We start from the raw sequence: 57671 nt of genomic DNA, 5'->3' as shown, positions 1-57671 counted from the left end.
TGAACAAAGGCGATACCTGTTGCGGCAAAAACCGCGGGGCTGACAGCTAACAGACCCAAGAGCATTAAGGTGTTTTTTATCTTCATGGGTGTTTCTCATCTCTAGTGATTGAGCGCGGCCTTACAGTGCATTGCAATCGTGAACATTAATCAGGTGTCTGTGTCGATTGACATCGCTGCACTCTGGTGCAAGGCAATCTTAGGCTGGTTTTAAGGAATGCTGCGCAGTAAAACCACTGGGAGTAAAAGTTCACAAGCTGAGTGACCTTGCTATGGTGGACAGGGTAGACTCTTACTCTGGCTTATTAACCTAGTCGCAACATTTGGGGCTGGCAAGCAAAAATTCGCTATATAATTTAATGACATAGCGACAATCTTTTGACTTTGTTTTAATATGACCTAATCGACAGCTAATTGCTTGATCAGTAAACGCTAATAAAACGTATAGCGTATTTAGCCGTTTGAATTGGCTGGGATGGCTCAAAAATTATTTTTACTTTAACGTTTTGGATCTTTATTGGTTCTATAGCGTTTTCACACTTATTGGGAGGCACCTTTGGCCATCACACAACAGGAAATGAGCCGCTGTTTAACCGAACTCAATTGCCGTAGCAATTTTTCGGTGAAGAGCATTACCGAATATATGTTGCCAGGTACTAAGGAAGCCTTTTACCTGCATATGGATGGCAAAACGCCGCAACTGATTATTCGCCCCGCGTTTGAGATATTTTCGGGTGAATTTACCACCTTAGCAGGCGTGCATGCTAAATATGACTATTACCACAGCGCGGAAATGACGCGATTTCCCAAGCGCTTACATAAGAGCCTTAACGAAACCCACTATGGATTGGCCTTTAGTTTTGATTCCATTGAGGCGGTGCAGCAATTTATTGAGCGTTTAAGCGCTATCGTCAAAGGGGCTTAGGATTTCATCAAAGATAAATACCAGCCTTAAGAATGGTTTTAAACCTCTGATATCTTAGGCTTAAGCTTTTAGGTTAAATTCCTCAATTTTAATCAAAATGAGGAATTTAACTGCTGCCTTTTCCAGCAGCTTTTCAGTATATTCATCAATAGATGAATTCTGCCGGAGAGGCTTATGTCGCTTATCCCTCGTCGCCCAAGAGGTGTGGTTCCCTTTGCCGCCCAATCTGGGCTGTCTATGGCTGCGGGTCGCCCGAAAGGCAACTCTGATGCGCGCCAACGGCTGATCACCGCTGCGGTGACGCTCTTTAGTGAACGCAGTTATCCCACTGTTTCTACCCGTGAAATAGCCCGTGAGGCCGAGGTGGATGCGGCGCTTATCCGTTATTACTTTGGCTCTAAGGCTGGGCTATTCGAGCAGATGGTGCGTGAAACCCTCGCGCCTGTGATTGCGCGTTTGCGTGAAATCTCCTGCGCTCAAGCACCTAATGATATTGGCGAACTGATGCAGATCTATTATCGGGTGATGGCACCTAATCCCGGATTACCCCGATTAATCGTGCGTGTGTTGCAGGAAGGCGATGGCACCGAGGCCTATCGGATCATGTTGTCGGTGTTTGAGCAAATTCTGTCCCTCTCGCGCCAATGGGTTGAGTCGGCATTAGTGAATGCTGGATTACTCAAAGAAGGGCTAGATCCCAATTTAGTGCGCCTGAGTTTTATCAGTTTGATGGTGTTTCCGCTGATTGCTCCCCCGGTTTTAATGCGTCAGTTTGGCCTGTTTAGTAGCAATGCCGAGGATTTACAACGTTTGGCACTGCACAATATGCAGGTGTTTACCCAGGGCGTTTTGCGTGAACCTAGGAGTGAATGATGAGTGTATCTAATGGGTTAGCTGTGATGTCGGTTAAGGCGCGACGACTTTCTCCCCAAAGATGGGGCAAGCTGGTGAAGAGTCTATTGGGCGCGGCGCTGTTGCTGCAATTGACGGCCTGCGGCGATGAATCCCCCCGAGTGCTGGGTACGGTTGAGCGCGATAGGTTAACCCTCACCGCCCCTGTTGGGGAGCTGATTAATCGAATTAATGTGGTCGAAGGCCAGCAAGTGCAGGCGGGGGAAGTATTACTTGAGCTTGACAGCACCGCCGCTAAGGCGCGCCTTAGCCAGCGTCAGGCCGAGCTTAAACAAGCCAAGGCAAAGCTGGCGGAAGCCGTAACGGGGGCTCGCTCGGAAGACATAGATAAAGCCCGCGCCGCCCTTGATGGCGCCAATGCCAGTGTTAAAGAGGCGCAGCAGAGTTTTGAGCGTACGCAGCGGTTATTTAAGACTAAGGTGCTCAGTCAAGCAGATTTAGATGCTGCGCGCGCGGCGCGTGATACCAGCCTTGCCAAGCAAGCCGAAGCCGAGCAGAGCCTAAGACTGCTGCAAAACGGCACCCGCAGCGAGCAACTCGAGCAAGCCAGAGCCGCAGTCGAGGCGGCCATGGCTGGCGTGGCGCAGGAGCAAAAAGCCCTCAAGGATTTAAGCCTAGTGGCGGCGAAACCCGCAGTGGTGGATACCTTGCCTTGGCGGGTGGGCGACAGGGTGGTCGCAGGTAGCCAACTTATTGGTTTATTAGCAATTGAACATCCCTATGTGCGGGTATATCTGCCAGCAACTTGGCTCGATAGGGTTAAGGCGGGGAGCCAAGTGAAGATCCTTGTCGATGGCCGCACCCAGCCTATTGCAGGCACTGTGCGTAATATTCGCAGTCAACCGGCTTACACTCCTTTTTATGCCTTAAATGAACGCGATAGGGCGAGACTGATGTATCTCACCGATATTGATATTGCGCCAGAGGGAGAGGATTTACCCACGGGGATGGCCCTTGAGGTACTGCTGCCATGAGTGCTCAACAGGCTTCAGCAGGGGTATCCGTCGCTGGGACATCTGCGGCAGAAACATCAAGTCCGGCTTCTGAGTTTGCTATCGAAACCCGTGGTATGACCCGCGCCTTTGGCGGCATCAATGCGGTCGAAGATCTCGATTTAGCGATCCCTAAGGGCACAATTTATGGATTTTTAGGCCCCAATGGCTGTGGTAAATCGACCTCCATTCGGATGTTGACTGGGCTGCTTAGCCCGACCTCGGGGGATATTCGGGTGCTGGGCGAAACCTTGCCCGGCGCCGAGGAAAAACTGCGCCGCCGCATTGGCTATATGACGCAAAAGTTCTCCCTCTACGACAACCTGTCGGTGCGGGAAAATCTCGAGTTTGTGGCGCAAATTTATGGACTGAATCGTCGCCAAACCAAGGCGCGTTTGGCCGAGTTATTAAGCTTGTACGATTTGGCGGGGCGCGAGAAGCAAATGGCGGGCTCCATGAGTGGCGGGCAAAAACAGCGTTTGGCCTTAGCTGCCGCAACCTTACATCATCCCGAGCTGTTATTTCTCGATGAGCCGACGTCGGCGGTGGACCCTGAAAATCGCCGTGAGTTTTGGGAGCGACTGTTCGATCTCTGCGCCCAAGGCACCACGATTTTAGTCTCGACTCACTATATGGATGAGGCCGAGCGTTGTCATGGTCTCGCGATTTTAGAGCGTGGGATAAAACGTGCCGACGGCTCGCCGCAACAATTAATGGCCGCCATGGGCGCGCGGGTGATTGAAGTATCGGGGGATGATTTACGCACACTAAAACAATCACTCATAAGCGACGCTAACGTGTTATCGGCGGCGCAGATTGGCAGCCGTTTACGGGTATTAGTGCAAAGTTCGATTGCAGATCCGCTGGCTTGGTTAAGCCCAAGGGTTGCTGGGCGGGCACTGACCGAGGTGCGCCCAAGCCTTGAGGATGTGTTTGTGACTTGTACGGGCGGACGTGCCCAACTGGCGCCGCCGATCGGCAGTCAGGCCACGACAGTGGAGACTCAAGATGCTAGGTAGAATTTGGGCCGTGGTGGTCAAAGAACTCAGACAGTTATCGCGGGATCGCATGACCTTCGGCATGATAGTGATGATCCCCTTAGTGCAGTTGATGCTGTTTGGCTATGCTATCAATACCGATGCGCGTCATTTGCCCGCAGGTTTAGTTAATTTAAGTGATTCAGCCTATAGCCGTGCTTTAGTTAAAGCGGTAGAAGCGACCCAAGCAGTTGATTTTAAATATCACTATTTGAATATTGCCGAGGCGGAAGCGGCGATCACCCGCGGCGAAGTGAAAGCCGTGCTGTATTTAGGTGCCGATCTTGACGAGCGTTTAGTGCGGCATCCAGCGTTTGCGGGGCAGACCTATTTTGCCGAGCCTGTTGGTCAATGGTTGGTGGATGGCTCGGATACCGTGGTCGCCTCTACCATTCGCAGTTTAAGGCAAATGCCGCTGGATGAAATAGCGGGCAGGGCGGTCAAATCCAATCCCCCCAGTTTTGAGGTGGTGCAGTATTTTAACCCTGAGCAGCGATCTGTGGTGAATATCGTCCCCGGCCTCTTAGGGGTCATTTTGACTATGACCATGGTGATGTTTACCTCGGCCGCGATTGTGCGCGAACGCGAGCAGGGCAATATGGAGTTTTTAATCACCACGCCGGTGAGGCCACTTGAGCTAATGCTAGGTAAAATAACCCCTTATGTGTTAGTCGGCTTTGTGCAATTGGCGATTATTCTTACCGCTGGGCATTTGCTGTTTGCTGTGCCGATTCGCGGCGGTTTGGACTCGATTGCGCTGGCGGCCATGTTGTTTATCTGCGCCAGTTTGACCTTAGGCCTAGTGATTTCGACCATCGCGAAAACCCAGTTACAGTCGATGCAAATGACGGTATTTATCCTGCTGCCGTCGATTTTGTTGTCGGGTTTTATGTTCCCCTACGAGGCCATGCCCGTAGCGGCTCAGTGGATTGCCGAGGCGTTACCCGCGACGCACTTTATGCGTATGTCCCGCGCGATTGTGCTTCGGGATGCCGAGGTGAGTGACTTGCAATTTGATGCCTTGTGGATGATTGGTTTTACCTGTTTGGGGCTGCTGGTGGCAAGCCTGCGCTTTTCTAAACGTTTGGATTAAGGGGCTGACTCACGCTTTAGGCGCGAGTTTTGATTTAACGCAAATTATGCGTAAAGATTTGGACTAAGTAGTTGAAATGGATGTTAGTTACTTTAGAACTCGCTTACACTGCTGCTAACAAAATGTTCCTTTTATGTGATGGCTTAGTGTGTCCCTTCGCGCGATTTATGCAGACCGATTTGTGTAAATCGATACCTGAGGTTATCAGCTCAGTGAATGTGAAGGCCTATTCGGCTGAGCAGCGCGATGCGCATCAACGTTGCATCATACACAAAAGGAATAGAGATTTAGCTTAGCGAAGGAATTCTGTATGCCTGCGATTGTGTGTCAAAGTGCCCTCGAAGCGGTTTCACTGATCCAAAGTGGCGAAACCCTGTGGACCCATTCCATGGGCGCAACTCCAAAAGTCCTATTAGATGCGCTGGCAAAACATGCGCTCACCCTTGAAAATCTCACCTTATTACAGTTACATACCGAAGGTGCTGAATCCTTAAGTCATCCCGATTTACGTGGGCATTTGCGCCATCGCTGTTTTTTCGGTGGGGTGCCTACAAGGCCGTTATTACAAAGTGGCGAGGCCGATTATGTGCCGATTTTCCTCTCTGAAGTGCCTAAACTGTTCCGCAGCGGCGAGCAAAAAATCGATACCGCGATTATCCAAGTGTCGCCGCCGGATAAACATGGCATGTGTTCCTTAGGAATTTCGGTGGAGGCCACTTTAGCCGCCTGCCAAGTGGCGGGTAAAATCATTGCCCATATTAATCCACAAATGCCCCGCACCCACGGCGATGGTTTTATTCATATCGACCGTTTTGCCGCCGTGTATGAGCAAAGCGCCAGTTTACCCATTCATTCGTTTGCCACTGGCGATGCTGTGAGTCTGGCGATAGGGAAAAATGTGGCTGAATTAGTCCGCGATGGTGATTGTTTGCAGATGGGGATTGGCGCGATTCCCGATGCGGTGTTGTCCTGCCTGACCGAGCACAAAGACTTAGGCGTGCATACCGAATTGTTTTCCGACGGGATTTTGCAATTAGTTGAAAAGGGCGTGATTAATAATAGTAAAAAGCGCTTTTACCCCGGAAAACTGGTCACAGGTTTTGCATTAGGTAGCCAGAAGTTATACGACTATGTGGATGATAATCCTGCGGTTATCTTTATGGATATCGAGCAAGTTAACGACACGTCTATTATCCGTAAAAACCCCAATGTAATGGCGATTAACTCGGCGCTGCAGGTCGATCTCACCGGGCAAGTGTGTGCCGATTCCATTGGCACTAAGATTTATTCGGGCGTGGGTGGCCAGATGGACTTTATCCGCGGCGCAGGGCTGTCCGAAGGTGGCCGCTCTGTGATTGCGCTGCCAAGTACGGCCTCTGGAGGTCGGGTTTCTCGCATCGCTAGCGTGTTATCTCCTGGGGCGGGGGTGGTAACTACCCGCGCCCATGTTCATTACATAGTGACCGAATATGGCGCGGCGAATCTTCGTGGCCGCTCGCTACGTGAACGGGCACAGGCCTTGATTAATATCGCCCATCCGGATTTTCGTGAGCAACTTTGCCGCGATGCCTTTGAAGTGTGGGGATTAAGTCTATAGCTTTATCAATCCGTTACTCCTGAGTGCCGAGTTTGCGACTCCGTAGGCTCGGTACGGGGCTAAGCGCCAGCTATTATTCCGATTGTGGGATATTCGACGCCCTCAATGTTTTGCCATGCCCAGGCGATTTAATCTGGTCAGTATGAATCGAATGGTTAAAAATCATTTTTAACTATTTGATAGTTAAGGTCTTAATGGGTTAATAACAGGAAGTTTGTCAATGTTGTACACCTTAGAGGAGACGACCTCACTCTAACAAAGTTTTGTTAAGGCCCTCCAAGACAATCTCTATCCGGCCGAGTTTTATCAACTGCTTAGCCAACCAATACTCTTTATCTTGAGTGAGAGTAGCACTGGGGCGCCAGAGGCGGGTGAAGGTGCGATGGCTATCGGTATCATCCAGTGGTATGTCCCCCTCGAGGATGGCTGTGATCATCCTTTTACGCCGATTTTCACATCTCAAACCGCCGTTGATAAGGCCATCGAATTTATGAAGAGCGAAGGCACTGAGCACCATGGGTGATGACGCTCGATGCCGAGACACTGTTCCAAGTGCTGCTGCAATCGGGAAGCGATATGGCGCTGAACCCTAACAGCAATATGTCGAAATCCTTAGATGCACACGAAGTGCGCTTGATGTTGTCATCGCTGCTCGAGTTGGCTGAACACCTAGGGCGCTCTCGTTATTTGGCTATATCAAGCTCCATGAGTATCTCCATTTCGCGGTAGATCAAAGGGTTACTGTCGAACTATAAAGCCGTCGTGAAAGCTTATCTGCTGGAGTCTTTACGCTTGGATTTTATTAGAAGTACGTCGGACCACGCCTTAAGCCCTGTCATCCATTTACGCGCTAAAAACTCAGAGGATATTAATCGTATCCGCGGGATGTGAAATTGCTTGAGCGTCAACTGAAGCGGGGCAGCTGGCCTATTAAGGTACACCATTTACATAGCAACAGCGTTGAGTCTATCACTACATTTTGCCAAGCCAAGAGTGTGCATTTTTACAGTCGCTCACTGCTGACGAGTATCAAAGGTTGGTTTAAGTGAGGTGTTTTAGGGATAAGAGCGTGGGGTTATCTCTTTGTGTGATGAACGTTCGGACTGCTTAGCAAATAAATCGACCTTAAAAGGCGTAAATCAGTCAATGGATGACATTGAATGAACCGCATATTTAACTCAGCGAGTGTTATCAATAGCTTAAGTTCAATACGGGTGACTGGGAGTATCAATGTGTGAGGACGCTTTATGTGCTTTCAGAGGACGAGTTGCAAGCGATTCAACAGCGCTTACCCGAGGATGACTTTAGTGAGTGGGAAGCCATAGCCATAGTGGGGCAAATACGTTCGATATTTTCTGAATGCCTACAGCTGTTTACTCAGACTGAAGTGTATCAAGCGATACCTAAGACCGATGACTTTATTGCTTTTAGTATCGACAATGATGAATAACTGCCAGATATTTTGTCGCCATTAGTCTTGTTGTGATGATGTAAAGTATTGTTTTAATAAGTATATTTATCTTTTTAATCGAATGCAGTTGCTCTCTACGATTTCTCTTTCTTCTGACTTCCACAATATACTCTCGATTTAAATGTTATACATATAATGTATTTTACCGATTGGTTAACTAGGTCAATAAACGGCCATGGAAAAATTATTACAATTGCATTGGATTTGTTTACTCATCTTTAAAATTGATACGGGGTATTTAAATGGAAGGTTTGCGCCGCCTGCTAGGAAACATGACAGTAACCAATAAGTTAAGGCTTGGTTTTGGGATCTTGTTATTGCTGATATTTATTGTAGCAGCGGCTGGATACAGGGGACTTACCTCAATCGATATCAGTAGTCGTCGGTTAGAGTTTATTGCCAATGTCGATAAAACCTTGCTTGCGGCCAAGGCCGTGCGATTAGAATTTATCGCAAATGGCGATTTAACAAAATTAGATGAACTCCAGAGCTTAATTGAAAATACAAAAAGTGGTTTACAGCAACAATTGTCAGAGTATAGCGATGCCTACGATAGACAGTATCTTCAAGAATCATTAGTGGCGATGGAACGGTATCATCAATCAATAAATCAGTTTAGTGATGTGTTTAAGCATAAACAGGCATTAAAAGTCACAGGTGCTCAAGTGGGAGCAAAGTTGGTTGCCACTTATGCGGAGTTGGTCGATAGAATGACCAACAAGGCCCAAGCGACCCAAAATACTGAATTATTAAAAGATGCCTTAAGTGTTAGCCAGCAAATGACCATGTTACGTTATCACATTCGAGGCTATGTCTATGATGCTAGTGATCTTAATTTAAAAACGGCAAAAGATGCGATTGCCAGATTATCTCAGACTATTGCCACTCTTAAGGGGGAAGATACTGCGCAAGCCATACAGATACTGGATCTGTATGACCAAGATATTGATGCGTTGGTCGATGTTAACCGTGATATGGCTAACCTAACACAGTCGATGGGCGCGGCTGCACAAACATTGATGGTGAATATTCGTGAATTAGTTGACATCCAAAAGCATCAGCGGGCAGACGCGGATGCTCAAGCCAAGGAGGTGGTACTTGGTACATTAATTGTTGCCTTGGTCGTCGGTCCCTTACTGGCTTGGTTAATCAGTGGACAAATTGTTGGGCCACTTAAACAAACCCTTGTTACAGCAAGAAAAATTGCCGAAGGTGATTTAAGTAGCACTATTCACTCAGAGCGTCAGGATGAGATGGGAGAACTATTGCGTGCCATGGATGAAATGAATAGCACCCTTAGGCAAATGTTGGCACAAATAGGTGATAGCGTGGTGCAGTTGGCTTCATCGGCTGAGGTGCTTTCTTCGGTCACAGTACAAAATAGTGTCGGGATGCAAAATCAGCGTAGTGAAACTGACCAAGTCGCTACCGCGATTAATGAAATGGCTGCGACAGTACAAGAGGTCTCAACGAGTGCTGAAAATGTTGCATTAGCCGCTAAAGAGGCGGATCACACCACTGCGGTAGGTAATAAAAAAGTTATCGAAGCGGTTAGCCAAATCGAACTTTTAGCCAAGGAAATAGCGACCACTGCACATGCAATGGAGCGCTTACAATCGGAAAGTGACAGTATTGGTGCCGTCCTTGATGTGATCAAATCAGTCGCACAGCAGACTAATTTACTCGCACTAAATGCGGCCATTGAAGCTGCAAGGGCTGGTGAGGCGGGACGGGGATTTGCAGTGGTGGCCGATGAAGTGCGAAGCCTTGCGAGCCGCACACAATCCTCTACCGAAGAAATTGAAAATATGATTGTTAACTTGCAAAAAGGGACATCGGAGTCGGTACAAATGATGACCAAAAGCCGAACATTGAGTGATGGCGCAGTGTCATTATCCCGCGAAGCCGGTGAGATGTTAGTGGATATTGCCGTTGCGGTTAGCCGTATTCAGGATATGACACATCAAATTGCTGCAGCCTCGGAAGAACAAAGCGCGGTGGCAGAAGATATTAATAAAAGTATCGTGAGAGTGAGGGATATTGCTGAACAAACCGCTGATGGCGCAGCAGAAACAGCAAGCTCCGCCGATAATCTTGCTAGCCTTGGCGTTACGCTAAAAGGATTAGTAACACGTTTTCAGTTATAGGTTCGACTGATCTTATTCGTGAGTATTACTGACTATGACAAACAGGCCGTAGATATCCTTAATGTGATGATTTATAGCATTTAAATTTCTACGGCCTACTTCTTATGTTAGTAGGCCATAATTTCTAGTTGCTCGACGATCTGGTTGCCTTGCTCAAGCCCTACATGATTCACAATCTTCGCTTTAATTAACTCAACATAGTTTGGCTGGATATTGTCGTCATCATCAAAAAGAGCGTCGCCTGCGTCGGAGATTAGTGCTGCTAACGCATTAAAACAGCGAGACATTTGGGCTAAATCGGTAAAAAGTAGGTTGGGCTTCCAACCACATGCGCCATGGCGAGCGAAAAGAATGTGTTCATCCTTTAAATGATAAATTAAGGGATCGCCATAGGAGCTTGCCAGTACTAGCCAATTATCATCCCAAGTAGGCTCCCGCGCTTGGGTGATACCATGCCAGCGATAACCCATTTGAAAATCGATGAGGTCTTCAAATCTTGGAAATTCAAATAGGGCAAAACCGATGTCGAGTTGGCGTGAGTCTGGTATCTCTGCGCTAAAAAAGGGCTTTAATGCTGATGGGATAATCAAGTCCATCGTGATTACATTCCGTTGTCGCAAACATTCAGCTGATTGTTACGCGGTACATGTGTTACCCGCCGTGATTAAGCTATTTCCCCATGCACTCGGCGAGTAATTTAATAAAAAACTCGCTACCTTTACGCTCACAAAATTGAATATTGCGCTCGGGGATTGATTCAGGGTCGTTATAGTTAGCCAGGGCTAACTCCATACTGGCTTCGCGAATAATATGCAGGGTTGGGTAGGGCGCGCGGTTGGTGAAATTGGCCGCCGAGTCTTGGGGTTCATCCTCGAAGCAATAGTCGGGATGAAAATGCGCGAGCTGATACACGCCTTCATAGTCGTTGTCGAATAAGGCGTCATTCGCCATATCAACGAGATCGAGGTAAGTGTAAAAGCCCTCAAAACCCCGCGGCAGAACAAACAGTGTGGTTTCGTGCTCTGGGTGGGCATCTAGATATTGGCATTCTTCAATCAAGGCCTTAAGCACTAGCTTGACTTTGGTTTGTTCAACAACGAGATAGCGAATACTGCCACGCTCCACCTCACGTCTGGCGAAGGGGCAAATATTGTATTTCATGATCACTTTTTTCACCCAGTTATCGGTTTGTTGAGTGATCAGTTCTATCTCATTCATGCTAGTACTTAACTCTTACGGCCAAAATTAGGGGGCGATCATAGGGATGATAGACGCCACAAGCAAGATGGCCATAGTGATATTAAAGATCTTCTGCTGGCGCTCGTTTTTCAAAATACGTTTAAGCGCCACGCCAAACCCAAGCCACACCACGGCGCAGGGAAAGGCCACACATAAAAACACTGTGGCAATGGTGACTACTTGCGGCGTGAGATCCTGTTGCACCGAGGTAAAAGTGGCAATCGCGCCCACCGCCATAATCCAGCCTTTAGGGTTAACCCATTGAAATGCTGCGGCTTGCAAAAAGCTAAAGGGTTTAGCGATGCTCTTGCCCTCCATCTTGCTACTGCTGTTGGCAATTAGCCAAGACAGGTACAGGAGATAAACGATCCCAATCACCTTAATCACTTGGTGGATAATAGGGTAGGCTTGAAATAGGGCACTTAAGCCTAAGCCGATGGCGAGGATCATGGTGGGAAAGCCGAGGCTAATCCCCATCAGATGCGGAATACTGCGTTTAACGCCAAAGTTGACCCCTGAGGTCATCAGCATAATATTGTTAGGCCCAGGAGTGATCCCCGATGAAAAGGCAAACAATGCGATAGCCAGTATTAACTCCATAGATAAATTCCACACCTTTTATTTATTGTCATTTTTGGCATTGTAATAGGGATATTACTCTCGAATTTAAGCGCCGAGGTATTACTATCACTGACGTTGAGCGAGGCATTCTAGCGGGTAAATTGAATCGCGCCTATACGCTGTACGGGCTTTATAAAGTAACAAATCATAACTATGTGGTGCACACTAAGGTTTCTGAGCAATATAAGTGCAGCGGTTGCCGAACGTTGCAATTTAACACTATGATGAATATCGACTTTCAGTCTGAGAAATAGCAACTATCCTTAAGCTGTAAAAATTGCCATAAGGGAAAGAGCATGTATTTACCACAAAAAATAAGACGTGTACTGACAATTGTAAGCTTGAGTTTGCTAGGTCTTACCGCCTGTGTAAGTGTGAACGATGATTCGCAAGCGCTACGAACTACTGTCGTAACTTCGGGGGATTTGAGTCAATTACCGCCGAGTGCCATGACCTATAGTTGGCATCCCACACTACAGAAGATCTTTGTTGACCGCAGGCTCGATCAGCAACAAGTCTTACAACATATGCAGGACACCCTTAAAAAAGTGCTGCTGACAAAAGGTTATCGCTGGGTTGAAGACCCGCAACTGGCGGACTTTCAAGTGGGGTTCGGCATCGCCATGGGCACACAAATGTCGGATGAGCAGATACTTGCCGCCGCAGGCTTAGTGCCGGGCCTGTCGAATCAAGGTGTTGATCTTAAAAAATACGATAAAGGCTCAGTGCTGATTAGCTTTTTTAAGCCAACGGGCATTGCGGGTCAGCCTTATGAGATGGTATGGCGAGTTCTTGGCCAAGGCTTTGCCAATATTAAGGATATGGATGAAGTCAAAGCCCGCTTCGATAGCTCAATCGAGGAAATGCTGCTATTGCTGCCCGCCACCCATGCGGTGCAATAGGGCGGATATTTTGGCGCAGTAATCAGTAAAGTCTTAAGGTGAGTCAGATGCTCGCCTAAAGAGCTAGCTGGAACACGAGTTTAGGATGTCGCAATAATAGACTAGACAATTCAGTTTGCTATTTACTTACCTATCCACAGATGACAGGTATTTTTACCGGACTAGGATGTACGTCCGCAGGGACTTATAAAGGGAGATTATGATGGCACAAAGTATCTTTGTTAATTTGGCGGTTGAAAGTGTTCAACAATCAAGGGCTTTTTATGCTGGTCTAGGGTTTGGTATCAATGAGCAATACAGCAATGAGCAGGCTGCTTGCGTGGTGATCGCGGACAATATTTATGTGATGCTGCTGGCGAAGCCTTTTTTTGCTGGTTTTACCGATAAGATGATTGCCGATGCCCATGCCACGACAGAGGTACTCAATTGCCTAGACTGTGACAGTCGAGAACGTGTCGACCAATTGGTAAAACTTGCTGAACAGCATGGTGGCAAAGCCTATCGTCAAGCACAAGATCAAGGGTTTATGTACGGCCATGCGTTCGAAGATCCCGATGGACATATTTGGGAACTTGTCTATATGGAAGCGCAAGTTGGTTAGTACATTGCCTTTCAAGCCAAGCGTTGCTAAGCCAAGAATAGCGCGCGTTGTGTAGGGCTTCGCCTTAGCACAACGCGGCGCAAGCTAGTTGCTTAAGGATACACTCACTTCATAGGCGGTGAATTTGCGGATATTAATCACGCCCGTATCGAACAGTAAATATTGGCCTTTGATGCCCTGTAAAATTCCGCTGACCACGGCGTCTTTATCAAAATTATGTGAGCTGATTTTTTTGGGGAAAACTTCAATCGGATAATGAATGGTTTGAATGTCTTCCTGCAATCGCTCGATGCTGTAATCGCCTTTTTGCATAGCGATTTCATGCAGTTTAGCTTCGATGTGTGGGATCAGTTCCGCAGCCTTAGCATTCAAATCGATATCATCGGCATGGCCCTTTAACATGGCTTGCCAGTGCGTTTTATCGTTGATGAGCTTGGCTAATTCCACTTCCACTAAACCCGAGATTTGTCGTGTCGATACTTTGAAAATCGGTAAACCTTGAGTCGCACCTTGGTCTATCCAGCGGGTGGGCAATTGTGTGTGGCGGGTGATGCCGACTTTGATGCCTGAGGTATTCGATAGATAAACATAATGCGGCACAAAACAATGGCTTTGTGCCCACTCGGGCTCGCGGCAGGTGCCTTGGTCAAAGTGGCAGGTTTCGGGCTTCATAATGCACATATCGCAGCTGGCGAGCTTTTGCATACACACAAAGCAATGGCCTTGCGAATAGCTTTTTTTGGTCTTTTTGCCACAGTTACAGCAGAAGATGTTACCCGTGTGGGTAAGTGTCAGCGGTTTGCCAATTAAGGGATTCAGTGGCAGTAATTCTTCACCTATCACCAGTTGATACTGTACTTGTTGCGCCTCATCTAAGTGTGCGCGCAGCTTTTTTAGCGTTCCTAACATAGGTGTTCCTAGTTTTTATTGTGTCACTGGGTTGGGTAAGGCTTCCCAGCGCACTTATGCATTCGTCATTGCTTGATGTGCAGTATACAAGATTATCTAGTCGAGTTTAGATAGGAATTTTCGATTGATACTCCAACTTGATTTAAATGTACGGAGGTTAACGGGGGCCAATGAACTGTCAATTAACTCGTGGTGAGTGCGTCAGTTTGTTATTCACTTGTAGGTTATTTTGGACAAGCGTCCAGCATATCGGTAATCTTGTCATCCTTTTTAATCATTGAGACAGTATCTTGCCTGCCAATTTTTTACTCCTGCTCGCCGCTGCCATTTGGGGCTTTGGTTTTGTCGCGCAAACCTTAGGAATGGAGCATTTATCGCCCTTTGCATTCAACGGGCTACGTTTTTTAATTGGTACGCTGTCACTCGTTCCACTGGTGTGGTACTTGGCTCGGCAAGGTAAAATTCATCTCGGTACACCCAAAGATTTTGCCATTGGCTGTGTTGCGGTAGGCGGATTGCTGTTTGCAGGCGCCTCATTGCAACAGGTGGGGCTGCTTTACACCACCGCGGCCAATGCGGGTTTTATCACTGGGCTTTATATCGTGTTAGTGCCGATTTTGGGGCTGGCGCTGAAACATGCTACTGGCGCAAATACATGGTTGGGGTGTGCCGTTGCATTAGTGGGGCTGTATTTTTTAAGTATTAAAGACGGCTTTCATATTGGTTATGGCGATATGCTGCAATTGATTGGCGCGCTGTTTTGGGCGATGCACATTTTGGCGGTAGATCATTTTGCCAAGCGGATTTCGCCAGTGTTACTCGCCATGATGCAATTTTTGGTGTGCGGCGTATTAAGCCTGCTGGTGTCTGCGGCCATTGAGGTCACGACAGTCGATAAGGTGGTCGCCGCCTGGGGCTCACTGGCCTATGCGGGGCTGATTTCAGTGGGTATTGCCTATACTTTGCAGGTGCTGGCGCAAAAGCATGCGCATCCTGCCCATGCGGCAATTATTTTGAGTTTAGAAACTGTGTTTGCGGCCATCGGCGGTATTTTGTTCCTTGGGGAGAGCTTAGGGCTGCGCGCCTTGGTTGGCTGCGGTTTGATGCTGCTCGGTATGCTGATTTCTCAAGTGCCGCTGCGTTATTTGATTAAGTCTCGGCACCAGAACGTCAGCTAAGTCTCTATAAAAAAACGCCGCTGGCAGTGCCCGCGGCGTTTTTTGTTAAAAGTGTTGAAACCTAACGGCTGAGTTTATCCAGCACTAAGTCATCACCGAGGGCGTAGAGGGATTGCATCAGTTGCTCCTCTTGAGCAAGGTCGGTCAAGCCTAAACCTATGGTGGCGCGAAAGAGGGCGATGCCAGTATGGCCAGCGGTTTCAAATTGACTGCTAAATTGCTCGATATTGATACCAAGCGCGGTGATCCGATTGGAGATATCCAGCACTAATCCGGGTCTGTCGTAGGACACTAAACTGTAGGTCAGCCGCTTAATGGGTTTGAGGGCGACTGAGGTTTTAGCATAGGTGAGGGTGAGCCCGTCGATACACTCTAAGGCTTCAATCAGCTCGTCCATTTTCAGGGAAGGTACTTCGAGTAACAAAATGGCGGCAAAAATCCCGTCGATATGGCGCAATTCTGAGTCGAGCCAATTGCCGCCATGGCGACTCACGGCGTGGGCGATTTGCTCTACTAATCCTTTTCTATCAGGTGCTTGAAGCGTGATTAAATATCGTAGCATGGCGACTGACTCCTATTTTTTGTAAAAGGCACCTGTTTTACAACGGGGTGTAACACAACTGTCATCTTTGCGTCATATAATTCAACGCACTTAGAATGAAGGGTGTTGTTATTGCTCAGTTTATGCTCAAACAGTGTAAGCATAGCATTTCGCAATTCCTAGCGAAAAAACTCACAGGCTTTAATAATAGAGGTTCTTAATGGAAAGTCAGGTCATTCAACCTGGTTCTGCGCCGCACAGTATGCTGAAAGGCGGACGTTCAAGTCGCAGGGCATTTAAGGATAAAGCGGCTCAAATTGGGGTCACGATTGGCGGCACTATGGTGTTTGTCGCCTTATTGTTGATCTTCTTCTATTTGTTATACGTGATTAAACCCATTTTCGACAGCGCGGATGTGACTCCAGTAAAAAGCGTGAGTTATCAACATGCTGAAGTCGCGACCCTGATGGTCGGTGCTGATGAGCAAAATGAGGTAATGTATCGCGTAGCCGCCGATGGCCAAGTGGATTTCTACACTGTTGCCGATGGCAGCTTACTCTCCAGTTTTACCCCGCCATTACCTGCTGGTGTGAGCGTAACCAGCGCCGCCATTGCCGCGCCGAGTGAGCAACGTTTTGCCCTAGGTTTGAGTAACGGCCAAGCCTTAATCGTGGGTATTGAGTTTGGGTTAAGCTATCCCAATAATAAACGTCTTATCACGCCAAAACTGCGTTATAGCGCAGGTGAAACGCCGATCACGATTGATGAATCCGGTAGTGCTATCAACCATTTAGCCTTTAGTTTCAGTAGCGATAAAATCTCCTTTGCCTACCAAGATAATAATGGCATTTGGCGTTTAAGCCGTCTTGAAGGTCAAGAAAACATGATGACCGAAGAGATTGAGTGGACAACGACGAGTGCACTGCTCCCAGATGCCCCTAAAAAGGCGGCGCACCAATTAATGACCCCTGATCAACGCCAACTGATGTTGCAGATGGGCAATAAGGTGTTTGTTTACAATATTCGTGACATTGAAAATATCGATTTAATTCAAGTTATCGATGCCGAAAAGGACAAGTCTAAGGTTAATAATATTGCCTTGCTCGCAGGTGCTAGCTCGATTTTAGTGAATTATGACAGCGGTGTGGTGACCCAGTACTTCCAAGTAAATGGTCCAAAAGGCCGTTTATATAAAGAAATTCGTGAGTTTTCGGGCTTACCACCTGTTGCCTCTATGGCTTCTGAGTTTTACCGTAAAAGTTTTGCTGTGGTGAGCCCCGAAGGTGAACTATCACTGCTTTACACCACCAGTGAGCGTGAACTGTTTGATAAAACCTTTGACCTTAAAAATCCGGGAGCCATGGGGTTTAGCCCACGTTCGAATGGCTTAGTCGTCGAGGCGAACAACCAGCTAAATATTTTCCACGTCGAAAACGCTCATCCCGAGGTATCTTGGAGCGCGTTGTGGAATAAGGTGTGGTACGAAGGTTACCCTGAGCCTAAATTTGTGTGGCAATCCACCTCGGGCAGTGATGACTTTGAAGCTAAGCTGAGCTTAATGCCATTGGCCTTTGGCACCATGAAGGCCGCATTTTACGCCATGTTATTTGCAGTACCATTAGCGATTGCAGGCGCGATTTATACCGCTTACTTTATGTCGCCTAAGGTGCGCGGCATTGTTAAGCCAACCATCGAAATCATGGAAGCTTTACCGACGGTTATCTTAGGTTTCCTCGCAGGACTTTGGTTAGCTCCGCTGATTGAAGAACACTTGCCGGGCATCTTAGTGCTGCTGATCTTGCTGCCGACCTCGATTTTGCTTTCAGCCTATTCTTGGAGCAAGTTACCCGGTAAATGGAAACAACGTTTGCCTGAAGTCTATCAGGAGCTGATGCTGATCCCGGTTATCTGCTTTGTGGGTTGGTTCTCCTTTGCCATCAGCCCGATGATTGAAGTGGCATTGTTTGATGGTAACACTCGCCAATTTATCACTAACGAATTAGGCATCACCTTCGACCAACGTAACGCGCTGGTGGTGGGGATCGCCATGGGCTTTGCGGTTATTCCAACCATTTTCTCGATTGCCGAAGATGCGATTTTCTCTGTGCCACGCCATTTATCTAACGGCAGTTTGGCGCTGGGCGCGACGCCTTGGCAGACACTGACTCGGGTGGTCTTACTCACCGCAAGTCCGGGGATTTTCTCGGCGGTGATGATGGGACTTGGCCGCGCTGTGGGTGAAACTATGATCGTACTAATGGCAACGGGTAACACCGCCATTATGGAATGGAGCGTGTTTGAAGGTATGCGGACATTAGCGGCTAACATTGCGGTAGAAATGCCTGAATCGGCAATTGGTAGCTCACATTATCGTGTGCTGTTCCTCGCAGCCTTTGTACTGTTCGTATTCACCTTCTTCTTTAACACCATTGCCGAAGTGGTAAGACAGCGTCTGCGTGACCGCTATAGCTCGCTGTAATGGAGATAAGATAATGATACTAAATACTATTTCGCCAATGACCTTGAGAGGTTTGTGCAATGGGTAAGTGGGTAAAATCAGGCTCGCCATGGATTTGGATGACAGGTGGCGCGGTGAGCATCAGTTTGATTGCAGTATTAGGTTTGTTACTGCTGATTGCATGGCGCGGATTAAGCTTTTTTTGGCCTGCGACGATTTATCAATGGGAACTCGAAGATAGCTCGGGTGTACGGTCAACCTTAATCGGTGAAATCTACGATAGGGAAGAAGTGCCGACCGAGCGCTTAACCGCCGCAGGCCATGTGTTTAAACAGCCACCCGGTGAGTTTGTGACCCGTTATTTAGTCAAGACCGGTAACCGTGAATTTGTGGGCCTAGATTTCCGCTGGATTTTAGCGACGGACATTATTAGCCGTAGTGAGCCAGCTGATGTCGCAATGCTTGAGCGGACGAAAAACGGTAACTTTTACGGTTACCCAGTGGCCGTGATTGAAAACGGTAAACGCTTAGAACTTAAAAACGATGCGCTTGAATCCTCCTTAATGGAACATATTGAGCGCGCAGTCGCACTGTCTGACAAAGCCTTATCACTGCAAAAACAAGATATTGGCTCGATTAACTACAACATCGAAAAACTGCGTTTAAAAGAGCGCCGTTACGAGTTAGATGGTGAGCTGACCGATAGTCGCAAGCAGGAGTTAGCCGCGGCGAAACATTCGCTCGAACAAGACTATAAAGTACTCGAAAAACAGCTGTTTGCCCTGCGTGATGAAGCGGCTCGCGACGCTGTGATTGTACGCGATATGCGCGGTGTTGAGGTGGAACTTAAATTAGACACTGTGCTGGATGTCACCTACGTCAACCACTTAGGCTTGATGGGAAAAATCGGTAAATGGTTTGTCGGGGTTGGCCGTTTCCTGCTGGATGACCCACGCGAAGCCAACACTGAAGGGGGGGTATTCCCTGCAATTTTCGGCACAGTATTTATGGTGATCTTAATGGCCATTATTGTTACGCCATTTGGGGTGATTGCCGCGATTTACCTGCACGAATATGCCAAAAAAGGCCCAATTACTAAGATGATCCGTATTGCGGTAATCAACTTAGCGGGTGTGCCATCGATTGTGTACGGGGTGTTTGGTTTAGGGTTCTTCGTATACATGATGGGCGGCTCGATTGACCAACTGTTTTACGCCGAAGCATTACCATCACCGACCTTTGGTTCGCCAGGGGTGATTTGGTCGGCGCTGACATTAGCGATTCTGACCCTGCCAGTGGTGATTGTATCGACCGAAGAAGGCTTAAGCCGTATTCCGAGTGCTGTGCGTCAAGGTAGTTTGGCACTGGGCGCGACTAAGGCCGAAACCCTGTGGCGGATTGTGATCCCGATGGCAAGCCCTGCGATCATGACGGGTCTGATTTTAGCCGTGGCCCGTGCTGCGGGTGAGGTAGCACCGTTAATGTTGGTGGGTGTAGTGAAATTAGCACCGACATTGCCACTGGACTTAAACTTCCCGTTCGTGCATTTAGAACGTAAATTCATGCACTTAGGGTTCCATATTTATGATGTGGGCTTCCAGAGTCCTAACGTTGAAGCAGCACGTCCTCTGGTATACGCCACCTCCTTCTTGCTGGTAACAGTGATTGTGGCACTGAACTTAACCGCGATTAGTGTGCGTAACCACTTACGTGAAAAATATCGTTCGCTTGAGCATTAATCAGCGATTATCCTGAAAGTATTAGGACTGAATATGATTTCTATAGATTCAACAGCCATGAAAACCAATAACTTTGACTTAGCCAACTTGAGCCAGAACGATACCGCGCTGGAGATCCGCAACTTAGACCTGCGCTATGGCAATAAGCAAGCGCTATTCAATGTGTCGATGAAGATCCCCAAAAAGCAAGTTACGGCGTTTATCGGCCCCAGCGGTTGTGGTAAATCCACCTTATTGCGTTGCATTAACCGCATGAACGATCTGGTGGACAACTGCCATATCGACGGCGAGATTTTGCTGCACGGTCAAAATATTTATGACAAAAAGATCGACGTTGCCGCACTGCGCCGCAACGTAGGTATGGTGTTCCAGCGTCCTAACCCATTCCCTAAGTCGATTTACGAAAACGTGGTTTATGGTCTGCGTCTGCAGGGCATTAACAACCGCCGTGAACTCGACGAAGCGGCCGAGCGTTCGCTACGCGGCGCGGCGATTTGGGATGAAGTGAAAGACCGCCTGCACGATAACGCCTTTGGCTTATCCGGTGGTCAGCAGCAACGTTTGGTGATTGCCCGTGCTATTGCCATTGAGCCAGAAGTATTACTGCTCGACGAACCCACTTCGGCACTCGACCCGATTTCAACCTTAACCATCGAAGAGCTGATAACCGAGCTTAAGACTAAGTACACAGTGGTTATCGTTACCCACAACATGCAACAGGCGGCGCGGGTATCGGACCAAACGGCCTTTATGTATATGGGCGAATTGGTGGAATACGCCGATACCAACACTATTTTCACCACACCGAAAAAACGTAAGACCGAAGATTACATTACCGGCCGTTACGGTTAATCACCTTGCCCTTGGCAGTAGGTGATGTGAGTGATAAGCGATTAACGAAATAAGCCACCGCCTAGAACAGAGTTAAGCATTGCAAACTCCATCTAGGCGTTGATACAGTTGAGTAAAAGGTTGGCAAAATGGAAAATATGAATTTAAACAAACATATCTCTGGGCAATTTAACGCCGAGCTAGAAGATATTCGTAACCGTGTACTCGCTATGGGTGGCTTGGTTGAGCGTCAATTAGAGCAAGCCATCGACGCCTTAAGCACCTTAGATGCCGAATTAGCGCAAAAAGTGATTATGGGTGACCATAAAGTCAATGGAATGGAAGTCTCGATTGACGAAGAATGTACCCGTATTATCGCCAAGCGCCAGCCCGCAGCGAGCGACTTGCGGATGATCATTGCGATTTCAAAATCCATTGCTGATCTTGAGCGTATCGGTGACGCCTGTGTGCGTATTGCCAAGGCAGCATTAGATAAGCGATTGAATAATCAGCAGCCTTTATTAGTCAGTATTGAAAATATGGGCCGCCATGCGACTCGTATGCTCCACGCCACTTTAGATGCATTAGCCCGTATGGATGCAGAGTCTGCATTGGAACTGCACAAGGAAGACGCTAAACTCGACCGTGAATATGAAGGCATTATCCGCCAATTAATGACCTACATGATGGAAGACCCACGCTCAATCCCCGATGTATTAGATGTACTCTGGGCAGCCCGTGCGGTTGAGCGTGTGGGCGATCGTTGTAAAAATATCTGCGAATACATTATTTACTACGTGAAAGGTAAAGACGTCCGCCATACTTCCTACGAAGATATGGAAAAGGATATGAAGAACTAAACGCCTTTTATCACATAGTTTTATCCGTAAACGCTCTGCCTAATCCGCGGAGCGTTTTTGTTTAGATGTTTAACTTAAAGAGGGCACTTGATAGTCGTTGCTGATTCTGATTGGTAGGTGAGACATAGCATTTGTTTAACGATACGGTAGGGTTTCTAAGATTATGAATGAGAGCAATGGTTGTTCTCATGCATCCCTGCATTGCACGACATTCAGGCGTCATGCCTATCAGATGGCGAGCTGACAGTTATGGAAGTTGTTAAAGCAGTCCTTGGATGCTCGCCCAGTCTGATGTCAATGGATTCACAAATGCCGCAATGGCATGGATGTCCTTGCTCTAGTTGTTCAAACCATTTGAGCTAGAACGGGTTGTAGGTAACCTAAAAGTGCATTATGTTTTTGATTTAAAATTGGTGGCCGATTTATTTGGTTTACTGGTACAGGTGATGAAATATTGGGTAGCCTTGCTAAGTCAACGATAGATATGGCTGCTACACAAGCAACACTAAATGAGAATACGGAAAAACTTGAAGATGCAATTAAAGAAATTAAAGACTAAATCAAATATTGCAGGTTTATTTTTAATAATATCCATAACGGCATTTTTTTGGTTTTCATTTATTAATTCTATTTTAATTTCAAATGAAAAAATTGAAGGGGTTCTGTTTGGATATGACTGCAAAATAAATTCTAGGTTTAATAAAAAGTATGATTATGATATTTATATTGAAAATGGAGGACGTTATAGTAGTTTGAACAGTATTGACTGTAAGTCTCTCGATGGTGTATCTTTGATAGTCAGAGGAAAGGAAGTTTTATCCGTATCACAAAATGAAATAGAATTAGTTAGCTATTCAAGTTTGAGTAAAAATCATATGAATAGACTAGCAAGTACTTTGATTGCAGCGCTACTTCTTACAATGTTTTCAATTTGGAGATTCAAAAGCATTTTCGATAACAAAAGCTAAACAGTACAGGCATACTGTTCTGGTCAACCCAAACTGGACACTTTTACTTGAGAATTTTCAAACTCTACAGCTGACAGATCGTCATTAGCAGAATGCAGCCGCTCCAAGTTGTAATATTTCATGTAAGCAATAACATCTTGCTTCATAAACTCCCTTGTTGGTTGATTAACTTTAAAAATCCAATCGTGTTTTAAGCTGTCAAAGAATCGCTCAACAACGGCATTATCCCACGACTGCATGGATGCAGGAGGTAGAGCAACGCAGTAGCAGTTGCCGAACACGCCCCCACATCACCCATGCTGGCTCGGATACCATAGCTCGATAGCAGCCTACCGAATTGCTTACTGGTATATTGCGAGCCTCGGTCACTGTGAAATACCAGCCCTCGCGCTGGTTGTCGCAGGTGTAGGCTTTTATTAATGCCTTAGATATCAAATCTGTGGTCATGCGTTTATCTATGTGCCATCCCACAATCCGGCGTGAATATAAATCCATCACCACTGCTAAATACATCCAGCCTTCACCCATCTTTAAATAGGTCACGTCACCCGTCCAGACCTGATTAGCCGATACCGGATTAAAGTTCATATTTAACAGGTTATCAGCTACTGCATCTGAGAGTTTTCGCTGCGTAGTCACCTTGTAAGCGCGTCGCGGGGTTGCTTTAAGTCGAAGGCGGTGCATAATTTTACGAACGAGATAGCGACCAACCTGGTAGCCTTCCTTGCGCAATTTCTTCACCATTTCACGATTCCCTAAGCTGTCTCGACTTTGCTTAAATAGCTGTTGAACAAGGCGATAAAGCTTCAGTGTTTCAACGCTTATCACGTTTGCAGGGCGTTAATGCCAATCGTAATAACCTGATTTACTTACACTCATTACTCGACATAACAGTGCTACGGGAAACAGGTTGGATTGCCGTTTGATGAAACGAAATTTTACTTCATTTCTTTCGCAAAGAAGGCGCTGGCCTCGGCGTGCCCCTTGGGCATTTTTAGAATTTCTTTCTCCATTCGTAATTATTTGTTTTCTTTACGTAATCGTTTTAGCTCATCACGCTCAGACTCTTCTAAGGTGACACCTTGTTTCAGGGCTTGGTGTTTTTCTTTCCAGTTGTAAAGCAGGCTCGTGCTAACTCCAAGAGACTTTGCCGCATCGGCAACGCTATAACCTTGCTCTAGCACCATCAAGACGGCTTCATCTTTAAATGCCTGCGGATAACTTTTATGTGATTTCTTCACACTCATATAGATCTCTTAATTTATTGACCATACTGTCTCAAAATTAAGTATCCGATGGGATTAGACCAGAACAAGCGCGCAGGCGGGAAGATATTCGGATAATTCCAATAGATTCAAATCGGGATCGCGGATATAGACGGAGTTGATGCGACCTGTGGCACCAGTGCGCAGTACTGGGCCTTCAATAATCGCAACTTCAAGGCTGTTTAAGTGGTTGATCACTTCTTCGATATTGTGGCTGACCACAAAACAGAGATCGGCGCTGCCGGGCGTAGCAAGGTTTGCCTTAGGTTCAAATTCGGCGCCTGCTTGGTGAAGATTGATTTTTTGATCGCCAAAGCTTAATGCGATACGGCCCTGACCAAATACGGACTTTTTCATCCCTAACACGCGTTGATAAAAGTCGACGCTGGCCTCGATATCTTTCACAGTTAACACTAAATGGTCTAGGCGGGTCACGCGCATATTCTTTCCCTCGATGCCGTAGCGGTTTGTTATTGGTTTTCTCTGCGCCTTACCTTACATCAAGTGCTGGTGCAAAAGTGACTCTGTGGTAGCATTTAACGCGCTTTTTAGCGTAAATAATTTATGCCTTTTTTTATCCCATTGGATTTGATGAGATTGTAATGAAGAAAACCTTAGCCCGTGGTTTGATGAACCTGCTGCCGATGGCGTTAAGCCTGTGGTTGTTTTGGTCATTGTTTGTATCGTTAGATGGTTTAGGGATTTTTATTTTAGAGTTGGTAGGGATTAACCAACATTTTGTCGGCGCGGGCTTTATCTTAGTCGTGGCCATAGTGTTTGCCGTGGGCCTGTTGTTTTCGGTGAGTCCTATTGTGTGGCTCTATGGCTGGATTGAACGTCAGCTGATGCGTTTTCCGCTGTTTAAATCTGTCTATGGCAGTATTCGTGATATCGCTTCCTTAATGAACCGTGAGGGCAAACCCAATACTCAGCAAACCGTGTTGGTTAAACAGGCCAATGGCGGGTTTGTGGTGGGCTTTATTATGACGGATACGCCGCCGCAGCCGTTGCTCGATGCGCTGCCTGAGGGAGATTGGGTGCCTGTGTTATTTCAACTCAGTTACCAAATGGCGGGGGTGACTAGCCTAGTCAAACGTGAAGATTTGATTTTAGTCGACTGGTCTTTTGAAGAGGCTATGCGCTTTAATTTAACGGCGGGTATCTCACAAACGCCGGGCGCAGCAACGGTAAAAACTAAAGCTGAATAGAGCTGTTTTGGTTTTTTACGTCAAATAGAGGCATTTTTGTGATACAATCCGATGGCGACTTAATAGGTCGCCATTTTTTATGCTAATTCAGCGGTAGCTGTTTAGCATTATCTTTGTCTCTATTGAGTCAGTTTTCGACAGCATGTGGTCTCTGTTCGAAGGCACTCCAGTAGAGCTTAAGCAAGGCCGAGTCGATATTTGCTACTGGTTATTTGTTACGGGTTAACCGTTAACCGTTAGCCGCTAATCGCGCTTTGCATTCCTCACTCTCGATATCACCGATATCGAACCGCTTATATGCATTATGTCGCCATTGAGGTTGAACCCTGCGATCCGGTCGCATGGTGTCGATGTTCGCTGTCTTTGAGAGTGCGATATGCTCTCAAATGGCATTAGCGGCGGTTTAGCGGTTTATTGAGCCGTTGTTTGCCGCCTTTGCTATTAAGCAAAAGCGTCGAGCAAACGGGGAAGTGGGGAAGCGTTTTCAACATGAGTATGACATCACAAGGTATTGCTGACCGCGAGCCCTTGTCATGGATTATTTATGCATATTTCATCCTGACCACATACTGCTGAGGCTAGGGTTACCTATTATTGTGCTATCTCTTCAACATCGAAGGGATGTTAATAGGGAACTGGCTAGAACAAGGGAGTTTTATGTCTATCAAGTCGAGTATTAATCCACCGGTTTTTTATTCGTCGGTCTTTTTTATCACTTTAATGGTGATGATCTGCGCTATTTGGCCGACCGAGGCCAATCACTTTTTCAAATCCATGCAATCGTGGATAGAAGCGAAAGCGGGCTGGTTATATATCCTTGGCGTGGCGATTTTTCTGATTTTTATCATCTTTGTCATGGTCAGTCGCTTTGGCGATATTAAGCTCGGCCCCGATCATGCCGTGCCCGACTATAGCTATAAGAGCTGGATTGCCATGCTGTTTTCGGCGGGGATGGGGATTGGATTGATGTTCTTCGGCGTTGCCGAACCCGTGATGCATTACTTGGCGCCGCCCGATGCAACGCCTGAGAGTTTGGCCGCAGCCAAAGAAGCGATGAAGATTACGTTCTTCCATTGGGGCATACATGCGTGGGCGATTTACGGGGTGGTTGCCTTGAGTTTGGCCTATTTTGCCTATCGGCATAAGCTGCCCTTGTTACCCCGCAGCGCACTCTATCCCTTAATCGGTGAGCGTATTCATGGTCCGATTGGCCACTGCGTCGATACCTTTGCGGTATTGGGGACAATGTTTGGGGTCGCGACTTCCCTAGGGTTTGGAGTGTTGCAGGTTAACTCGGGGCTAAGCTATTTATTCGAGCAATTGCCTAATAACACCACGGTGCAAGTGTCGCTGATTATTGGCATTACCTTGCTCGCCACTCTGTCGGTATTTTCGGGGCTCGATAAAGGGGTGAAGCGCTTAAGTGAGCTTAACTTAGGCTTGGCCCTTATTCTGCTGCTGATTGTGTTAATTCTTGGCCCAACCGTGATGTTGCTGCAGGCCTTTGTGCAAAATACCGGTAGTTATCTGAGTGATATCGTTAATAAAACCTTTAATCTGTACGCCTATCAGCATAAGGAAGATTGGCTTGGCGGTTGGACACTACTCTACTGGGGCTGGTGGATTTCGTGGTCACCTTTTGTCGGCACCTTCATTGCGCGGGTGAGTCGCGGCCGTACCATACGAGAGTTCTTAGTCGGCATTTTATTTGTGCCTTCGGCGTTGACCTTTTTATGGATGACGGTATTTGGTAACTCGGCCATTGATGCCATTATGAACCAAGGCGCGACCTACCTGAGCGAAGCGGTGAATACCAATGTGCCCGTGGCTCTGTTTGTGTTTTTTGAACATATGCCGTTCCCGCATCTGTTATCGGGCATTGGGATTTGTTTAGTGGTGACCTTTTTTGTGACCTCATCTGACTCGGGATCCTTAGTAATCGACAACCTGACCTCGGGGGGCGATAACAATGCGCCCGTTTGGCAACGGGTGTTTTGGGCATTACTGCAGGGCGTGGTGGCCTCGGTGCTGCTGCTTGCGGGTGGTTTACAGGCGCTCCAAACCGCCGCTATTGCCAGTGCGATGCCATTTTTATGTGTGATGCTGCTGATGTGTTTGGGACTGTATAAGGCGCTGAAGGACGATTGGCTTAAGATCAACAGCGTGCAGCTCCATACCACCAGTGTGCAATACACTAAGACCAATATCAGCTGGGAGGAGCGTATCGAAGTTTTAGTGTCGCATCCTACCGAAGATGAGGCGCGTATCTTCCTCAATAATGTCGCGACACCGGCGTTATCTAAGGTGTGTCAGCAATTTATGAGCAAGGGTCTCACAGCTGACCTTGAGTATCTCGACGGCAAAGTGCGATTGGTGATCAGCAACGAAGCCTATCAACCCTTCGTATACGGTGTGCGGATGCGCTGCTTTGAAATCGTTAATCCCGTCGGTGAAGAGTTAGAGCAGGGCAACAATTGGTATTATCGCGCCGAAGTGTACTTAGAGCAGGGCGGCCAGCACTATGATGTGATGGGCTATACCGAAGAGCAGCTATTGGCGGATGTGGTCACCCAATACGAGAAATACCTGCACTATTTGCACTTGTCCAATGCTGACCAAGGACATGTCGCCTAAAGGCTTTTGACGCTAACAATATTGCCCCAAGGAATAACTCGGATTATCCTTGGGGCACTTTTTTAGGGGTCATCAGTTAGGTGTGAGCATGTCAGCAAATCCAGGCCAGAGTAAGTTAGATCAAGTCTTAGCCCAAGAGCGGGAATACCGCGCCAAACGTGAGGGCGGATACCGCGAACAGGCGCTTAAATTGTATCCTTGGATCTGTGGTCGCTGTACCCGCGAATTTACCTCAAAAAACTTAAGCGAGTTGACGGTTCACCACAGAGATCACAACCACGATAACAACCCATCCGATGGCTCGAATTGGGAATTATTGTGCCTGTATTGCCACGATAATGAGCATTCACGCTTCGAAGAACTGATCCGCTACGGTAGCACCACCGAAACCAAGCAAGCGGCGGCGACCTATAATCCCTTCGCCGATTTAAAGGCGATGATGAAAAAGTAGCGATAAAAGTAAAAGGCCTGAAATTTTCAGGCTTTTTTTGCAAGTCGTGCCTCGGCTTCCAGCCATTTAGCGCGGCTTAGCACCTGTTGATTTTCGTCGCCTTCGAAATGGGCTTTGCGGGCGGGTAGTTGCGCGATAATCGCGGCATGTTCTGCATCGCTGCTATCGCGCCAAGCGACAATCTCATCGATATGGCGAAAACAGCCCATGCAATAATCTTCATCATTTAAGCCGCAGCGGGCGACGCAGGGGGAGATCATACTTTTCCTCTTAACAGGTTTTCGTCATCGGGTTCCATGGGTGAGGCCGCTGCGTTAACTGTTGCTGCGTGAAGGCGTATCTCCCATGCATGCCAGCGAGTAAAACAGGCTGACAAAAATTGTGGCGATACTAGCAGCTTTAGCCGCCATTTGGGCAGCGATATTGAGTAAAATGCACCTTGATATTCGTAAAGGCTTAATGACGGAACTGTTTTCAAACTGACGGCTAAGTCCAATAAAATAGTCAAATGGAACACATCAGAGTAAAGCAAATTCAGCATGGCAATTAAGCTCGATAATCATAAGCAGGCAGGGGATATATCCGACAGTCAGGAGAGGCTCAAGGCGCACTTTATCCAATTGGATAAGCTACTTGAGCAGAGCCGCGCCCTGTGGCAAGTGCGCGCCTTTGAGGCAAAAGCACTGCCTTGGGCGGCACAATTCCCAAGGCTTGCAACCACCCTTTGGGCGCTTGATGATGCCGTGCTCGATACTTTGGATGCCGAGCAATCGGCGTTAGTCGATGCCTTATCTCCCGCACTTAAGCAGGATCTTGCCGCGTTAGGCTTAGACTGGGATCTGTCTTTACTCACATTGTCCTTTGCCGAACTTTCGCAGGGTTCAGATATTGATTCAGATATAGGCTTTGATATTGGCTCTGACATTAGCTCTGACGATATTGAAACAGCTACTTCACCTAGTATTGATCTTACCGAGATGGCTCACTTTAGCGCCCATATAAAAGGCCGTAAGTGGGAGCAGATCACTGCCTTTGTGCAGCATTTGCCCGATGCGGGATTACCCGTGCTCGAGTGGTGTGCGGGCAAAGGGCACTTGGGCCGTTTGATTGCCAAGGCACGTGGTGTGGATGTGTTAAGCCTAGAGTGGCAGGCGATGCTCTGTGAAGAGGGCCAAGCCTTTGCCGATAAATGGCATTTATCACAGCGCTTTATTTGCGCCGATGCTTTCGCTATCAACGATAAAACTAGCGACAATTCCGCTCATCAAACCAATCCTTTTTGCGCTCAGCAACAGGCGGTGGCGCTGCATGCCTGTGGCGATTTGCATGTGCGTTTACTGCAATTGGCCGCCGCGGCGGGCACACCGGCACTGGCGATTTCACCTTGTTGCTACCATTTAATTCAAGCTAATCAATATCAAGGCTTGTCGACACTCGCTAAACACAGCGCGCTGCGTTTAAGTCGCCATGACTTGCAATTACCTTTACAACAGAGCGTGATCGCCAATCCGAAACAACAGGCGCTGCGACATCAGGAAATCGCCTGGCGGCTGGGGTTTGATGCGCTGCAACGAAATTGCCGTGGCATAGATGCTTATTTACCTTTGCCCGCCATAAAGCAAAGCCAGCTGAGCGGCGAGTTTGCCGAGTTTTGCCATTGGGCGGCGGCGCAAAAGGCGGTTATTTTAGCCGCAGATTGTGATTTTGACGCTTGGCTCGAGATTGGCAAACAGCGACAAAGGTTAACCCGGCGCATCGATTTGGCCGCGCATTTATTCCGCCGTGCGCTGGAGCTATGGTTAATTCTCGATCGCTGCTGTTTTTTGCTGGAAAGTGGCTATCGGGTAACCCTGAGGGAATTTTGTGCAACCAGCGTGACGCCGCGAAATGCGCTGATTTTGGCGCAAAAATCGAGCGATTGAAAAATAATTTGAATGATGAGGCCATACTTGCTTGTTTTTTATGAAGTATTTCTTTATTAGTTCATTTTGAATTAACGGATAGGCGGCATGATCTGCACAAGGGCTTATAAGCTCTGTGAGACAAGTCTAAGACGAAAGATGGTTTTTTATTGAATCATCGGGCTTTTCTTGTTCAAATGTCGCCTTAATGACAAATAACAACTAAAAACTGACCTAAAAGATCAGTGATCTTAGTGAGCGAATAAAACAGTTTCATGAAATATTCCCGCGTATTTATTAATAGCCTTGCCTATGAACTGGCACCTGTGGTGGTTTCCAGTAGCGAGCTAGAATCTCGCCTCGCGCCTCTATATCAAAAATTTCGCATTCCTATGGGGCAACTTGCGGCGTTGACGGGTATTACCGAACGCCGTTGGTGGCCAAAAGGGCATCAATTATCCGATGGAGCGATTAAAGCGGCGCACAAGGCGATTGCAGAAACGGGAATAGAAGTCGCCGAACTGGGTGCAGTGGTGTACACCGGCGTGTGCCGTGACCAACACGAACCCGCCACCGCCTGCCGGATTGCGGCGGCCTTAGGTGTGTCAAAGGACACGGCGATTTACGATATCAGCAATGCCTGTCTTGGGGTGTTATCGGGCATTTTAGACATTGCCAACCGCATCGAGCTTGGGCAAATTAAGGCGGGCATGGTGGTGTCCTGCGAATCGGCGCGGGATATTGTCGATGTGACCATTGATAATATGCTGGCCGATCCGACCATGCAGAATTTTGCCCAGTCGCTGGCGACCTTAACCGGCGGCTCAGGCGCGGTGGCGGTGATCCTCACCGATGGCAGTTTACCGCTGACGAACGTGCGTAAGCATCAGTTACTTGGCGCCTCCCATTTATCTGCGCCGCAGCACCACCAACTGTGTCAGTGGGGCTTGCAGGAAGTGGGGCACAATATTTACCGTGAGTTTATGCGTACCGATGCGGTGACCTTGCTCAAAGAAGGAGTCGAGCTGGCGAAACATACGTGGGAGCATTTCCTCGCGCAGCGGAATTGGTTGGTTGAACAGGTCGATAAAGTGATCTGTCATCAGGTCGGCGCTTCAAACCGTAAACAGGTCTTGAGTGCGTTAAATATTCCACCTGAAAAAGAATTCCCAACATATCAACTGCTTGGCAATATGGGCACAGTCTCTTTACCCGTCACTGCGGCCATGGCACACGATCAAGGCTTTTTACGGCCAGGGGATCAGGTGAGCTTTTTAGGTATCGGCAGTGGTTTGAACTGCATGATGCTGGGTATTAAGTGGTAGTTTTCCAAGATTGTTATCTGCCTTAGCCAACGCTTGAGCGCAAGGTTTGCTAGGGCATTTTTATGCTTATTGGTTTAGCGATGGGCTTAGGTTAAGGCAAATGAGCCGCAACCTTCCGCCAATACAAAAACAATTAGAACAAAAGATAGGAAGCGTCATGTTAGACACTCTGTTGCCGTTTAAACGTCATTTTCTCAGCCGTAATGGCAACAAGCTGCATTACATCAATGAAGGCCAAGGTGAGCCTGTGGTCATGGTGCACGGTAATCCAAGCTGGAGTTTTTATTACCGTAATCTCGTGAGCGCCCTTAAGGATACTCACCAGTGCATCGTGCCCGATCATATTGGTTGTGGCCTGTCGGATAAGCCGGATGACAGCGGTTACGATTACACCTTAAAGAATCGCATTGACGATTTAGAGGCGCTGCTCGATAGCCTAAAGGTAAACGAAAACATTACCTTAGTCGTCCACGACTGGGGCGGCATGATTGGCATGGGCTACGCGGCGCGTTACCCTGAGCGAATTAAACGTCTGGTGATTTTAAATACTGGCGCCTTCCATTTACCCGAGACTAAGCCTTTACCGCTGGCGCTGTGGATCTGCCGCAATACGCTGCTTGGCACTGTGTTAGTGCGTGGTTTTAATGCCTTTTCATCGATTGCCTCCTATGTCGGGGTAAAGCGTCAGCCGATGTCCAAGTACATCCGCGAGGCCTATGTCGCGCCGTTTAACTCATGGGCAAATCGGATTTCGACCCTGCGCTTTGTGCAGGATATTCCGCTAAAACCGGGTGACAGAAACTATCAACTGGTGTCGGATATTGCCGCTAGTCTGCCAAAGTTTGCCAAGGTGCCGACACTGATTTGCTGGGGTTTACAGGACTTTGTGTTCGATAAGCACTTTTTAGCCAAATGGCGCGAACATATGCCCCATGCACAGGTGCATGAATTTGCCGATTGTGGTCACTATATCCTCGAAGATGCGAGCGATGAGGTGATTACCCATATCAAACACTTTATGGCTGAGGCGCAAACGCAAGAGCCTGAAGTGCAGCACGTTGAAACGGTGCTGGTCACCGAGCCTGAGGTAGAGACTCAAGCGCCACAGGCCGCACATTAATGGTTAGGGTGGAGGATGCGCATCTCGGCCATGGGATATCTGCCGTCGAGCAAGCAAGCGATGCCAATATTTGTCGGCATTTAAAGCAGGCCGCCCATCACATACCCCATCATCTCGCGGTTGCGGTGCAACAGGGCAAGGGTAAATCCCTTGCCAATCTGACTTACCAAGAACTCGACTTTATTAGCCTCGATAAACAAAGCGATGCCATCGCCTTCGCGCTCAATGCCCATGGGTTGACGCGGGGGATGAAGGCGGTGCTGATGGTCACCCCGAGTCTGGATTTTTTTGCGTTAACTTTCGCCTTGTTCAAGGCGGGGATTATTCCCGTGCTGGTTGACCCGGGCATGGGGATTAAAAACCTTAAGCAATGTTTTATTGAAGCCGCGCCCGATGCCTTTATCGGTATCCCTAAAGCCCATATCGCCAGACGCTTATTAGGCTGGGGTAAGGGCAGCGTGCAGCATCTTATCAATGTCGATGGCAATCCCAGCGGGCTTGCTGGCACGCTATCGCGCTTACTCACGGGCGCGCCAAGTTTAGCGACGATTCTCTTATCAACAGCTAAGTCATCTGCTACTCAGTCGCCTGTGGTTAAATTGCCGGAACAGGGCGACTACCCGATGGCGCTGCTTAGGCATGACGAGATTGCGGCGATTCTGTTTACCAGTGGCAGCACGGGGACGCCAAAAGGCGTTGTCTATAGTCACGGCATGTTTGAGGCGCAAATTCAGGCGCTAAAGCAAGATTATGGAATTGCACATGGCGAGCGTGATTTGGCGACATTCCCGCTATTCTCCCTCTTTGGTCCGGCGCTCGGTATGGCATCGATTGTGCCTGAGATGGATGCCAGCAAACCAATTACGGCCAATCCTGAATTTTTATTTGCCGCCATTGAGAAGTACCAATGCAGTAATATTTTTGTTAATCCGGCCTTACTTGAACGTTTAGGCCGCGCCGGTGAGCAAACCGAATCGAAAAAGCAGCACAAACTCAGCAGTGTGAAACGCGTGATTTCCGCTGGCGCGCCCGCGACCATTGCCTCGATTGCCCGTTTTAGCAAAATGCTCAGTGACGGCGTGCCTGTACTCAATTCCTACGGAGCCACCGAATCCTTACCCATCAGCATGATCGCCAGTGACGAGCTATTTACCACGACTCAAACCACGGACAATGGCGGTGGGATTTGTGTCGGCCGCGCCATCGATGGCGTGAGTATCGAGATTATCGCCATCACTGAAGCTGATATTCCTGAGTGGGATAATGGCCTGCGTCTTAACGCGGGGGAAATTGGCGAAATAGTGGTAACAGGCCCTATGGTGAGCCAGTCCTATTATCGCCGCGAAAAGGCAACGACGGCGGCTAAAATCTGGGACCGCGAGCAGCAAACCTTCAGGCATCGCATGGGCGATCTTGGCTATCTGGACGACAGTGGCCGGTTGTGGATGTGTGGCCGCAAAGCCCATAGAGTGGATGCCACCCAAGGCGGGCAGTGTATTAAACGTTACTATTCCATTCCGAGTGAGCGTATTTTTAATACCCATCCGAATGTGAAACGTTCGGCATTAGTGGGGATTAAAGTGAAGGGGCAAGATGGCGTGAGTGAGATTGAACCACTCATCTGCATCGAGCTTGACCAATCCTTGGTGTGCAATAAGAGCGTGCAGCTGTATCAAGAGTTGATGGCGATTGCCGAACAATATAGCCAAACTCAGGGAATTCGGCGTTTTCTCATTCATCCCGATTTCCCTGTGGATGTGCGCCACAATGCCAAAATATTTAGAGAAAAATTAGCCATTTGGGCGCAATCGCAAACCAAAGGCTGATTTCAATTTAGCTCATTTTTAACTTAAATAGGGTCGAACTTTCGACCGTTTGTTCGTGGCACGTTTGCCGCGAGTTGTGCCTTGTTGCACTTAATCACTGAATTGAATACTAAGATGACACTCACTGTCACGGAATGCGATATGACTGACAATCCTGCTGTTCTTCAAGCCGATGCGACACAAACTGGCCGTGGCGATAACCTCGCTCAAGCAGGCTTTGATCCGCGTGAGCAAGCCGCGCTTCATGCCTTGGCGGCTAAGGTCAACCATGCCTTTGTGACCGGCGCGGGCGGATTTTTGGGTAAGGCCATTTGCCTACGTTTGGTCGCGGCTGGGATGAAAGTTACTGGTTTTGCCCGTGGCCATTATCCTGAGCTTGAAGCCCTTGGTGTGACTATGGTACAGGGGGATTTAGCCAATCCTGAGCAAGTCAAACAGGCGATGCAGGGCTGCGATATCGTGTTCCATGTGGCCTCAAAAGCGGGTGTCTGGGGCGACAGAGACAGTTATTTTTGCCCGAATGTGAAGGGCGCCGCAAATGTGATTGCCGCTTGTAAAGCGCTTAAAATCAGTAAACTAGTTTATACCAGCACCCCTAGTGTGACCTTTGCGGGTGAGGATGAATCGGGTATTGATGAATCGACGCCCTACGCCAGCTGCTTTTTAAATTATTATGCTCATTCCAAGGCGATTGCAGAGAAGATGATGCTCGATGCCAATCAAGCATCGATAACCGCATCGGCGTATGCCTTAAAGACCGTCGCCCTGCGGCCGCATTTGATTTGGGGACCCAATGATCCGCATCTGGTGCCTCGGGTGCTCGCCCGTGGTCGTTTAGGTAAGCTCAAGCTGGTGGGGCGTGAGGATAAACTGGTCGATACCATTTATATCGATAACGCCGCCTATGCCCATATTCTGGCGGCCGTGGAGCTTTGCCAAGTCTCGCCTAAGTGCCAAGGGAAAGCCTATTTTGTCAGTAACGATGAGCCTGTCACTATGGCCAAGATGCTGAACCTCATCCTAGCCTGTGATGGGCTGCCGCCTGTGACCGCGCGCGTGCCACAGACCCTAGCCTATGTGGTGGGCGCTGTGTTAGAAACTGCGTATCGATTGCTGAATAAGCAAGAAGAGCCGATCATGACGCGCTTTGTCGCTAAACAGCTTTCCTGTAGCCATTATTTCGATATCAGCGCGGCAAAACGGGACTTTGGCTATCATGCCTTAGTGTCGATAGAAGAGGGGATGAAGCGACTTAAGGCATCGCTCTAGTGCTTATTTAGCACTGGGCTGGCAGGGTGATATCCTATGCCACCACGGTAACCTAATGGATTAAAGCGTTAATGGCCTGCGACGATTGTAATACTTCGATTTTTCGGCAAAAGATTGGCCGCTGCAAACGCTGCATGTGGCAGTTGACGCTGCTATCGCTTATCGGTTGGCCTTTGTGGTGGTACCTCTACAGTGACGCTCCTCGAGAGGTCAACTCCATCGCCTTACTGTTTTTCTGCTCAGCCTTTAGTGGCCTGTTGTTACTGCATCTTGTGGTATTAGTCGCGCGCCGTCTGCTCGGGCGTGAGTAGTTTTTCACTTCCCATCGAATCTCCTTTTTATCCTTTGTGGTGAGTGATCACACTCGCCATTTACGCTATTTCAAACGGCCATGCTTGCCCGCGAACTTTTTCATTTTCGCTTAATGCTCAAGTGTTACACAGTGCGCTGAAACAGCTCGCTTTTTATCGTCTTAGCGAAAAATACTGTCGATTGGTGCTGGCTAAGGCGTGATGAGTGATGAGCTCACGCGATTATTTTACTCCGTGATCCCGTGAGTGCTAGGGCTAGGCTTAAATCTGAACTGAGTACCATAAATACTCTGATGATAAGGGTTCGTGTAACGAGTTTTTTTGGCTGATAAGTATGGATTTAAACAAATTTTAATCTGACATTTTAAGGTTTTTACCCTGTTTCACTGTTTTTGGTATCGCCAAGTACTAAGATCTAATATGGCGATGGAGCCGAGAAAACTCGGTATTTTTTTAGGTTTTAGGGAGTGTTATGGAGTTTTTAACCACGCTATTTGTGGGTTACCCGATATGGGTTTGGTTAATGTTTTTTGGCTTTGTGTTGGCATTGTTAGCCTTCGACTTAGGTGTGCTACACAAAGAGCAGCACGAAATTACCGTGGCAGAGAGCCTTAAATTATCGACCTTTTATATCTGTATGGGTCTGTTGTTCGGCGCTTGGTTATGGTGGTATAAGGGCTCGACTGCGGGGATGGAATATCTCACGGGTTACCTTATTGAAAAGTCCTTATCTATGGATAACGTCTTCGTTATCGCGCTTATTTTCAGTAGCTTAGGCATTCCCCGTTTATATCAACACCGAGTGTTATTCTGGGGGATCATGGGCGTTATCGTGCTACGAGCCATTATGATTGGTTTAGGCGCGGCGCTGGTAGCGCAATACCAAGGCGTGTTGGTGTTATTCGGCCTGTTCTTGATTTTCACCGGTGTTAAGATGCTCTTTTCCGATGATGAGCATGGAGATATCCAAGATAATAAGTTTTACAAATGGTTACGCTCCAAAATGCGTTTTACGCCAAGCCTTCATCAAGAGAAGTTTTGGGTAAGGGGAGAGGAGCATCAACTCAGCAAAGGCTGGTGGGCAACGCCTCTGTTCTTGGCGTTGATCTTAGTCGAAACCGCAGATCTGGTGTTTGCGGTGGACAGTATCCCGGCGATTTTTGCGATTACCCAAGATCCATTTATTGTCTATACCTCTAATATCTTTGCTATTTTAGGTCTGCGGGCATTGTATTTCGCCCTCGCGGCCATGGTGCATCGCTTCGAGTACCTCAAGTATGCGCTATCGGTCGTGTTAGTGTTTATCGGCGTGAAAGTCGGACTGGTGTACTTTAATCACGAAGGCATTGTGGACTTTAAAATCCCAACGGCCTTATCCCTTGGCGTCACCTTCGGCCTCTTACTGGCTGGGGTACTATTCTCCCTGTGGAAGACGCGCGAGCAGAAGTAAGCCTAATTACTTTGGTATGTCTCAAGGCCATTTAGCCCATGCTAAATGGCCTTTTTAGTCTCTGTGGAAGGTAAAATCGTGACATGAAAAATTAGTCTATGCTTAATTGGCATTGCTATGGTGCGGTGCAAACACTAAAGATGACTAATACTTTCAAGGATGAAGCGATGAAACTACCTCTTGCGAGTTTATTGATTGGCGCTTTGCTGGGAGCCAATGCCCACGCCGCTGGAACTCAAACCAGCCAAACACTAGCCGCTTCAAGCTCCACGTGTACAGGGACTTACCCGAGTTACTTTCAAGACCCTGCTTTTACCAAAACGGGCATGTGGGATAATCAAGTGATCATCAATCAGGCCTATCCTGGCTGGAAGGGGCCAATTTTTCAGTTAAGTGATGCCTACTCAGCAGCCAAAGCCGATCAGGAAATGCCATGGCTCAAGTTCAATCCCTTCGATAAAAATCTCTCAGAAAAGGATAAGAATACCCAAGCGTGGAATTATCTTTGGGCCGTTATGCAGTATATCCAAGCGGGCAATATCGACAGTGGTGACGTCAATACCGACTGGGATCTGTGTAATAACAAGGTACGTGCTTGGTACCATATTCCTTATCAAACCTACGATCCTATGAGCGGACGCGAATTTATCCATGGATTAACCCGTGAAGCCCCCGTCACTATGGCGGTGAAAGATCAAGGCGATATAAAAACCACCATGTGGGCTGTTGGCTTTTATAACCCACAGGCAGCTGGCAGCTTGGCTAAGGTGTGGACGGGGGCTGCTGCGCCTGTGATGCCCCAAGCTAACTTTGCCTTTAATGAAGGCAGTGTGATTGGCAAATTGCTGTTTACCACGGCGACGCCCAATAATTACCCCTTCTTAGAGAATGTGCCTGTATGGCAAGCCAATATCAGTTCGAGTGATTTTTGTGAGTGTAAAAATGCCGATGGTAGTGCCTGTAGCTTCCAGCAAGAAACAGAGCAATGTCCACGTTCGGTCGCCGATGTTTACTTGCTACAGTTTGATATAGCAGTACGTGACAGCCGCTCGCCAGTAGGCTGGGCCTATGGCACCTTTGTGGCCGATGGCCAATTTAAGGCAAAAGAAAAAAATCCGTGGAATCGTATTTCACCCCTTGGGCTTATGTGGGGCAATGATACCCCTCCTGTAAACGTAGGTGCAGCTGCTTTTCCACAAAATCCGGTTTCAGGCCTTAAAGATAGTGCGGTGTTTCAAGAGGTGGTTGGACGATTAAATGAGAAAACCAATGCAGGACATCTAGGTTGTAATGGCAGGTTAAACGGCCCAGCGGATAATGCGTTAAGTAGCTGCCTATCTTGCCATCAAACGGCTTCTGTACCCGATAGCAGCAACAATACCCCAGCGATTATGTACCAATTTGCTTCCTACCAAGAGCCTGGAAGCGGTCAATGTATGACGACGCCGAGTAAGCTCGATCTGGCTATCGACCAAGTGTACTTTAAGTCCTTCCAATGCTCTGAATCCTTCAATGGTCCTAAAAATATTGTGCCACTGCCACAATATGCGCAGGGACAAACACAATGGATCTCCACGGATTTCTCTTTGCAGTTGAGTATCAGTCTGACTCAGTGGCAGGAATGGCAACAGGATCAGGAAAATCTGAAGAAGAATATTAAAGTGCGCGTGTTTGATGGCACGCTGCCTTCCCGTTAACACGTGATTTATGTAAGGAATTGTATTTAGCGTTTGCTATAGGGATAAACTTACATCATTGACTATTATCAGTCATTTCAATATTGAAGGGCCTATTTCGGGCCCTTTGCTTTTAATTCTATTGATTGTTTCTCTTTGCATTATTTAGTTAGTCATTCGGTAAGTGCATGAATACATTAGTAACTGCTGTTTTGGTTAATTATTTGTGATAACTTGGCGTTATTTTGAACATAAAAGCAAGAGGGAAGCATGCTAACAATTACTGATTTAACCAAAACCTATGATAACGGCGTTAGGGCGCTCGATGGGGTTAACTTAACTATTTCGAAGGGTATGTTTGGCCTACTAGGACCGAATGGAGCGGGTAAATCCTCTTTGATGCGAACTATTGCTGCACTTCAAAGTGCTGACAGTGGCAGCATCGTTTTCGACGGTATTGATGTCTTAGCGGACCCACAGGCATTGCGTAAAACCTTAGGTTATTTACCACAGGATTTTAATGTTTATCCGCGAATTAGCGCCTTTGACTTATTGGACCACCTAGCGGTGTTAAAAGGCATCAATCAGAGCAAGCAACGCAAAGAAATCGTGGAGGGCTTATTGGCTCACACTAACTTATATCAACATAAAAATAAGGCGGTAAGTGGCTTTTCCGGCGGTATGCGGCAACGTTTTGGGATTGCCCAGGCGTTACTTGGCGATCCTAAATTATTGATTGTTGATGAGCCAACCGCAGGGCTCGATCCTGAAGAGCGCAATCGTTTTCACAATTTGTTAGTGAGTTTGGGCGAGGAAAAAGTGGTTATCCTCTCAACTCACATTGTTGAGGACGTGTCGGAGCTCTGCCCGAATATGGCGGTGCTAGCCTCGGGAAAAATCCTATTACAGGGAAATCCGCAGCAATTAGTCAGTGAGTTAACTGAGAAGATTTGGACTAAAACCGTTGATCAGGCTGAAGCGCAACAACTTGAGAATGTATTGCCGGTCATCTCAAAACGATTACTTGCCGGTCGAACGGTATTAAATGTGATGGCTGATACATGCCCTGAAGGGTTTACGCCAGCCGCTGCGGGGCTTGAGGATTTGTATTTCTCAACCTTGCACAGCCATCGCCATCAGGCAGCTTAAGGAGATTCCCTATGCTGTTATCTATGTTGAGATTTGAGTGGCGTTATTATTTGCGTCAGCCATCATTTTACGTTGTTTCTTTTTTATTGTTTTTAATGAGCTTTTTATCAGTTGCCTCCAATAATATTCAAATTGGTAGCGGCGGTGAAGTGTTGAAAAATAGCCCTTTTGGTATTAGCCAAACCTTGCTCATCATGGGGCTTATCTCTATGTTTGCTGTTGTAAACTTTGTCGGTAGCACCGCCATTCGTAATCATCAGCATTTAATGGAGGAGCTGATTTACAGTAAACCACTATCGCCTTTCGCCTATCAATTTGGGCGTTTTTTAGGCAGTTTTATGGTAGTGCTTGCCGTATTCGCCTTTGTACCAATTGGCTTGATATTAGGTTCATTTATGCCTTGGGTTGACGGGAGTCGCTTTGGCCCCTTTGTCCTTAGCCACTATTTGATCCCTTATTTGCAGTTATCGGTTCCAAGTTTACTGCTTATCTCATGCCTATTTTATGCCATGGCAAGCCGTTTCCGATCTTTGATGGCCTTATATTTGACGGCCGTGGCTATGTTGGTGCTTTACACGCTGACAGGCGAAATGGCGAGCCAACCGCAGTATCGTACTATCGCGGCATTACTCGACCCCTTTGCACTGCGTACCTTCGCTGAAGTGACCCGTTATTGGACGATTAGTGAGAAGAATCACCAGTTACTCGAGTTGTCAGGACTCGTGCTACAAAATCGAGCACTGTGGCTTGCGATCGCCTGCGTATTACTGGCTTTGTCAGGGATTTTCCGCCAGCCCACATTAACGAAAAAGCGCGATAAAAAATCCACCAAAGTTGAAAAGATCCCTGAGTTAGTCCCTTTATCTAGACTATCGACTCGCACTGAAATCAACGCGCGCTTGCAATTTTGGACTCGGGTTAAATTTGAGGTGAAGCAAGTGCTGTTTACTGCCCCCTTTTTGGTACTAGGGGTGTTAACTGTATTCAACTTAGTCGGCCCAATGTTTGATGATTTTGGATGGTACGGTACCTCTAACTGGCCTTTAACGCAGGATATGGTGGATAACATTGCCGGTGCGACCGGATTATTAATGGTTATCGTACTGATTTATTACAGCGCTGAAATTGTCTGGCGTGAACGCACCTCTGGCATGGGGGACATTGTTGATAGTGCGCCTGTGTCTAACTTGAGTTTTTGGGCCTCAAAATTAGCCGCCGTGCTGATTGTGATGACCTTACTCTATATGCTCGCGATGGGCACCACCATAGTGTTTCAGCTGATTAAAGGGCAAAGCAATTTAGAAATATCCCAATATCTGATCCGCCTTGGATTTTATTACCTGCTGCCTTTGCTGATGACCTCAGTATTAGCGTTTTTCCTTCAGGTTCTTAGCCCAAATAAATACGCAGGTATGGGGTTGTTTGTCGCCTATTACCTGACCACCTTTGTGATGGCAAATTGGGGCTTTGGCCATAGTTTGTATAACTTTGGTCAATCACCCAGCGTCAGTTACTCAGATATGAACGGTTATGGTTGGGGCTTACTCAGCCATAGTTTGTATATGATTTATTGGGGCGCCTTTAGTGTCTTGTTGTTTGTCTTAGGCTATGGATTGTACCACCGTGGGCCACAGCAAAGTCTTAAAACCCGATTAGGATTATTAGGTTATCAACTTGGCCACAATGGCAAGGTGATTATAGCGGCGGCTCTGGTGATCTTTGTGGGCTCTGGCAGTTATTTGTTTTATCAGACCAAGGTGCTTAATCACTACCTTACCCAAGATGAAACCACGGATTTACAAGCTGATTACGAAAAGACGTTCAAACAATATCAAGGCATGCCTATTTTAGTGACCACTCGGGTTAATGCTAATGTCGATATTTTCCCTGAGCAGCGCAAAATAGCCGCTAAGGTGATGTTTGAATGGCAAAATAAGTCGGATAAGCCGATTGAAAAGATGCTAGTGCAGTTCCCCGAGCATACTCAGGCTGAAACGGTAAAAATCAATATTCCGAATACGCACCTTGGCGAGTTTGATCGCCGCTATCGCAATGCGTGGCTGACGTTTTCAACGCCTGTGCAGCCAGGACAGTTGGTGGTGGGGAATATTGAATTGGTGCGTGAGTCTACCGGGGTTGCCGAGTCAGGTTTTGATTTATCCGTGGTAGAAAATGGCACTTTTATCAATAATTTTGAGTTGCTACCGCTGTTTGGCTACCAAGACAGTTTTGAGTTGATGGACCGCCATGAGCGCCAAAAACGTGGGCTGGCAGAAAAAGATCGCGCCAATAAGCTTGAGGATAGCCGTTTCTATCAGCAAAACTTTTTTGGGGTAGATGGCGATTTCATTCAATTTGAAGCCACCATTTCAACCAGTGCGGATCAAATTGCCCTCGCGCCAGGTTATTTGCAAAAGCATTGGCAGCAAGATGGTCGCCAGTACTTCCATTATTTAATGGACAGTCCAATGGTGAACTTCTATGCCATTATCTCCGGTCGTTACCAAGTTGAAAAGGTTGAACATAATGGGATTGCTGTAGAGGTCTATTACCATGTGGATCATCCTTGGAACGTAGCTCGGATGGTGGAGTCGGTTAAGGATTCAATCGATTATTACACCGCGGCATTTGGCCCGTATCAGCATAAGCAAATGCGTATTATGGAGTTTCCTAGATACCGAAGTTTCGCACAAAGTTTCGCGAATACCGTGCCTTACTCCGAGCGTATTGGCTTTATTACCGACTTACGCAATGAGGATAATATTGACCCTGTATATTATGTCACTGCCCATGAAGTCGCTCACCAGTGGTGGGGACACCAAGTGGGGGCTGCGGATGTTCAGGGCAGTGCGGTGATCTCCGAAAGTCTGTCACAGTATTCGGCGCTGATGGTGTTAGAGCATAAGTATGGCGATAAAATGATCCGCAAGTTCTTGAAATATGAGCTTGATCGCTATCTGCGTGGCCGTTCATCAGAGCCGATAAAAGAACAGCCGTTATTGCGTAGTGAAAACCAGCAATACATTCATTACCAAAAAGGTTCTGTGGTGATGATGGCTATTAAGGATGTGTTGGGTGAAGCTAAGCTAAACGCTAATCTCAAAGCCTTCTTAACTCGCTATCAGTACCGTAATGATCCTTTCCCTACCACAGTAGATTTGGTGAACTATCTCAAACAGGGAGCTGATGATATTCAGTCGCGGTTTATTGATGAATCCTTTAATGAGATTACGCTCTATGATTTGCGATTAACGAATGCAGTGGCAACGGTTCTGCCCAATGGCAAAACGCAAGTTGAATTAACTATTTACGCGAGTCGTAAAGTTGCCAGTGGTAAAGGTGAAGAAACCGAGCAGCCTTTGGATATGCAGGTTGATATCGGGGCATTTAGTGTCGACCCAGATAAGCTAAAAGATGAAAAGCAAATTTTGTTGCTTGGAAAACATCATTTAGTTAGTGGCGAAAATAAGCTCACTCTCACGTTGGATGAAAAACCAAGCTATGTCGGTGTCGATCCCTTTGTGAAATTGATTGATCGCGACGCGAGGGACAACATCTTTAAACTGTAAATGGCTAGGGCGTGTTGACGTTTCGAGATTAGATTTTGTTCGTTCTGGCAAGCAAGGGCTTGCCAACCAAACCCTGCTACAAGGGGCAATATTGAATTTCGAAACGTCACATGTCCTAATCAAAACGGCTCTACAACTCACGCACTCTCTAGCTTAAAGCATGGATAGTGCGTTTTTTCATTCTGTTAGGGGTTATTTAGCTTCACTGTTCTAGGGCTATTAAGCAACTAAGCGTAAGACGCTTGTATTACTTAGGGCTGCGTTAGTGTCCATTTATGTGGAACTCTGATCTGTATTTATTTTACTTTGTAAATCAATGGTTAAATCGCTTAAAAAATAATCTTGAAAGTTCAAAACTCATGGGTTGATGGTGAAATTAGTGCAAATTTGCTTGTTCTTCGGCATGGATTTTCCTAAGGTAATTGAAAATGATTTTCACTGAGGCTCCTATGAATACTCATCTGCAATTACAGGTTAAGCATTGGCTCGAAAATGACCCCGATCCCCGCACTCAGGCACAACTGCAAGCCTTAATCGACACAGGCAATGACGCCGAACTCGAGGCACGTTTTGCGGGACGGTTAGAGTTTGGTACCGCCGGATTACGCGGTGTGGTGGGCGCAGGTCCTATGGGCATGAATCGCTTGGTTATCCGCCAAACGTCTGCAGGGCTTGGTGCCTATCTACTCGAACAAATTAAAGATGCCGCCGAGCGCGGGGTTGTGATTGGTTACGATGGCCGCCACGATTCACGCACTTTCGCCCATGATACCGCCAGTGTACTCACCGCGATGGGGATTAAAGTGCGCCTCACCGCCAAAGTGGCGCCAACGCCGCTGGTGGCCTTTGGGGTTAAGCATTTTAATGCCGCTGCGGGCATTGTGGTGACCGCCAGCCATAACCCGCCACAATACAATGGCTACAAAGTGTATTGGGAAAACGGCGCCCAGATTATCCCGCCCCATGACTCAGGTATCGCCGCTAAGATTGAGCTGGCGGCAACCCAAGCAATTCCGTTTATGGATCAGGCTGATGCCATCAAGCACGGTAAATTGATTTGGCTTAATGACGATTATTACGAAACCTATCGCCGCGGCGTGATGCACGCCAATGTGTTGCAAAATCACACTGCGCCCGAAAAAGTCAGCCTTGCCTATACCGCCATGCACGGTGTGGGCGCTGAAATGGCTGAAACTGTGCTTAAGGACACGGGTTTTACCCAAGTCTACTCGGTGGCGGCGCAGCGCGAGCCTGATGGGGATTTCCCAACGGTTAACTTCCCTAATCCGGAAGAAAAGGGCGCGATGGACTTAGTTATCGCCGAAGCGAAAAAACATGGTGCCATGCTCGCCTGCGCCAATGATCCCGATGCCGACAGATTTGCGGTTGCAGTACGTAAGGATGATGGCGAGTATCAAATGCTAACAGGCGACCAAGTGGGCGTGCTCTTTGGCCATTATCTGTTAAGCCATGCCGCGAAAGACCAACGACTGGTGGGCACGACTATTGTGTCCTCCAGTCTATTATCTAAAATCGCCAAAGGCTTTGGCGTTGAAAGTTATACCACGCTCACCGGTTTTAAATGGCTGATGAATGTGGGGATTGCGCAGAGTCAGCCTGATAATCAATTCTTGTTTGCCTACGAAGAGGCGCTGGGTTACACCGTCGGTAGCATGGTGTGGGATAAGGACGGCCTGTCTGCTCTCGTCGCCTTCGCCCAATTAACCGCCGAACTTGCTGCTAAAGGGCAAACCATTTGGGATAGACTCGAGCAGATTTACCGCGAGCAGGGTTTCCATCTCAATGCCCAAGTCAGCATTGCCTTAAAACCCGATACGCCCAATATCGGCGCGTATTTGCGTGAACATCCGCCGCTGAAGATTGGTGAACATGCCGTGGTGTCGAACGATGATCTCAAGGCGTTAGAACGCCGATTTGCCGATGGCAAGGTTGAGAAAATCAATCTGCCCGCCAGTGATGTATTAACTTATCGCTTAGCCAATGGTGCGCGGGTGATAGTACGGCCATCGGGCACTGAGCCTAAAATCAAGTGTTACTATGAGGTGGTCGAACCAATGACGGCGCAAGATACCTTAGCCACGGCGCAAGCGAGAGCGACTAAGGCGATGGAGGCGTTTATTTCAGCCCATCAGGCAAGCCTGCCTAAGTAATCCTGTTATCCTTCGTTAAATAAATTCACTTTCACTCAAAGGCTACTGACATGATGCTGTCAGTAGCCTTGTTTTATTCTTGTTGTCGTCCGCTGGTGATCCACATTTATAACGTGATGAATCATTGGCATTTTTCAACAAGGAGAAAGTGAAAATGTTATCAATTGCACCGTTAGTTTGGGGTGAAATTCCTGTCAGTGATATGGATCGTGCCATCGCTTTTTATCAACAACATTTCGGGGTTGAATTTAAGCGTGACGACATGGAAGACATGCAATACGCCACGATTGAAACAGAGGATGAAGGCGCACCAAGCATTGGCCTCGTTAAATGCAGCATGAGCAAACCGTCGATGGACGGTAGCACTGTATACTTGCATTTCAGCGCACAATTGCAACCTTTAGTGGATAAACTCGTGGCCGCCAATGTGACTATGCTATTGCCTGTGACGCCTATCAAGGATGGTGGTTGTGGCTATATCGCCCTGTTCGTGGATAGCGAAGGCAATAAGGTCGGCCTCTGGTCGCAAAACCAGTAATTGAAACCTTGCAGAGTCGTGCTTTGGCACGACTTTTTGCTCTCTGTTTTACATTGATATTTATAAGATATTGTTGGCTATCGGCGTCTGGCTATGCACCTAAAACAATAGATATCAAATGACAGGCCTTAATTAATAACCTGAAGTGATGGTGAAAGTGAACACGACAATGGAACTGGTTTATTTGGCGGCTCAACCTATGCTTGGGCTGGGCACTCGCACCAACAATAGCGCAGAACTGGCGGGCGAAGGTGGCAAGATTGCAGCGCTATGGCAGGCTTTTTTTGAATCTTCACAGCTGACATCTATGCTCGATTCTCCCATGTATGGGGTTTACTACGACTATGAATCCGATATGACGGGAGACTATTCGGTTTTAGTGGGTAAAAGCGTCGAGTCTGTCAGCGAGACCGGCCCATTTACTGCGTTGCAGCTGCGAGAAGGAAACTACCTTAAGTTCAGTGCGCAAGGGGAAATGCCCCACTGTGTGGTGGAACTTTGGGGACAGATTTGGCGTTACTTTAGTGCGCCTGATTGTCCGCACCAGCGCTGCTACCAAACGGACTTTGAAGTCTATCTAAGTGCTGATAAAGTCGAGATTTATATTGGGATTGTGAAGTTTTAAACGATAAAAGCAGGCAGATGCACTATCGCTTGGGCGGCTAAGCTTTAGCGGTTAAGATCCCTAAACTTTCGCAGCGAAGCCAATTTGAGGTGTGATTACTGTCCATGCGCCGTGCCGACCGTCTATTTCAAATAGTGCAAATTCTTAAACATCGACGACTGACGACCGCCCAAGAGCTGGCGGATCGTTTAGAAGTCTCGACCCGCACCGTGTACCGCGATGTGCAGGATTTGTGTTTGAGCGGCATTCCCATTGAAGGGGAGGCGGGCGTGGGTTATCTACTGCGCCACGAAGTGAATGTGCCGCCACTGATGTTTAACGAGGCCGAATTAGAAGCGATTCAAGTCGGCATGCGCATGGTGCAAACATGGGGCGGCAAAGAGCTCGGCAGTGCGGCGCGTCAGGCGATGATAAAAGTGGAGGCCGTACTACCTAAGCGTTTGCAAGCCTATCAATCCTTGATGTTCTCGCCGGATTTTTATTTAGATTCCAACGAGTTTCAGTTTCTCGATCCGCTGCGTAATGCGGCCCAGCGCCGTGAATACGTCAAACTATTCTATCAAGATGTGAATAAAACCCTGACAGAGCGTGAAGTGCGGCCGCTCGCCATCTATTTTTGGCGCGGTACTTGGACCTTGCTGACCTGGTGCGAATTACGCCAAGATTTTCGCAACTTTCGGGTCGATCGAATCACCGGATTGTTAAGGCTTAACTGCCATTTTGAACCGACGCCGGGACAGGAGTTAGAGGATTATATTTGCCTGATGGAAAGCCAGTCTTAACTATTTGCGGTGATGGTGGTGTTGATAGAAAGCGATGGAATACCTCATTGAGTGAGGAAAACATTGTTTATATCGTTAACCATTCAAAGGAACTATGGTTCTAACCCAATGGTTTTAGTCAATATTGACTAACTCAACGCTTTGATTTGTAAGGTTATTATAGATTTTCAATTTATGTTTAATGGCGTAAAAGCCATCTCAGCAGATCCAGCGTTTAGCATATATGTACAATGTGGTATTTGGATATTTTACCCTGCACGGCTTATAAGGGCATGTTTGCTTGGTTTGACTCACAAAACGCATAAATGTTGTGCTGTACATACCTACGAGATCTATCCTTTCTGCTAAAATTTAGCGGGAAGGATAGCTTTGATATAGCGTAATGAGCATATATGATGACATTTCAGCGTTTTAGTCTGTTCACTTTGCTGTTTTGTATTGGAATATGGACATATATACCAAACTCATATGCTGTTGATACTTTTATTATTAATCCTCCAGAATCAAATAATGACCATAGATACCAATATACTTATGATCTGTTGACATTAATTATTGAAGCAACAAACAATGATTTTGGTGTTGGAACAATACAGATTTCTGATGTTGTCATGAGTCGTAACCGTATTTTTAGAGGATTATTAGAAGGTAAAACAGTCAACGTTATTGCTGAAGCATCTAATTCTCAGTGGGATGAACAGTTAATTCCAATAAAAATCCCAATCCGTAAAGGTATTCAGGGTTTTAGAGTATTTATTATCAAGAAACAAAATTTACCCATTATGGCCAATATAAATACATTGGCGCAGTTAATGGCGTTAGATACCGGTTCTGGTAGCCAATGGTCAAGTAAAGCAGCCATGCAAAATGCTGGATTTAACGTTATTGAAAGTATTCAATATGATAATTTGTTTAATATGTTATCTATGGAGCGATTTATTACTTTCGGACGAGGTGTTAATGAGGCTTTTCAAGAGGTTGAGCAGTTTAAACAACAGTATCCCGATCTCGTTGTTGATGATAATATTTTACTGCATATACCACTTGCAACTTATTATTATGTTGCACCAAATCAGCCGCGTTTAGCCACAAGAATACAAGAGGGACTTAAACGAATAATTGCTAATGGAAAGTTTGATGAATTATTTTATCGGCGGCATTGCGAATTTTTGTTAAAAAGTAATATTAATCATAGACGAGTTTTTAAAATTAATAACCCACTCACTACTGAAGCAGAAATGACATCAATTGTTGGTAAGGACTTTTTGCTCGAACCAAGTAGTGATTTTTCGGCGCTATGTGAGAAGTACCATTAATCCCATATTTAATGGGAATATTAAGTTTTTCATTATCAAAAAAGTTAAATGGTTGTTAGCTGAACTGTGTGTGCTATTGATGGTTTACTTTCTTTAAAGAGGATTGGATTCTGTAACCAGATTAATACTGTTAACTGTATAGTAGATAAAAATTTTTCTTTAACCTCATTGCTAGCTATTGCTGTTTTGTTGGAGCATCATTATGCTAATTTCTGTTGTATTTTCAATGATTTGCACTATGAAGTAGTTGCTAGAGGAAATGATACGTAAGATGTCGAGACAGTTGTTGAGCTCCTCGACGCTGCATTTGCAGTGATGTGTCTGTGAGCAACCAATCGATCCTCTTAAATAACAGTGAATCAGGTCGTGTCTGTTGGGATATCGATAGCGATATTTAGGGGGGAATCGTTGTTACTACAATCATTGGCAATCGCTAATGAAGATGGTTAAACAGTAATCGTAAGTCGTATTAATGAAAAACGCTGCGGAGGCGCTATGTTGAAAATTAGTTCTAGCTTATTGATGTGTTTGGTGTTGTTTGCTTGTAGTTCTATGCCGAAAGATTGGTCTGGAATGTCCGCCGATGAAATATCTGCTTGGAAGTCGGCAGGTTTTAGTTCTGAAGTTGCTCAAAAGTGGCATCTTAGTGGATTTGATGCAGCGCAAGCGTCTGACTGGAACAAGGCTGAATTTAATCTAAAGGATGCGATGGCGTGGGGAGCACAGAAATTTGCCCCAGAAGAAGCTAAAAATTGGCGCGATTCAGGCTTTGACTTAGACGATGCTATTGAGAGTCGTAATAAAGGTTTGACCCCAATTAAACGTAATTAACCGCCTAAAATTACTGCAAATGGACGCATCATTTTGCGTCCATTTTTTAGCCCAATATCCTAATCAGGATGATTAATGATTACTTGTTTATCATTGGGTTTACGGGAGTTAAGCGCTAGCGATACTGCCAACAGTCATTCCTTTGATATCGGCAAAGGTTTCACCTTTTCACTTGGAACTCGTTTTGTGGGTGTCGCTTGCTTAATCTGCCAGCTGCAACTTAGTGAGTTCTGCGCCAGCGATAGCACTTAAGTGCTGAGTGATTTTCTCAATCGGCCAGTCCCACCAAGCGATGGCAACAAGCTCATCTATCACTGTTTGCTCGAATCTTAGCTTAATAATAGTGGCAGGGTTTCCACCCACCACTGCATAGGGCGGCACATCCTTAGTGACCACGGCTTGGCTGGCAATAATGGCGCCGTGGCCAATGTTTACTCCAGGCATAATGGTGGCGTTATAACCTATCCACACATCATGGCCTATGCGGGTGTCGCCCTTAAAGGGTAAATCCTCGGGCTTAGGTGCCGCCTTTTCCCAGCCATTGCCGAAGATATAAAAGGGATAAGTGGAAAAGCCAGATACCTGGTGATTGGCGCCATTCATAATGAATTTTACGTCCCGTGCAATGGCACAAAATTTACCAATAATCAGCTTATCGCCAATAAAGTCAAAGTGATAAAGCACGTTTGACTCGAAACGTTCTGGCCCCGCAGGGTCGTCATAATAGGTGTAATCGCCGACGATAATAGTGTCACGGCTAATAAAGTTCTTCAGAAAACCCACCTGAGGGAATCCTTTTAAGGGGGATTTGTCATTCGGGTTAGGTCCAAGTTGGGATTGGGAATGCGTCGGCATGTTTGCCTCCCTGATGATTTAATGGTTAAGAATTGGGTCGTCTCGCAGTTAGAATTAGAGCTAAGTTAAGAGTCGAGCGCCGTTAAGCACTGGAATGCTCAGTTACACCTGCTGGTGAATCTTTTACTCACAATAGGCCGCTTCCCTTGCCAATATGACATGTTTACGGGTTTCACCCCAGCGATAACCGCCAAGTTCACCAGTTTGGCGTAGCACCCGATGGCAGGGGATAAGTAATGCCACCGGATTAGCGCCAATCGCCGAACCGACCGCGCGTGAGGCCTTAGGCTTACCAATGGCCTTGGCAATATCGCCGTAGGAGGCGACCTCTCCCTTAGGTAAATTCAGTAGGGCGCGCCACACATTAAGCTGAAAGTTAGTGCCTTTTACCCAGAGTGAGAGCGGGGCCGGCTCACCTTGGTGAATAGCCTGAGTGCTGGATGCTATTGAACTAAGCTTTTTGGCACTCGTGTCAGCAAAGTACTGGCTAAAGAGGTGATCAATTAAGCTTGCTGTTTGCGCTGTGTCCTCATAAATGGTGGCCTGACTCCAGCTCTGCTTCAAACGTTCTAATGGCAATTGAATTTGCAGCATATCGACAAAATCAAACTGGCAAATGCCCCGGGCTGTTTGGGCGATAAAGGCTAAACCGAAGGGCGTAGGATGATAGCCATAGGCAATGCTGATCCCTAAGCCTTTTTGTCGATATTCGAAGGGCGTGACCGCCTCAAGTTGCACAAAATGATCGTATAAACGCGAGCCACTGCTCAGGCCTAACTCATAACTGGCACTCAAGGTCGAGTGGGACGGCTGCTGCAATAACTGTTTTGCCCGCTCTAGGGTTAAGGCTTGCAAGTAACGCTTGGGAGTGATCCCCGCCCAGCGACTAAAGAGCCGCTGGAAATGGAATTCACTTAAATGGACGTGCGCCGCAATCTCCGCCAGTGAGGGTTGATGACCCACATGCTGACGAATAAAGTCAATGGCACGCGCAATTCGCTCGTAATCTTGGGTCATCGTTATCCATTCCCTAGGTTTTACAGATGGACACACCACCATCGACCAATAAGGCTATCCCTGTGGTAAAACTGGCCGCATCGGAGGCGAGATATAGCGCCGATTGGGCAATTTCCGCGGGATCTGCGAGGCGCTTGAGGGCATGGAGGTTTTTCACAAAGGCCATGGCCTCCGGGGTATTGGCAAACTCCCGTCCCATTGGGGTATCTGTACCGCCAGGCAATAGCGCATTAACCCTAATGCCGCGCGCGCCGTATTCAACGGCCAAGGATTGGGTTAAGCCAATCATCCCCGCTTTACTCGCCGCATAGGCTGCCGTTTGCGGAAAACCTATGGTATAGCCAACAAAGGAAGATGTAAAAATAATCGACCCCGCGCCACGTTTAAGCATCTGTGGTAATTGATATTTTGCCGCTAAAAATGCACTGGTAAGGTTGGTTGTTAGGGTGTTTTCCCATTCGGCTCGGCTGAGCGCATCCGAATCCACACCTAATTCGCCATTAATGCCAGCATTGTTAAAGGCGATATCCAATCCACCATAGTGCTCAACGGCAAGCGCCACTAAATTACTGGCATACACCTCGTCGGTCACATCGCCCGCCAGATAAACCGCTTCACCACCTTGGGTGATGATCTCATCTACCAATGAGGCCAATATGGCTCCGCGGCGCGCGCCTAGCACCAGTTTTGCGCCTTCACGGGCAAAGCGTTTCGCGGTGGCATAGCCAATCCCCGAACTTGCCCCAGTAATGATTGCGACCTTTCCCTGTAACACTGCCATAGATATGTCTCCATTGATTGCCTCGGCCAATATGCGCCGATAGAGACATAGTGCAGGGCTAGGGTATGCAACTCGACCCGAATCTTGCGCTTTTACACTCGGCGCTTCAGTCGTGGAAGTTGGGTGGATTGTCACTGAGTTTTAGGCGATGCCAGCAGCATAAATCAGCAGCAAAGACAGTGGGACGGAAACAACACCGATTAAGCGAAATTTATTGTTAAACGCTTGGGCTGACCATCGGGCAAATTTGCGATGCTGACTTGGCGGCGTGCATGCCAAGCCGATTCCCACACAGAGTAAGACAATACCTATCGCCAAAAAGATCTGTGGAAATCGGGTATCGGCGCAATATTGGATAAAAATCACACCCGCAATAATTCGGCTAACCACTTCAATAATATGGAAGTAGGGCTGCTCGCTAAATGCAATAATGCCATCCGCGAACGCCGCAGGCCTGACGATCATCACAAGGCTGAATAACAGCATCAATAGGCCAAAAGCCGCAATAAAGTACATCGCCATTCCTTGTATTGGTTCTTATGTATTTGGCATGGGAAGCGTGAGTGGCTGTGTTTGTTCTACTTTAACTTGAGTCGTAATTGTTCTATCTGCCTATCGATAGACGCAACCTGCGTATCTGCTTGCTGCGCCACCGCCGACATTTCTTGTGCCAAGCTTTGCTCCCAAGTCGCTCCGGCAAGATTGTTATTGGCGTAACTTCTATCGTTTCTCAGCGCTACAATACGTTTATCCCTTTGGTCGATAATGAGTTTTCGGTCGTTTTCTAGTTTAGTGATTTCACGGCTAATGCGTTGTTTATCAATAAAATCGGTGATTTCTTGTTTTTTATCCGAGTGAGTAACAGCGTTTGCATGGGCAATATCAGGGCCTTTAACCACGCTACCGACGCCGCTAAGATCCACGGGTTGGCTATTTTCATCACAGGGATCGGCTTGATATTTCCCATCGGCACATTGGTATACGGCGGCATTGGCCGAAAAAGGCAAGATAAGTGTCACTAGCAATAATGATTTTCTGTCCATAGAACACCCCATTGTTGATTTTGGCTAGATTACTCTGTCGTGGTGTAAAAACCAACCGCGAGGTCATGGGGTTTCACCCACACTCGAATTCCAATAAGCCGTTGGTATGGCTGATGGTCTGTTATCAACAATTAAGGCATGCCATGAATTTAACAATGGGTGTTTGTTAAATTTTTTCTTAGAGCTAACTTAATAACTAATTGCTTGAACGTAAGTTGAAAGCACATTATGTTATTGTTTTGAAAAGGGTTGCTCGATTTTCTGTGAAAAAGGATAAACAGTGAAAATTATTCCCACGGTACCGAAAAAATCTAAATTAATGAGCTGGTTGAAGCAGTTACCAATTTCTTTGCAACTAATATTAATTATATCTTTATTCTATCTGACTTGGCACTTTAGATACTTTGTTAGCGGTGTTAATGAATCTGAACTTGTAAAAGTAGAAGGTATTCTTTACTCGATTGAATGTAAGAATAAAATTTCAGGGGCGGATAGTATTATTTTGTATACATCCTTTCCTGAACGAGAGGTATGGTTTAGTGGTTGGCAAAAGTGCAAAAATTTATCTAGAGCATTAAATGAGTTACGTTTTCCCGAAAAAGTAATCTATTATACCAAGAGGTATAATGGTGTTTTTAGCCAAAATAGTGAAGGAGCTTTATGGATTTATGCCGTTGATCTTGCGAGCACGAACGAGCCATTAATTTATCCCGTAAATGGATTAGGTGTTAATTACGAGCCGAATATTTGGTGCTTGGTGTTTTTCTTCATAGCACTATCTCTAATTGAGTCATTAAGAGAGCGTTGGTCGGATTACAGAAAATTTAAAATGAGTTAAGTAACCATTAATGACATACAAACGGAGATATATAAACTAAAAAAGTGGGTGAAAATATTGACTCCCAACTTTAATAGCGTTGCAGTGAACCTCCGGCTATACCTTGGTTAAACATTGAATAAGAGGTTTGTATGCCGAACCCTCTCAAGGAGAGAAATCCTACTCCTTAATATCCTCCCATAGTTACTCTTTTACTGCATAATTCCTATGGAAAGTGGTGAACAATGCAGCACTGTTATCATAGTATTTGTCCTCAATATACAACAGATTAAGCCGTAATTTGTTTAGGCGAATTCTATTACGGGCATGACCTTCAATAATATGGATGTATTCGAGAGCCGCCATGGATGGCTTCACGGCGTGTCACGCAAGCTGCTGAATTTGGCGTATTCGCTATTTGAGCATAAGAACCTAATCGTCATCGACTGGGAAATAGTAGGAAAAAGAGTGAGGCTACCTTCATCTTCCACGCTGGCCATTTGTTGTATTGGGAGTTGCACGTTTGAAATATACTATTTTTAATGACTTGGAGCTTTTTTATGTCTTTGATTTAAAATGTATAGCTGGATTTATTACCTCCTTGTGTTTTTTATTATTTTGGTTAAAGCAATTTATGCCATACGGGTTGTAGGTAAACTGAAAGTGCATTATGGTATGAGATAAAATGGTTGGCTAAATTTTTAATACCTAGCTAAGGATTTCGTATCTAAAAATATAGCCAAGATTAATTTGCCATAAAGGAGAATTGTTGATGCGTTACTTAAATAATCAAATTGGATACCCTTCATTATAATTTATTTCGTTGTATTGTTGTCTGTTTTTATAGTCAATAAGATTTTTCTGCAAGACTTTAAAGGTGAAAACGATTTTATTATTTTAATAGTAATATTGAGTATCATACTATTGATGACCTTTAAGTTGAGGGTGAGTATCGAAGATAAAAAGCTTACGCTAAGCTACGGAATTGGTTTATTTAAAAATAGATTTGATCTTTCAGATGTTGCCAATGTGTCTATGGTAAAAAATAAATGGTATTGTGGTTGGGGTATGCGAATTTCATCTGAAGGAGCAATATATAATATATCCGGTTTCGAAGGTGTTAAAATTGACTTCCGTTCAGGCGTTTCAATTATGGTTGGAACTAATGAACCATTAGAACTATATCAAGCACTTAAAACGTTTACCTCTTAATGTATCCTGCGAGTGAAAAGCGCTATCGTTAAAGAACTCTTCATTGTTTAGCCCTAACATAGGCGAGTTTTCACTAAGAGGCTGTTCATAATTCTGTGTCAGGTTAATTCGATTACTGACGTGACCTTCGATGATATGGATATCATCGCAGAGCCGCCATGGATGGCTTCACGGCGTGTCACGGAAGCAATGGAATTCGGCGTATCCGTGACTAGCTCAGAAGTGCTTGGATCATCTTTCTATTTTTAACCTAACATTCCGCCATTCTAGTTCTACAAACAAAAACAGCCGCAAAATATTTGCGGCTGTTTTTGATTAATATTCTGTATTTATATGAGATTTAACGCTTACGCTAAATCACTCGCTATTCATTGACCATTGCTAATAGCGCAGTTAAGAACTCTTTATCCAATGCGGCAATTTCACCTTGCTCGATAAGCACTTGATTAAGGATCTCATGGCTAGTCAACGGATTAGCTAATACCACGCGAAACACCACAGTGGGTTGTCTAAAGTAGTGCGCGGGTTGAATACGGGTGCGGGAGACAAAGGATTTACCCTGTTCGCGTTGGTGTTTTTGAATAAATTGGGTTAGGCCATCGAGCAGCTCATTAAAATGAGCGAGTTTGGTCTTATCGCCTTGTTCAATCGCCACTTGCATGGCGGCTTGCACCTGCGCGGGTACATAACGATAGGTGAGCAGGCACAGCTCTGGCGCTGTGACTAGCTCAAAGTTAGGATGTGCGTCGATTTGCTCGGCAAAATAACGGGCTTTTTCAAGGCTGTTATTGATCAGGATTTCGTAACCATCGCGGCCAATAATCTGCAGACAGGCGTGCACTAACATCGCCATGCCGGGGCGTGAGCCTTCGAGCGTTTGGCTGCCTAAATCCTTAGAGCCTCGGCGCAAAATATATTCGGCGTGGTGGGCAATCGCATGGGCAAACTCAGGATTTTTAAACAGCACCATACCCGCGCCCATGGGGACATACATTTGCTTATGGGCATCGATGGTGACTGAGTCAGCGAGTTCAATACCATCGAGCAAGTGACGGTATTTATTGGATAATAGGCTTGCGCCGCCCCAAGCCGCATCCACATGGAAGTGGCAGTTTAGCTCACTTGCTAAGGCGGCAAGTTCGCGCAGTGGGTCGATATTGCCTGTCTCAGTAGTGCCAGCCACCCCCACAATCGCCATGACTTTAATGCGTTTATTCGCCAGTTCAGCGGCGACTTCGCGCATTTTGGCTACATCGACTTTGTTATTGCCATCGGTTGGGATGCTGATGATATTGTCGCGACCGATACCGAGCAGATCGACGGCCTTACCTAAGGAGTAGTGGCCGCGCTCGGAGACCAGAATTGCTAAATCATCGAAGCCATAGTGGCGCAGCGCCTTAATTAAACCTTCGCGGGTCACGCCTTTAAAGTCGCCATCGGCCTTGAGTAATTGGTTGCGGGCAATCCACAGGGCGGTGATGTTAGCCACAGTGCCGCCGGAGCAAAATG

At 46.8% G+C, this 57671-nt stretch carries 53 protein-coding genes and 1 pseudogene (2 of these 54 only partly in view); 39 read left to right on the top strand and 15 right to left on the bottom strand.

Going from position 1 to position 57671, the window contains the following annotated elements; translation table 11 throughout:
- Window positions 1–86 carry the 5' end (the start) of a lipase family protein gene (locus KXJ80_RS16220; protein ID WP_037431013.1) on the bottom strand. The gene continues 772 nt to the left of window position 1, outside the view, so only the first 86 of its 858 coding nucleotides appear in the window; its start codon is at window positions 84–86; its stop codon lies beyond the left edge, outside the window.
- 490 nt (window positions 87–576) lie between these two features.
- On the opposite strand from KXJ80_RS16220, the gene KXJ80_RS16215 reads away from it, so the two are divergent.
- The 10 genes from KXJ80_RS16215 to KXJ80_RS16170 all read left to right on the top strand — a co-directional run bounded on the left by KXJ80_RS16215 (window position 577) and on the right by KXJ80_RS16170 (window position 10173).
- Window positions 577–924, top strand: coding sequence for a hypothetical protein (locus tag KXJ80_RS16215; RefSeq protein ID WP_099458520.1), 348 nt, complete (start codon window positions 577–579; stop codon window positions 922–924).
- 174 nt (window positions 925–1098) lie between these two features.
- Window positions 1099–1797 (top strand): TetR/AcrR family transcriptional regulator, encoded by a 699-nt coding sequence (locus tag KXJ80_RS16210; RefSeq protein ID WP_218738309.1) that lies wholly within the window; start codon window positions 1099–1101, stop codon window positions 1795–1797.
- On the top strand, window positions 1797–2810 hold the full coding sequence (locus KXJ80_RS16205) for an HlyD family secretion protein (protein ID WP_259474825.1): 1014 nt from the start codon (window positions 1797–1799) through the stop codon (window positions 2808–2810). Before KXJ80_RS16210 ends, KXJ80_RS16205 begins: the two co-directional genes overlap by 1 nt.
- Window positions 2811–2905: 95 nt before the next feature.
- Window positions 2906–3847 carry an ABC transporter ATP-binding protein gene (locus KXJ80_RS16200; protein WP_052184078.1) on the top strand — a complete coding sequence of 314 codons (942 nt, stop codon included), beginning with the start codon at window positions 2906–2908 and terminating at the stop codon, window positions 3845–3847.
- Window positions 3837–4958 carry an ABC transporter permease gene (locus KXJ80_RS16195; RefSeq protein WP_218738311.1) on the top strand — a complete coding sequence of 374 codons (1122 nt, stop codon included), beginning with the start codon at window positions 3837–3839 and terminating at the stop codon, window positions 4956–4958. The genes KXJ80_RS16200 and KXJ80_RS16195 overlap by 11 nt, the downstream gene beginning before the upstream one ends.
- Window positions 4959–5268: 310 nt before the next feature.
- On the top strand, window positions 5269–6555 hold the full coding sequence (locus KXJ80_RS16190) for an acetyl-CoA hydrolase/transferase family protein (RefSeq protein WP_144375614.1): 1287 nt from the start codon (window positions 5269–5271) through the stop codon (window positions 6553–6555).
- 337 nt (window positions 6556–6892) lie between these two features.
- Window positions 6893–7078 carry a hypothetical protein gene (locus KXJ80_RS16185; RefSeq protein WP_256931079.1) on the top strand — a complete coding sequence of 62 codons (186 nt, stop codon included), beginning with the start codon at window positions 6893–6895 and terminating at the stop codon, window positions 7076–7078.
- Window positions 7075–7284 carry a hypothetical protein gene (locus tag KXJ80_RS16180; RefSeq protein WP_256931080.1) on the top strand — a complete coding sequence of 70 codons (210 nt, stop codon included), beginning with the start codon at window positions 7075–7077 and terminating at the stop codon, window positions 7282–7284. Before KXJ80_RS16185 ends, KXJ80_RS16180 begins: the two co-directional genes overlap by 4 nt.
- Before the next feature lie 520 nt (window positions 7285–7804).
- Window positions 7805–8005 carry a hypothetical protein gene (locus tag KXJ80_RS16175; protein ID WP_240292214.1) on the top strand — a complete coding sequence of 67 codons (201 nt, stop codon included), beginning with the start codon at window positions 7805–7807 and terminating at the stop codon, window positions 8003–8005.
- A gap of 293 nt (window positions 8006–8298) precedes the next feature.
- Window positions 8299–10173: a methyl-accepting chemotaxis protein gene (locus tag KXJ80_RS16170; protein WP_256931081.1), complete on the top strand. Its 1875-nt coding sequence runs from the start codon at window positions 8299–8301 to the stop codon at window positions 10171–10173.
- 107 nt (window positions 10174–10280) lie between these two features.
- Here KXJ80_RS16170 and KXJ80_RS16165 read toward each other — a convergent pair whose 3' ends face one another.
- From KXJ80_RS16165 to KXJ80_RS16155, 3 genes are all read right to left on the bottom strand, one after another.
- Window positions 10281–10769, bottom strand: a complete 489-nt coding sequence (locus KXJ80_RS16165; RefSeq protein WP_218738313.1) for a hypothetical protein — start codon at window positions 10767–10769, stop codon at window positions 10281–10283.
- Between the two features lie 73 nt (window positions 10770–10842).
- Window positions 10843–11391, bottom strand: coding sequence for a DUF1415 domain-containing protein (locus KXJ80_RS16160; protein WP_218738314.1), 549 nt, complete (start codon window positions 11389–11391; stop codon window positions 10843–10845).
- A 27-nt stretch (window positions 11392–11418) separates the two neighbouring features.
- Window positions 11419–12012 (bottom strand): LysE family translocator, encoded by a 594-nt coding sequence (locus tag KXJ80_RS16155; RefSeq protein WP_011623319.1) that lies wholly within the window; start codon window positions 12010–12012, stop codon window positions 11419–11421.
- A 317-nt stretch (window positions 12013–12329) separates the two neighbouring features.
- On the opposite strand from KXJ80_RS16155, the gene KXJ80_RS16150 reads away from it, so the two are divergent.
- Window positions 12330–12935 (top strand): DUF4136 domain-containing protein, encoded by a 606-nt coding sequence (locus KXJ80_RS16150; RefSeq protein WP_218738315.1) that lies wholly within the window; start codon window positions 12330–12332, stop codon window positions 12933–12935.
- Window positions 12936–13137: 202 nt separating this feature from the next.
- Window positions 13138–13536 carry a VOC family protein gene (locus KXJ80_RS16145; protein WP_218738316.1) on the top strand — a complete coding sequence of 133 codons (399 nt, stop codon included), beginning with the start codon at window positions 13138–13140 and terminating at the stop codon, window positions 13534–13536.
- 84 nt (window positions 13537–13620) lie between these two features.
- Here the strand turns inward: KXJ80_RS16145 and KXJ80_RS16140 are convergent, their stop codons facing one another.
- Window positions 13621–14445 carry a DUF2797 domain-containing protein gene (locus KXJ80_RS16140; protein WP_037416933.1) on the bottom strand — a complete coding sequence of 275 codons (825 nt, stop codon included), beginning with the start codon at window positions 14443–14445 and terminating at the stop codon, window positions 13621–13623.
- 290 nt (window positions 14446–14735) lie between these two features.
- Here KXJ80_RS16140 and KXJ80_RS16135 point away from each other — a divergent pair, with 290 nt between their 5' ends.
- Window positions 14736–15623, top strand: a complete 888-nt coding sequence (locus tag KXJ80_RS16135) for a DMT family transporter (protein WP_037416935.1) — start codon at window positions 14736–14738, stop codon at window positions 15621–15623.
- A 61-nt stretch (window positions 15624–15684) separates the two neighbouring features.
- On the opposite strand, the gene KXJ80_RS16130 is transcribed toward KXJ80_RS16135, so the two are convergent.
- Complete coding sequence (locus KXJ80_RS16130) at window positions 15685–16185, bottom strand: glycine cleavage system transcriptional repressor (protein WP_037416937.1); 501 nt, start codon at window positions 16183–16185, stop codon at window positions 15685–15687.
- A gap of 199 nt (window positions 16186–16384) precedes the next feature.
- On the opposite strand from KXJ80_RS16130, the gene KXJ80_RS16125 reads away from it, so the two are divergent.
- From KXJ80_RS16125 to KXJ80_RS16105, 5 genes are all read left to right on the top strand, one after another.
- Window positions 16385–18643: an ABC transporter permease subunit gene (locus tag KXJ80_RS16125; RefSeq protein WP_218738317.1), complete on the top strand. Its 2259-nt coding sequence runs from the start codon at window positions 16385–16387 to the stop codon at window positions 18641–18643.
- A 59-nt stretch (window positions 18644–18702) separates the two neighbouring features.
- Window positions 18703–20361 carry a phosphate ABC transporter permease PstA gene (gene pstA, locus KXJ80_RS16120; protein WP_037416941.1) on the top strand — a complete coding sequence of 553 codons (1659 nt, stop codon included), beginning with the start codon at window positions 18703–18705 and terminating at the stop codon, window positions 20359–20361.
- A 33-nt stretch (window positions 20362–20394) separates the two neighbouring features.
- Window positions 20395–21213 (top strand): phosphate ABC transporter ATP-binding protein PstB, encoded by an 819-nt coding sequence (gene pstB / locus KXJ80_RS16115; protein WP_037416943.1) that lies wholly within the window; start codon window positions 20395–20397, stop codon window positions 21211–21213.
- 128 nt (window positions 21214–21341) lie between these two features.
- Window positions 21342–22052: a phosphate signaling complex protein PhoU gene (gene phoU / locus KXJ80_RS16110; protein ID WP_099457867.1), complete on the top strand. Its 711-nt coding sequence runs from the start codon at window positions 21342–21344 to the stop codon at window positions 22050–22052.
- A 533-nt stretch (window positions 22053–22585) separates the two neighbouring features.
- Window positions 22586–23020 (top strand): hypothetical protein, encoded by a 435-nt coding sequence (locus KXJ80_RS16105; RefSeq protein WP_259474465.1) that lies wholly within the window; start codon window positions 22586–22588, stop codon window positions 23018–23020.
- A gap of 23 nt (window positions 23021–23043) precedes the next feature.
- Here KXJ80_RS16105 and KXJ80_RS16100 read toward each other — a convergent pair.
- Window positions 23044–24267, bottom strand: a pseudogene (locus KXJ80_RS16100) (IS3 family transposase).
- A gap of 54 nt (window positions 24268–24321) precedes the next feature.
- Window positions 24322–24726: a VOC family protein gene (locus KXJ80_RS16095; RefSeq protein WP_218738318.1), complete on the bottom strand. Its 405-nt coding sequence runs from the start codon at window positions 24724–24726 to the stop codon at window positions 24322–24324.
- Window positions 24727–24887: 161 nt separating this feature from the next.
- Between KXJ80_RS16095 and KXJ80_RS16090 the strand changes: the two genes are divergently transcribed.
- The 3 genes from KXJ80_RS16090 to KXJ80_RS16080 all read left to right on the top strand — a co-directional run bounded on the left by KXJ80_RS16090 (window position 24888) and on the right by KXJ80_RS16080 (window position 28578).
- Window positions 24888–25493, top strand: a complete 606-nt coding sequence (locus KXJ80_RS16090; RefSeq protein WP_011717603.1) for a DUF502 domain-containing protein — start codon at window positions 24888–24890, stop codon at window positions 25491–25493.
- A 657-nt stretch (window positions 25494–26150) separates the two neighbouring features.
- The gene (locus KXJ80_RS16085) at window positions 26151–28127 is read left to right on the top strand and encodes a BCCT family transporter (RefSeq protein ID WP_218738319.1); all 1977 of its coding nucleotides are present in this window, start codon (window positions 26151–26153) and stop codon (window positions 28125–28127) included.
- An 88-nt stretch (window positions 28128–28215) separates the two neighbouring features.
- On the top strand, window positions 28216–28578 hold the full coding sequence (locus tag KXJ80_RS16080) for a YajD family HNH nuclease (RefSeq protein ID WP_011717601.1): 363 nt from the start codon (window positions 28216–28218) through the stop codon (window positions 28576–28578).
- A gap of 26 nt (window positions 28579–28604) precedes the next feature.
- On the opposite strand, the gene KXJ80_RS16075 is transcribed toward KXJ80_RS16080, so the two are convergent.
- Window positions 28605–28838, bottom strand: coding sequence for a DUF1289 domain-containing protein (locus tag KXJ80_RS16075; protein ID WP_218738320.1), 234 nt, complete (start codon window positions 28836–28838; stop codon window positions 28605–28607).
- 279 nt (window positions 28839–29117) lie between these two features.
- Here KXJ80_RS16075 and KXJ80_RS16070 point away from each other — a divergent pair, with 279 nt between their 5' ends.
- The 16 genes from KXJ80_RS16070 to KXJ80_RS15995 all read left to right on the top strand — a co-directional run bounded on the left by KXJ80_RS16070 (window position 29118) and on the right by KXJ80_RS15995 (window position 50437).
- Window positions 29118–30500, top strand: a complete 1383-nt coding sequence (locus KXJ80_RS16070; protein ID WP_218738321.1) for a methyltransferase — start codon at window positions 29118–29120, stop codon at window positions 30498–30500.
- A gap of 254 nt (window positions 30501–30754) precedes the next feature.
- Window positions 30755–31804, top strand: a complete 1050-nt coding sequence (locus KXJ80_RS16065; protein WP_011717598.1) for a 3-oxoacyl-ACP synthase III — start codon at window positions 30755–30757, stop codon at window positions 31802–31804.
- Window positions 31805–31961: 157 nt separating this feature from the next.
- Window positions 31962–32924 (top strand): alpha/beta fold hydrolase, encoded by a 963-nt coding sequence (locus KXJ80_RS16060; RefSeq protein ID WP_109285297.1) that lies wholly within the window; start codon window positions 31962–31964, stop codon window positions 32922–32924.
- Entirely contained in the window at window positions 32924–34750 is a 1827-nt protein-coding gene (oleC, locus tag KXJ80_RS16055) for an olefin beta-lactone synthetase (protein ID WP_218738322.1), read from the top strand. Before KXJ80_RS16060 ends, oleC begins: the two co-directional genes overlap by 1 nt.
- A 141-nt stretch (window positions 34751–34891) precedes the next feature.
- Window positions 34892–36019 carry a 2-alkyl-3-oxoalkanoate reductase gene (gene oleD, locus KXJ80_RS16050; RefSeq protein WP_218738323.1) on the top strand — a complete coding sequence of 376 codons (1128 nt, stop codon included), beginning with the start codon at window positions 34892–34894 and terminating at the stop codon, window positions 36017–36019.
- A 71-nt stretch (window positions 36020–36090) separates the two neighbouring features.
- The gene (locus KXJ80_RS16045) at window positions 36091–36330 is read left to right on the top strand and encodes a DUF3624 domain-containing protein (RefSeq protein ID WP_099457876.1); all 240 of its coding nucleotides are present in this window, start codon (window positions 36091–36093) and stop codon (window positions 36328–36330) included.
- Between the two features lie 472 nt (window positions 36331–36802).
- Complete coding sequence (locus tag KXJ80_RS16040) at window positions 36803–37780, top strand: TerC family protein (RefSeq protein ID WP_218738324.1); 978 nt, start codon at window positions 36803–36805, stop codon at window positions 37778–37780.
- A 167-nt stretch (window positions 37781–37947) separates the two neighbouring features.
- A complete protein-coding gene (locus KXJ80_RS16035) occupies window positions 37948–39477 on the top strand; it encodes a hypothetical protein (protein ID WP_218738325.1) in 1530 nt (509 codons plus the stop codon).
- Window positions 39478–39726: 249 nt separating this feature from the next.
- Entirely contained in the window at window positions 39727–40605 is an 879-nt protein-coding gene (locus tag KXJ80_RS16030) for an ABC transporter ATP-binding protein (RefSeq protein WP_047538528.1), read from the top strand.
- An 11-nt stretch (window positions 40606–40616) separates the two neighbouring features.
- On the top strand, window positions 40617–44174 hold the full coding sequence (locus KXJ80_RS16025; protein WP_218738327.1) for an ABC transporter permease/M1 family aminopeptidase: 3558 nt from the start codon (window positions 40617–40619) through the stop codon (window positions 44172–44174).
- 449 nt (window positions 44175–44623) lie between these two features.
- Window positions 44624–46345, top strand: a complete 1722-nt coding sequence (locus tag KXJ80_RS16020; RefSeq protein WP_218738328.1) for a phospho-sugar mutase — start codon at window positions 44624–44626, stop codon at window positions 46343–46345.
- Window positions 46346–46499: 154 nt separating this feature from the next.
- Window positions 46500–46883 carry a VOC family protein gene (locus KXJ80_RS16015; protein ID WP_037417091.1) on the top strand — a complete coding sequence of 128 codons (384 nt, stop codon included), beginning with the start codon at window positions 46500–46502 and terminating at the stop codon, window positions 46881–46883.
- Window positions 46884–47052: 169 nt separating this feature from the next.
- Window positions 47053–47508, top strand: a complete 456-nt coding sequence (locus tag KXJ80_RS16010; RefSeq protein ID WP_037427884.1) for a GyrI-like domain-containing protein — start codon at window positions 47053–47055, stop codon at window positions 47506–47508.
- Between the two features lie 104 nt (window positions 47509–47612).
- Window positions 47613–48290 (top strand): helix-turn-helix transcriptional regulator, encoded by a 678-nt coding sequence (locus KXJ80_RS16005; RefSeq protein WP_047537676.1) that lies wholly within the window; start codon window positions 47613–47615, stop codon window positions 48288–48290.
- Window positions 48291–48682: 392 nt separating this feature from the next.
- Window positions 48683–49606: a type 2 periplasmic-binding domain-containing protein gene (locus KXJ80_RS16000; RefSeq protein WP_256931083.1), complete on the top strand. Its 924-nt coding sequence runs from the start codon at window positions 48683–48685 to the stop codon at window positions 49604–49606.
- A gap of 495 nt (window positions 49607–50101) precedes the next feature.
- Entirely contained in the window at window positions 50102–50437 is a 336-nt protein-coding gene (locus KXJ80_RS15995; RefSeq protein WP_256931084.1) for a hypothetical protein, read from the top strand.
- Between the two features lie 201 nt (window positions 50438–50638).
- On the opposite strand, the gene KXJ80_RS15990 is transcribed toward KXJ80_RS15995, so the two are convergent.
- The 5 genes from KXJ80_RS15990 to KXJ80_RS15970 all read right to left on the bottom strand — a co-directional run bounded on the left by KXJ80_RS15990 (window position 50639) and on the right by KXJ80_RS15970 (window position 54133).
- Window positions 50639–51292 carry a Vat family streptogramin A O-acetyltransferase gene (locus KXJ80_RS15990; protein ID WP_218738329.1) on the bottom strand — a complete coding sequence of 218 codons (654 nt, stop codon included), beginning with the start codon at window positions 51290–51292 and terminating at the stop codon, window positions 50639–50641.
- A gap of 123 nt (window positions 51293–51415) precedes the next feature.
- Window positions 51416–52309 (bottom strand): bifunctional transcriptional activator/DNA repair enzyme AdaA, encoded by an 894-nt coding sequence (locus KXJ80_RS15985; RefSeq protein ID WP_218738330.1) that lies wholly within the window; start codon window positions 52307–52309, stop codon window positions 51416–51418.
- 13 nt (window positions 52310–52322) lie between these two features.
- Window positions 52323–53090 (bottom strand): SDR family oxidoreductase, encoded by a 768-nt coding sequence (locus KXJ80_RS15980; protein WP_218738331.1) that lies wholly within the window; start codon window positions 53088–53090, stop codon window positions 52323–52325.
- A 141-nt stretch (window positions 53091–53231) separates the two neighbouring features.
- Complete coding sequence (locus tag KXJ80_RS15975) at window positions 53232–53606, bottom strand: hypothetical protein (protein WP_069454663.1); 375 nt, start codon at window positions 53604–53606, stop codon at window positions 53232–53234.
- Between the two features lie 62 nt (window positions 53607–53668).
- Window positions 53669–54133, bottom strand: a complete 465-nt coding sequence (locus KXJ80_RS15970; RefSeq protein WP_218738332.1) for a hypothetical protein — start codon at window positions 54131–54133, stop codon at window positions 53669–53671.
- A gap of 280 nt (window positions 54134–54413) precedes the next feature.
- On the opposite strand from KXJ80_RS15970, the gene KXJ80_RS15965 reads away from it, so the two are divergent.
- On the top strand, window positions 54414–54971 hold the full coding sequence (locus KXJ80_RS15965; RefSeq protein WP_172589978.1) for a hypothetical protein: 558 nt from the start codon (window positions 54414–54416) through the stop codon (window positions 54969–54971).
- A 924-nt stretch (window positions 54972–55895) separates the two neighbouring features.
- Complete coding sequence (locus tag KXJ80_RS15960; protein WP_218738333.1) at window positions 55896–56162, top strand: hypothetical protein; 267 nt, start codon at window positions 55896–55898, stop codon at window positions 56160–56162.
- Between the two features lie 364 nt (window positions 56163–56526).
- Here KXJ80_RS15960 and panP read toward each other — a convergent pair whose 3' ends face one another.
- Window positions 56527–57671, bottom strand: the 3' portion of a protein-coding gene (gene panP, locus KXJ80_RS15955; RefSeq protein WP_218738334.1) for a pyridoxal-dependent aspartate 1-decarboxylase PanP. 505 nt of this gene lie beyond the right edge of the window; the window shows 1145 of its 1650 coding nt (coding positions 506–1650); its start codon lies off the right edge, out of view; it ends in the stop codon at window positions 56527–56529.

Source organism: Shewanella xiamenensis (assembly GCF_024971755.1).
Taxonomy (GTDB): Bacteria; Pseudomonadota; Gammaproteobacteria; order Enterobacterales; family Shewanellaceae; genus Shewanella; species Shewanella xiamenensis.
Note: the sequence above shows the minus strand (reverse complement) of the source record. Positions and strands in the feature narration are given on the sequence as shown.

What these genes read in the sequence shown, in the direction of transcription:
- KXJ80_RS16215 (WP_099458520.1), top strand. Translation starts at nt 577, where the DNA reads ATGAGCCGCTGTTTAACCGAACTCAATTGCCGTAGCAATTTTTCGGTG.
- KXJ80_RS16210 (WP_218738309.1), top strand. Translation starts at nt 1,099, where the DNA reads ATGTCGCTTATCCCTCGTCGCCCAAGAGGTGTGGTTCCCTTTGCCGCC.
- KXJ80_RS16205 (WP_259474825.1), top strand. Translation starts at nt 1,797, where the DNA reads ATGAGTGTATCTAATGGGTTAGCTGTGATGTCGGTTAAGGCGCGACGA.
- KXJ80_RS16200 (WP_052184078.1), top strand. Translation starts at nt 2,906, where the DNA reads ATGACCCGCGCCTTTGGCGGCATCAATGCGGTCGAAGATCTCGATTTA.
- KXJ80_RS16195 (WP_218738311.1), top strand. Translation starts at nt 3,837, where the DNA reads ATGCTAGGTAGAATTTGGGCCGTGGTGGTCAAAGAACTCAGACAGTTA.
- KXJ80_RS16190 (WP_144375614.1), top strand. Translation starts at nt 5,269, where the DNA reads ATGCCTGCGATTGTGTGTCAAAGTGCCCTCGAAGCGGTTTCACTGATC.
- KXJ80_RS16170 (WP_256931081.1), top strand. Translation starts at nt 8,299, where the DNA reads ATGACAGTAACCAATAAGTTAAGGCTTGGTTTTGGGATCTTGTTATTG.
- KXJ80_RS16165 (WP_218738313.1), bottom strand. Translation starts at nt 10,769, where the DNA reads ATGGACTTGATTATCCCATCAGCATTAAAGCCCTTTTTTAGCGCAGAG.
- KXJ80_RS16160 (WP_218738314.1), bottom strand. Translation starts at nt 11,391, where the DNA reads ATGAATGAGATAGAACTGATCACTCAACAAACCGATAACTGGGTGAAA.
- KXJ80_RS16155 (WP_011623319.1), bottom strand. Translation starts at nt 12,012, where the DNA reads ATGGAGTTAATACTGGCTATCGCATTGTTTGCCTTTTCATCGGGGATC.
- KXJ80_RS16150 (WP_218738315.1), top strand. Translation starts at nt 12,330, where the DNA reads ATGTATTTACCACAAAAAATAAGACGTGTACTGACAATTGTAAGCTTG.
- KXJ80_RS16145 (WP_218738316.1), top strand. Translation starts at nt 13,138, where the DNA reads ATGGCACAAAGTATCTTTGTTAATTTGGCGGTTGAAAGTGTTCAACAA.
- KXJ80_RS16140 (WP_037416933.1), bottom strand. Translation starts at nt 14,445, where the DNA reads ATGTTAGGAACGCTAAAAAAGCTGCGCGCACACTTAGATGAGGCGCAA.
- KXJ80_RS16130 (WP_037416937.1), bottom strand. Translation starts at nt 16,185, where the DNA reads ATGCTACGATATTTAATCACGCTTCAAGCACCTGATAGAAAAGGATTA.
- KXJ80_RS16125 (WP_218738317.1), top strand. Translation starts at nt 16,385, where the DNA reads ATGGAAAGTCAGGTCATTCAACCTGGTTCTGCGCCGCACAGTATGCTG.
- pstA (WP_037416941.1), top strand. Translation starts at nt 18,703, where the DNA reads ATGGGTAAGTGGGTAAAATCAGGCTCGCCATGGATTTGGATGACAGGT.
- pstB (WP_037416943.1), top strand. Translation starts at nt 20,395, where the DNA reads ATGATTTCTATAGATTCAACAGCCATGAAAACCAATAACTTTGACTTA.
- phoU (WP_099457867.1), top strand. Translation starts at nt 21,342, where the DNA reads ATGGAAAATATGAATTTAAACAAACATATCTCTGGGCAATTTAACGCC.
- KXJ80_RS16105 (WP_259474465.1), top strand. Translation starts at nt 22,586, where the DNA reads ATGCAATTAAAGAAATTAAAGACTAAATCAAATATTGCAGGTTTATTT.
- KXJ80_RS16095 (WP_218738318.1), bottom strand. Translation starts at nt 24,726, where the DNA reads ATGCGCGTGACCCGCCTAGACCATTTAGTGTTAACTGTGAAAGATATC.
- KXJ80_RS16090 (WP_011717603.1), top strand. Translation starts at nt 24,888, where the DNA reads ATGAAGAAAACCTTAGCCCGTGGTTTGATGAACCTGCTGCCGATGGCG.
- KXJ80_RS16085 (WP_218738319.1), top strand. Translation starts at nt 26,151, where the DNA reads ATGTCTATCAAGTCGAGTATTAATCCACCGGTTTTTTATTCGTCGGTC.
- KXJ80_RS16080 (WP_011717601.1), top strand. Translation starts at nt 28,216, where the DNA reads ATGTCAGCAAATCCAGGCCAGAGTAAGTTAGATCAAGTCTTAGCCCAA.
- KXJ80_RS16075 (WP_218738320.1), bottom strand. Translation starts at nt 28,838, where the DNA reads ATGATCTCCCCCTGCGTCGCCCGCTGCGGCTTAAATGATGAAGATTAT.
- KXJ80_RS16070 (WP_218738321.1), top strand. Translation starts at nt 29,118, where the DNA reads ATGGCAATTAAGCTCGATAATCATAAGCAGGCAGGGGATATATCCGAC.
- KXJ80_RS16065 (WP_011717598.1), top strand. Translation starts at nt 30,755, where the DNA reads ATGAAATATTCCCGCGTATTTATTAATAGCCTTGCCTATGAACTGGCA.
- KXJ80_RS16060 (WP_109285297.1), top strand. Translation starts at nt 31,962, where the DNA reads ATGTTAGACACTCTGTTGCCGTTTAAACGTCATTTTCTCAGCCGTAAT.
- oleC (WP_218738322.1), top strand. Translation starts at nt 32,924, where the DNA reads ATGGTTAGGGTGGAGGATGCGCATCTCGGCCATGGGATATCTGCCGTC.
- oleD (WP_218738323.1), top strand. Translation starts at nt 34,892, where the DNA reads ATGACTGACAATCCTGCTGTTCTTCAAGCCGATGCGACACAAACTGGC.
- KXJ80_RS16045 (WP_099457876.1), top strand. Translation starts at nt 36,091, where the DNA reads ATGGCCTGCGACGATTGTAATACTTCGATTTTTCGGCAAAAGATTGGC.
- KXJ80_RS16040 (WP_218738324.1), top strand. Translation starts at nt 36,803, where the DNA reads ATGGAGTTTTTAACCACGCTATTTGTGGGTTACCCGATATGGGTTTGG.
- KXJ80_RS16035 (WP_218738325.1), top strand. Translation starts at nt 37,948, where the DNA reads ATGAAACTACCTCTTGCGAGTTTATTGATTGGCGCTTTGCTGGGAGCC.
- KXJ80_RS16030 (WP_047538528.1), top strand. Translation starts at nt 39,727, where the DNA reads ATGCTAACAATTACTGATTTAACCAAAACCTATGATAACGGCGTTAGG.
- KXJ80_RS16025 (WP_218738327.1), top strand. Translation starts at nt 40,617, where the DNA reads ATGCTGTTATCTATGTTGAGATTTGAGTGGCGTTATTATTTGCGTCAG.
- KXJ80_RS16020 (WP_218738328.1), top strand. Translation starts at nt 44,624, where the DNA reads ATGAATACTCATCTGCAATTACAGGTTAAGCATTGGCTCGAAAATGAC.
- KXJ80_RS16015 (WP_037417091.1), top strand. Translation starts at nt 46,500, where the DNA reads ATGTTATCAATTGCACCGTTAGTTTGGGGTGAAATTCCTGTCAGTGAT.
- KXJ80_RS16010 (WP_037427884.1), top strand. Translation starts at nt 47,053, where the DNA reads ATGGAACTGGTTTATTTGGCGGCTCAACCTATGCTTGGGCTGGGCACT.
- KXJ80_RS16005 (WP_047537676.1), top strand. Translation starts at nt 47,613, where the DNA reads ATGCGCCGTGCCGACCGTCTATTTCAAATAGTGCAAATTCTTAAACAT.
- KXJ80_RS16000 (WP_256931083.1), top strand. Translation starts at nt 48,683, where the DNA reads ATGATGACATTTCAGCGTTTTAGTCTGTTCACTTTGCTGTTTTGTATT.
- KXJ80_RS15995 (WP_256931084.1), top strand. Translation starts at nt 50,102, where the DNA reads ATGTTGAAAATTAGTTCTAGCTTATTGATGTGTTTGGTGTTGTTTGCT.
- KXJ80_RS15990 (WP_218738329.1), bottom strand. Translation starts at nt 51,292, where the DNA reads ATGCCGACGCATTCCCAATCCCAACTTGGACCTAACCCGAATGACAAA.
- KXJ80_RS15985 (WP_218738330.1), bottom strand. Translation starts at nt 52,309, where the DNA reads ATGACCCAAGATTACGAGCGAATTGCGCGTGCCATTGACTTTATTCGT.
- KXJ80_RS15980 (WP_218738331.1), bottom strand. Translation starts at nt 53,090, where the DNA reads ATGGCAGTGTTACAGGGAAAGGTCGCAATCATTACTGGGGCAAGTTCG.
- KXJ80_RS15975 (WP_069454663.1), bottom strand. Translation starts at nt 53,606, where the DNA reads ATGTACTTTATTGCGGCTTTTGGCCTATTGATGCTGTTATTCAGCCTT.
- KXJ80_RS15970 (WP_218738332.1), bottom strand. Translation starts at nt 54,133, where the DNA reads ATGGACAGAAAATCATTATTGCTAGTGACACTTATCTTGCCTTTTTCG.